At 57.0% G+C, this 57,671-nt stretch carries 46 protein-coding genes (1 of these 46 running past the window's edge); 18 read left to right on the top strand and 28 right to left on the bottom strand.

The window, feature by feature from the left end; translation table 11 throughout:
- Together ABIC03_RS35575 and ABIC03_RS35570 are read left to right on the top strand one after the other, a co-directional pair.
- A protein-coding gene (locus tag ABIC03_RS35575) for an undecaprenyl-phosphate glucose phosphotransferase (protein ID WP_354065124.1) crosses the window boundary here: on the top strand, positions 1–1,112 show its 3' portion. The gene continues 400 nt to the left of window position 1, outside the view; 1,112 of the gene's 1,512 nt are visible here — the last part of the coding sequence; its start codon lies beyond the left edge, outside the window; its stop codon occupies positions 1,110–1,112.
- Between the two features lie 153 nt (positions 1,113–1,265).
- A complete protein-coding gene (locus ABIC03_RS35570) occupies positions 1,266–2,450 on the top strand; it encodes a polysaccharide biosynthesis/export family protein (RefSeq protein WP_354065122.1) in 1,185 nt (394 codons plus the stop codon).
- A gap of 238 nt (positions 2,451–2,688) precedes the next feature.
- On the opposite strand, the gene ABIC03_RS35565 is transcribed toward ABIC03_RS35570, so the two are convergent.
- The 13 genes from ABIC03_RS35565 to ABIC03_RS35505 form a co-directional block, all read right to left on the bottom strand.
- Positions 2,689–3,231: an integrase core domain-containing protein gene (locus ABIC03_RS35565; RefSeq protein ID WP_354065345.1), complete on the bottom strand. Its 543-nt coding sequence runs from the start codon at positions 3,229–3,231 to the stop codon at positions 2,689–2,691.
- Between the two features lie 412 nt (positions 3,232–3,643).
- Complete coding sequence (locus ABIC03_RS35560) at positions 3,644–4,396, bottom strand: hypothetical protein (protein WP_354065120.1); 753 nt, start codon at positions 4,394–4,396, stop codon at positions 3,644–3,646.
- 10 nt (positions 4,397–4,406) lie between these two features.
- Positions 4,407–6,806 (bottom strand): polysaccharide biosynthesis tyrosine autokinase, encoded by a 2,400-nt coding sequence (locus tag ABIC03_RS35555; protein ID WP_354065118.1) that lies wholly within the window; start codon positions 6,804–6,806, stop codon positions 4,407–4,409.
- 115 nt (positions 6,807–6,921) lie between these two features.
- Entirely contained in the window at positions 6,922–7,605 is a 684-nt protein-coding gene (locus ABIC03_RS35550) for a hypothetical protein (RefSeq protein ID WP_354065116.1), read from the bottom strand.
- Between the two features lie 86 nt (positions 7,606–7,691).
- Entirely contained in the window at positions 7,692–9,086 is a 1,395-nt protein-coding gene (locus ABIC03_RS35545) for an O-antigen ligase family protein (RefSeq protein ID WP_354065114.1), read from the bottom strand.
- A 63-nt stretch (positions 9,087–9,149) separates the two neighbouring features.
- The gene (locus ABIC03_RS35540) at positions 9,150–10,133 is read right to left on the bottom strand and encodes an NAD-dependent epimerase/dehydratase family protein (RefSeq protein WP_354065112.1); all 984 of its coding nucleotides are present in this window, start codon (positions 10,131–10,133) and stop codon (positions 9,150–9,152) included.
- Positions 10,134–10,137: 4 nt separating this feature from the next.
- Positions 10,138–11,214: an ABC transporter substrate-binding protein gene (locus tag ABIC03_RS35535; RefSeq protein ID WP_354065110.1), complete on the bottom strand. Its 1,077-nt coding sequence runs from the start codon at positions 11,212–11,214 to the stop codon at positions 10,138–10,140.
- Positions 11,215–11,308: 94 nt separating this feature from the next.
- Complete coding sequence (locus ABIC03_RS35530) at positions 11,309–11,764, bottom strand: hypothetical protein (RefSeq protein ID WP_354065108.1); 456 nt, start codon at positions 11,762–11,764, stop codon at positions 11,309–11,311.
- A gap of 10 nt (positions 11,765–11,774) precedes the next feature.
- Positions 11,775–12,239, bottom strand: a complete 465-nt coding sequence (locus tag ABIC03_RS35525; protein ID WP_354065106.1) for a VOC family protein — start codon at positions 12,237–12,239, stop codon at positions 11,775–11,777.
- A gap of 8 nt (positions 12,240–12,247) precedes the next feature.
- Entirely contained in the window at positions 12,248–12,487 is a 240-nt protein-coding gene (locus tag ABIC03_RS35520) for an acyl carrier protein (RefSeq protein ID WP_317245006.1), read from the bottom strand.
- Positions 12,488–12,543: 56 nt separating this feature from the next.
- Complete coding sequence (locus ABIC03_RS35515; RefSeq protein ID WP_354065103.1) at positions 12,544–13,671, bottom strand: hypothetical protein; 1,128 nt, start codon at positions 13,669–13,671, stop codon at positions 12,544–12,546.
- Positions 13,672–15,111, bottom strand: coding sequence for an MBOAT family O-acyltransferase (locus ABIC03_RS35510; RefSeq protein ID WP_354065101.1), 1,440 nt, complete (start codon positions 15,109–15,111; stop codon positions 13,672–13,674). It lies immediately after the preceding gene.
- A gap of 45 nt (positions 15,112–15,156) precedes the next feature.
- On the bottom strand, positions 15,157–16,830 hold the full coding sequence (locus ABIC03_RS35505) for an HAD-IIIC family phosphatase (RefSeq protein WP_354065099.1): 1,674 nt from the start codon (positions 16,828–16,830) through the stop codon (positions 15,157–15,159).
- A 463-nt stretch (positions 16,831–17,293) separates the two neighbouring features.
- Between ABIC03_RS35505 and ABIC03_RS35500 the strand changes: the two genes are divergently transcribed.
- Positions 17,294–18,358 (top strand): glycosyltransferase family 2 protein, encoded by a 1,065-nt coding sequence (locus tag ABIC03_RS35500; protein WP_354065097.1) that lies wholly within the window; start codon positions 17,294–17,296, stop codon positions 18,356–18,358.
- A 29-nt stretch (positions 18,359–18,387) separates the two neighbouring features.
- Here ABIC03_RS35500 and ABIC03_RS35495 read toward each other — a convergent pair whose 3' ends face one another.
- Together ABIC03_RS35495 and ABIC03_RS35490 are read right to left on the bottom strand one after the other, a co-directional pair.
- Positions 18,388–19,557 carry a hypothetical protein gene (locus tag ABIC03_RS35495; protein ID WP_354065095.1) on the bottom strand — a complete coding sequence of 390 codons (1,170 nt, stop codon included), beginning with the start codon at positions 19,555–19,557 and terminating at the stop codon, positions 18,388–18,390.
- A gap of 181 nt (positions 19,558–19,738) precedes the next feature.
- Entirely contained in the window at positions 19,739–20,908 is a 1,170-nt protein-coding gene (locus tag ABIC03_RS35490; protein WP_354065093.1) for a glycosyltransferase, read from the bottom strand.
- A gap of 138 nt (positions 20,909–21,046) precedes the next feature.
- On the opposite strand from ABIC03_RS35490, the gene ABIC03_RS35485 reads away from it, so the two are divergent.
- Positions 21,047–21,868, top strand: a complete 822-nt coding sequence (locus ABIC03_RS35485) for a glycosyltransferase family 25 protein (protein WP_354065091.1) — start codon at positions 21,047–21,049, stop codon at positions 21,866–21,868.
- A 3-nt stretch (positions 21,869–21,871) separates the two neighbouring features.
- On the opposite strand, the gene ABIC03_RS35480 is transcribed toward ABIC03_RS35485, so the two are convergent.
- A complete protein-coding gene (locus ABIC03_RS35480; RefSeq protein WP_354065089.1) occupies positions 21,872–22,681 on the bottom strand; it encodes a glycosyltransferase family 25 protein in 810 nt (269 codons plus the stop codon).
- 307 nt (positions 22,682–22,988) lie between these two features.
- On the opposite strand from ABIC03_RS35480, the gene ABIC03_RS35475 reads away from it, so the two are divergent.
- Positions 22,989–24,332 carry a glycoside hydrolase family 16 protein gene (locus tag ABIC03_RS35475; RefSeq protein WP_354065087.1) on the top strand — a complete coding sequence of 448 codons (1,344 nt, stop codon included), beginning with the start codon at positions 22,989–22,991 and terminating at the stop codon, positions 24,330–24,332.
- Between the two features lie 63 nt (positions 24,333–24,395).
- Here ABIC03_RS35475 and ABIC03_RS35470 read toward each other — a convergent pair whose 3' ends face one another.
- From ABIC03_RS35470 to ABIC03_RS35420, 11 genes are all read right to left on the bottom strand, one after another.
- Positions 24,396–25,079, bottom strand: coding sequence for a class I SAM-dependent methyltransferase (locus ABIC03_RS35470; RefSeq protein ID WP_354065085.1), 684 nt, complete (start codon positions 25,077–25,079; stop codon positions 24,396–24,398).
- Between the two features lie 215 nt (positions 25,080–25,294).
- A complete protein-coding gene (locus ABIC03_RS35465) occupies positions 25,295–26,476 on the bottom strand; it encodes an acyltransferase family protein (RefSeq protein WP_354065083.1) in 1,182 nt (393 codons plus the stop codon).
- A 126-nt stretch (positions 26,477–26,602) separates the two neighbouring features.
- Positions 26,603–27,448: a glycosyltransferase gene (locus ABIC03_RS35460; protein WP_354065081.1), complete on the bottom strand. Its 846-nt coding sequence runs from the start codon at positions 27,446–27,448 to the stop codon at positions 26,603–26,605.
- Positions 27,449–27,480: 32 nt separating this feature from the next.
- On the bottom strand, positions 27,481–28,440 hold the full coding sequence (locus tag ABIC03_RS35455) for a glycosyltransferase family 2 protein (RefSeq protein WP_354065079.1): 960 nt from the start codon (positions 28,438–28,440) through the stop codon (positions 27,481–27,483).
- A 19-nt stretch (positions 28,441–28,459) separates the two neighbouring features.
- On the bottom strand, positions 28,460–29,965 hold the full coding sequence (locus tag ABIC03_RS35450) for a lipopolysaccharide biosynthesis protein (protein WP_354065077.1): 1,506 nt from the start codon (positions 29,963–29,965) through the stop codon (positions 28,460–28,462).
- A 38-nt stretch (positions 29,966–30,003) separates the two neighbouring features.
- Complete coding sequence (locus ABIC03_RS35445; protein WP_354065075.1) at positions 30,004–30,975, bottom strand: FkbM family methyltransferase; 972 nt, start codon at positions 30,973–30,975, stop codon at positions 30,004–30,006.
- A gap of 82 nt (positions 30,976–31,057) precedes the next feature.
- Positions 31,058–32,227 (bottom strand): glycosyltransferase, encoded by a 1,170-nt coding sequence (locus tag ABIC03_RS35440; protein WP_354065073.1) that lies wholly within the window; start codon positions 32,225–32,227, stop codon positions 31,058–31,060.
- A 76-nt stretch (positions 32,228–32,303) separates the two neighbouring features.
- Complete coding sequence (locus tag ABIC03_RS35435) at positions 32,304–33,605, bottom strand: glycoside hydrolase family 16 protein (RefSeq protein ID WP_354065071.1); 1,302 nt, start codon at positions 33,603–33,605, stop codon at positions 32,304–32,306.
- Positions 33,606–33,717: 112 nt separating this feature from the next.
- The gene (locus ABIC03_RS35430; RefSeq protein ID WP_354065069.1) at positions 33,718–34,923 is read right to left on the bottom strand and encodes an acyltransferase family protein; all 1,206 of its coding nucleotides are present in this window, start codon (positions 34,921–34,923) and stop codon (positions 33,718–33,720) included.
- A gap of 186 nt (positions 34,924–35,109) precedes the next feature.
- A complete protein-coding gene (locus ABIC03_RS35425) occupies positions 35,110–36,093 on the bottom strand; it encodes an NAD-dependent epimerase/dehydratase family protein (protein ID WP_354065067.1) in 984 nt (327 codons plus the stop codon).
- Positions 36,090–37,307 (bottom strand): glycosyltransferase family 4 protein, encoded by a 1,218-nt coding sequence (locus ABIC03_RS35420; RefSeq protein WP_354065065.1) that lies wholly within the window; start codon positions 37,305–37,307, stop codon positions 36,090–36,092. The genes ABIC03_RS35425 and ABIC03_RS35420 overlap by 4 nt, the downstream gene beginning before the upstream one ends.
- 327 nt (positions 37,308–37,634) lie before the next feature.
- Here ABIC03_RS35420 and ABIC03_RS35415 point away from each other — a divergent pair, with 327 nt between their 5' ends.
- Complete coding sequence (locus tag ABIC03_RS35415; RefSeq protein ID WP_354065063.1) at positions 37,635–38,048, top strand: hypothetical protein; 414 nt, start codon at positions 37,635–37,637, stop codon at positions 38,046–38,048.
- Between the two features lie 46 nt (positions 38,049–38,094).
- Here the strand turns inward: ABIC03_RS35415 and ABIC03_RS35410 are convergent, their stop codons facing one another.
- Positions 38,095–39,117 carry a glycosyltransferase family 2 protein gene (locus ABIC03_RS35410; RefSeq protein ID WP_354065061.1) on the bottom strand — a complete coding sequence of 341 codons (1,023 nt, stop codon included), beginning with the start codon at positions 39,115–39,117 and terminating at the stop codon, positions 38,095–38,097.
- Positions 39,118–39,251: 134 nt separating this feature from the next.
- On the opposite strand from ABIC03_RS35410, the gene ABIC03_RS35405 reads away from it, so the two are divergent.
- The 12 genes from ABIC03_RS35405 to ABIC03_RS35350 form a co-directional block, all read left to right on the top strand.
- Complete coding sequence (locus tag ABIC03_RS35405) at positions 39,252–40,220, top strand: UDP-glucuronic acid decarboxylase family protein (RefSeq protein ID WP_354065059.1); 969 nt, start codon at positions 39,252–39,254, stop codon at positions 40,218–40,220.
- Entirely contained in the window at positions 40,217–41,200 is a 984-nt protein-coding gene (gene galE / locus ABIC03_RS35400) for a UDP-glucose 4-epimerase GalE (RefSeq protein WP_354065057.1), read from the top strand. Before ABIC03_RS35405 ends, galE begins: the two co-directional genes overlap by 4 nt.
- A gap of 50 nt (positions 41,201–41,250) precedes the next feature.
- The gene (locus tag ABIC03_RS35395; protein WP_354065055.1) at positions 41,251–42,417 is read left to right on the top strand and encodes a glycosyltransferase family 2 protein; all 1,167 of its coding nucleotides are present in this window, start codon (positions 41,251–41,253) and stop codon (positions 42,415–42,417) included.
- Positions 42,414–43,229 (top strand): ABC transporter permease, encoded by an 816-nt coding sequence (locus tag ABIC03_RS35390; RefSeq protein WP_354065053.1) that lies wholly within the window; start codon positions 42,414–42,416, stop codon positions 43,227–43,229. The genes ABIC03_RS35395 and ABIC03_RS35390 overlap by 4 nt, the downstream gene beginning before the upstream one ends.
- Entirely contained in the window at positions 43,229–44,536 is a 1,308-nt protein-coding gene (locus ABIC03_RS35385; RefSeq protein WP_354065051.1) for an ABC transporter ATP-binding protein, read from the top strand. Before ABIC03_RS35390 ends, ABIC03_RS35385 begins: the two co-directional genes overlap by 1 nt.
- Positions 44,533–45,891 (top strand): glycosyltransferase family 4 protein, encoded by a 1,359-nt coding sequence (locus tag ABIC03_RS35380; protein ID WP_354065049.1) that lies wholly within the window; start codon positions 44,533–44,535, stop codon positions 45,889–45,891. The genes ABIC03_RS35385 and ABIC03_RS35380 overlap by 4 nt, the downstream gene beginning before the upstream one ends.
- On the top strand, positions 45,888–46,928 hold the full coding sequence (locus tag ABIC03_RS35375; protein ID WP_354065047.1) for a glycosyltransferase family 2 protein: 1,041 nt from the start codon (positions 45,888–45,890) through the stop codon (positions 46,926–46,928). The genes ABIC03_RS35380 and ABIC03_RS35375 overlap by 4 nt, the downstream gene beginning before the upstream one ends.
- Entirely contained in the window at positions 46,925–47,962 is a 1,038-nt protein-coding gene (locus tag ABIC03_RS35370) for a glycosyltransferase family 2 protein (protein WP_354065045.1), read from the top strand. The genes ABIC03_RS35375 and ABIC03_RS35370 overlap by 4 nt, the downstream gene beginning before the upstream one ends.
- 71 nt (positions 47,963–48,033) lie before the next feature.
- Complete coding sequence (locus ABIC03_RS35365) at positions 48,034–49,188, top strand: glycosyltransferase family 2 protein (RefSeq protein ID WP_354065043.1); 1,155 nt, start codon at positions 48,034–48,036, stop codon at positions 49,186–49,188.
- Positions 49,185–50,573 (top strand): glycosyltransferase family 2 protein, encoded by a 1,389-nt coding sequence (locus ABIC03_RS35360; protein WP_354065041.1) that lies wholly within the window; start codon positions 49,185–49,187, stop codon positions 50,571–50,573. The genes ABIC03_RS35365 and ABIC03_RS35360 overlap by 4 nt, the downstream gene beginning before the upstream one ends.
- A 42-nt stretch (positions 50,574–50,615) precedes the next feature.
- Complete coding sequence (locus ABIC03_RS35355) at positions 50,616–53,600, top strand: trifunctional glycosyltransferase/class I SAM-dependent methyltransferase/polysaccharide deacetylase (protein ID WP_354065039.1); 2,985 nt, start codon at positions 50,616–50,618, stop codon at positions 53,598–53,600.
- A gap of 374 nt (positions 53,601–53,974) precedes the next feature.
- Positions 53,975–57,671: Ig-like domain-containing protein (locus ABIC03_RS35350; RefSeq protein ID WP_354065037.1), on the top strand; the 3,697-nt coding region annotated here is incomplete at its 3' end.

Raw genomic sequence — 57,671 nt, 5'->3', positions numbered from 1 at the left:
TGTTTTTGATGAAAAGCGGCGCGGTTTACTCGCGCGGCTCCATGATCTGCTTTGGCCTGCTTGCCCCGCTGCTGCTGGTGGTCTGCCGCCGAATGTCCAGACGGCTGGTTTTGGGTGTGGTTGCGGATGGGCAGGTCCGGGGGCGCCGTATCGTGTTGCTCGGGACCCGCGAGGAACTGGCGTCGATAGGCCTTGAAGAGTTATTGGAAAACTTTGGTCTGACCGAAGTGGAGCGTGTGATGCTCCCCACCGCGACAGGCGGCTTTGCCCTAAGCCAAGACGACCTCGCGGCGCTAGAGCGCGCCATTGCCGCGGCACGCGCGCAAGGCGCTGAGGGTATCGTTTTGGCCTTTCCTTGGAGCGATACCCGCAAGATTGAGCTGATGCGGGATGGGCTTCGGATTTCGCCGCTGCCGGTGCAGCTGTTGCCGGATCGGCGGGTGCGCTCCCTTACTCAGAACCCGTCGTTCCGGGTAAAAAACTCGCTCTCGATCGAACTTCAGCGCGGCCCGCTCTCCCGCGCCGAGCAGCTGGGCAAACGCGTGCTGGACATTGTGGGGGCGTCGATCGGGTTGATCCTTCTCGCCCCGCTGATGGCTCTCAGCGCGGTAGCGATCAAGCTGGATTCGCCTGGCCCTGTATTTTTTCGGCAGCGGCGGAACGGGTTCAATGAGAATCAATTTTCGATCGTCAAGTTCAGGACAATGACCGTCATGGAGGATGGTCCCAACGTGGTGCAGGCGAAGCGATTCGATACCCGCGTCACCCGGACCGGACGAATGCTCCGCAAGACGAGCATCGATGAAGTTCCGCAACTTTTGAACGTATTGAAAGGGGAAATGTCCTTGGTGGGTCCGCGGCCGCATGCGTTGGCGCATGACGGGCATTACGGCCAGCTGCTCTGCGACTATGCGTTCCGGCACCATGTCAAACCGGGTATTACGGGCTGGGCGCAGGTCAAAGGCTATCGCGGCGAAACCGCGTTTGTCGAACAGATGAAGGGCCGGGTGGATTGCGACCTCTGGTATATTAACAATTGGAGCTTGGCGCTCGACCTGAAGATCCTCCTGCTCACGTGTTTGGAACTTACCCGCAGCAGAAACGCCTATTAGCCCCCTATCGGGTCATCTCCCCCGGTGCCCGCCTGTAACCGCATTGCAACAACCTCCAGGTTATTCTCCTTAGGAGCCAGGTTATCGGGCGCGATTCATTGACTCCTCTGGGGAATTCGCGGAATTTGGGGTTCGTTGTAGTGGGGAACTCGGGTGGATTTTAAACGGGGCTTCGTTCTTATCGGCATGCTTTCCGCTGTGCTGCTCGGTTCTGCGGGCTGTGCAATCATGCCGATGTCGGGTCCTGAGGACCACGTCATCAAGAGCGAGCACACCAAGAATGGCCCGGAATATGGGTTGGTGACGCTCACGCCCACGGTGGTCGATATCCTCAAAGAATACGGCCCCGGTGCCATCGCGGGCTCGTTCCCTGATAATCGACCGCCGCCTTCCATTAAGTTCGGCATTGGCGACGTGGTTGCGGTGTCGATCTTCGAGGCGGCGGCGGGTGGTCTTTTCATACCGGCCGAAGCAGGCGTGCGCCCAGGCAATTTCGTTGCCCTGCCGAACCAAAACGTCGACTCGGCCGGTTTCATCACCGTTCCGTATGCGGGCGCGGTCAAAGCCGCGGGCCGCACGCCCAGTGAAATCCAGCAGGACATCGTCAAGGCGATCGGCAACCGCGCCATCGAGCCGCAGGTTGTGGTCTCGCTAGTCACCCAGAACACCTCGCTGATCAGCGTTCTTGGTGAGGTCAATCAGCCTACCCGCCTCACAGCCAATGCGGCTGGTGAGCGGGTCCTCGACGTGATCTCGCGGGCTGGTGGTCCAAAGGGGCAGGGCTGGGAAACCTGGGTCACGCTTGAGCGTCACGGCAAGCGCGCGACGGTTCCGTTCGGTGCCCTGGTTTACACCCCCGCCAACAATGTTTGGGTCCATCCCGGCGATACCATCTACGTCTACCGCGAGCCGCAGATCTTCCTGGCGTTCGGTGCGTCGGGCCAGCAGGGACAATTCCCGTTCGACATGTGGAAGATTAACATGGCGCAGGCCATGGCGAAGGCGGGTGGCCTCCTGGATGGCCAAGCGGAGCCGAGCGGCGTGTACCTCTATCGCCGGGAGCCGCGCGAGCTCGCCGAACGGCTAGGCGTGGATTGCTCCAAGTTCGTCGGGCCAACGGTGCCGGTGGTCTACAACGCAGACTTCCGCGATCCCGCCGCATATTTCCTGGCGACTAAACTTGATATGCGCGACAAGGACGTTCTGTTTGCCGCGAACGCAGCCACCGTCGATACCGCCAAGTTCCTGCAGTTCGTTCGTGTCGTGATCGCGACAGCCAATGATACGGTCGTGACCGCCAACAACGCACAGATCCTACGCATCACCTCGCGGCAGTGATCGCCGTCCGCCGGAGATTGGTGAGGCAGTAATGTCTTCTAACGCGCCGGCGGATTGCCAAGCCACCAAAGTCCCCTTGCACGCGAGCTAAGGTGTAGAGGAAGCCGACCATTCAGAGATCGTCTGTCCACAAATTCAGACGCGGTGCGCGCAACTATCGTCAACAACGTGACGCTGATCATTACAAGGCAAACGGATAGCATGGCCATATCAGCCTCCGTGACCTTGCCCCCACGTTTTATCCGGTCATGAGGTCGCCCGTGCCGTTGGATTTGCCCGGTTGGGCGGTGGCAGCGCCGGGAGCTGGCGCGGAGCCTTCGGCATAACGCAGCGCCAGATCCCGGCGCGGGTGGCAGGTCATCGCGAACTCGGACGGGGTTCTCCATCCGAGCTGCGAGTGTGGTCTTGTATCGTTGTAATCGGCCCGCCAACATCCAAGTGTGACGCGGGCTTGTGCCAGTGACGTGAACAACGTCTCGTTCAACAGCTCATCCCGCAGCCGGCCGTTGAAGCTCTCGATGAAGGCGTTCTGCATGGGTTTGCCCGGCGCGATGTAGTGCCATTCGACACGGCTTTGGTCGGCCCACACCAGGATGGCGTTGCTTGTGAGTTCGCTGCCGTTGTCGCTGACCACGTCCATTCCGCCGAAACTGGCCTTCCATTTGTAGATGCTGGCGTCGCTTACACCATCCTTGCGGCAGAGATCGGCGACCGGAACCCCCGCTTCGTGCTCCTTCAAAATCCCGATGATCTGTTCTTCCCTAAACCGCTTGCGCTTCATGCTCTGGTCCTCGGCTTGGGCCAGAACGAACTTCAATGGATTAAGCCCGAGGGGCAAGGTCAGGTCCACAGCCACGTGCCGTCGAGCGCCCCGGGTGACCCGTCACCTCGTCGGGCTATTGCGGACGAAATCATCTCAGCTTGAGATGGAGAAGCTGAGTAGACCACTACGGCTGTGAAAAAAACCCATGAGCGCGCGCCTGAGCATCGAAAGCTCCTTTCAGTCGGCGCAAAATCTGACGATCCTTTGCCCAATCGCAAAGTCTCGCCCTATCGCGATCAAGTCGCAACTCGCGAACAGCCGAGCGGCGCATCTGCAGTGATTTCAAGTTGAACAAATCATCCGCTTCCACTTCCTCCTAATCTCTGGGATCCGTGAGAAGAGATTTAGACTTTGAAGGACGACTTCAGAACTAATATCTCCAAGGTCTAAACTCTTGGGGCTCAACCCCTGGAACGTCCGCCATTAAGCCTTCGGCGCGCAGGGCGCGGGCTAATTGGAGACGAAAGTCCAAGCTCACCGTTCCAAGCCCAGCCAAGAGGACTTGGTGATGCCTCCACCCGGCTCCTTTGAGGATTTTCACCGCGTCGCGGATCCAGCCCGTTCGAACAATCGACACAAACTCGTTGCGGGCGCTTTCCTGAAGGTCCGGCGGAAGCGTGTCATAGATTGCCAGCACGTACGGGCTGCGGAGCGCAATCCAGCCCTCGTAAGGCGCCAACCGGTAGGACAACCGCAAAGCTTCGAGGTGATCGCTTACATGACCGCCTTGATTAATGGCGCTCCAGTATTCGATGAACCACAATAGCCCGTCAGTCGGAACGCAGCCGAGAGCTTCTCTAACTGATGACCGAAGCGTCGTCAGGCGCTGATCGGCAAGCCGCATGTCGGGAGAATCGGCGGCGGTCTCATAAAGGCGCAGGCGGATGATCGCAGCCGCTCTGATTTCGCGTGGATTGCAGATCTTGCGAGTCTCAGCGGCTGACAATGCTGCTTCGGAAACGGAATTTCGCTTAAATCCGCTTCCGGACAACACCGCGTTGGCTACATTATTCAGTGCGACTCCCTCATCCAAATTAGAGAGGAAGGAGACCGCCCAGCTTGCCGAGCTCAAGGCGATAAGAACGGTTGTCAATCTGCCAAAAGCATTTATGACCGCCGTCATCGTTAGCTGACTAATCCACGTATCCGTAGCGTTTGTAGTATCGGTTGCGGTAGTAGCCTCCGCTATAGGAATCGTAGCGGTTCATCGCGGCTAAGTTCACCTTGTTAAGAACGGCGCCCAGCATGTGCTCGCGAACAAGGGGATTTTCCCGCAAGACTCGCTCGACCACGTCGACCTTCGCGTTGGCCCACTCGACAATGAGAATATAGGAGTCGACGAGACCGCCGGTGGCGCGAACGTCGATCACAGGAGCCATAGGGCTCAAGTCCAAAATAATGCGGTCGTACTGTTCACGAAGATGCTGAAAAAGCTTCTCCATTTGCGGGGACGCCAGCAGATCACTGGAGTTCGAAAATCGAGACGCCGCCACGCAAGGAAGAAAATGCAGATTGGTTTGCGGATCGACCCAGATCACGTCCTTCAGATCGGCCTTGCCAAACACGGCTTCAATCAAACCAGCATCGGCCGACCGGGCAAGCCGGTCGGTGAGGCTTGGGTTACGGAGATCTCCGTCAATCAGAAGTGTACGTAGGCCACTTTGTGCCGTGGTCTGAGCCAAAGCTTCGCTAACGGTGGATTTTCCTTCATTGGGAAGAGCGGATGTGATGCCCAAGACTTTGTGTGGCGTCCCGAAGTTGCTCAAGTCGGCCGCCAATTTGATCGACCGGAGCGCCTCCGCAAATCGGGAAAAGGGCGAGTTGATCGCGAACCGTCCGACGCTGTTATCGATGGTGAGCAGCCGGTCGGGGCTGGATCGTGAATGGGTTCTCCCTACATCGGCGCGCAGCGACTTACCCGCTGCTTCACTGGATCGCGACCAGGCCTCCGCTCTACTCCTGGACAATGGGGACCACCGTTTGATGAGCTTCAACGGCAGTCCCATTCCAGCTTCTGGTTCCGACCCGATCACCGGAATCGATGCCAAACAGTTGGTCTGAAGCAAGCGTTCAACCTGATGCACGGTGCGGAAGACGCGGTCCAGCATTTCGAGGAAAATCGCCATTAAGCCCGAGAGGATGCATCCGCCGACGATACCCGCGAGGAGAACCAAAGCAGTCTTGGGGGACGTCTTCGGCGTCGACAATTGTGAGGCCTGGGTGATGACCCTTGCTTCGGTAATCGGGAATGACTGCTGCTGGACGGATACCATGTAGAGCTGAAGGAAATTCTCTGACAGCGCGCGCGCGCTCTGCGCGTTGCTCTCGAGGTCCTTCAAAACGATCTGGGCTTGGCTTGTATCATTCGAAACGGCGATCGTCTCGTTCAAGCTTTTCTGGCTGGATTCTTCACGCGCCTTGGCAATTGCCAGGTCACTCTTGTAACCTTCTGCCGTGCGCCGAAGCTCATCGATAATGGAGTGCCGAATTTCGCGCATTTGATTGCGCAAATTGACCACGGCCAAATGAGTTGGACCATATCGATTGGACCAATCCGCAGCGCGGCCGGCATAATCGAGATAGGTCTGCCTCAACTTGGTGATCACGGGATTAGCCATTGAATCGTTGACGGCACCCAAATCGTTCAGGATCACTCGCGAATCATTGTCGTCCGCGTTCAAGATCGAGGTAATGCGCTCGAGCTTGGCCTGGGCCTCGGCGCGCTTTGCGCGAGCCTCGGTCAAAGCGCTGTTGATCTCCGCCAGCTGTTGCTCGGTCAGCAGACGTCCGCCTGCGTCAACGATGTTATTTTTTGCCTTGTAATCGACCACCGTCCGCTCCGCCGCAGAGGCCTGGGCGCGGAGTTCTTTGAGCCGATCTTGAAGCCAGACCGCCGCACGGCGCGAAGCCTGATATTTCGATTCAAGAGAATCTGTAATGTAATTCTCTGCGACGGCGTTGGCGATCCGCGCGGCCAGCTCTGGCGAGGTGGACTGGTATGCTATCTCGATAACATAGCTAAATCCGACCCGCTTGATGGTGAGCCCGCTCTGAATCCTCCCAACGGCGGCTCGCATCAGTCCATCGTCGGATGGCTTTTCCTCAGGGAAAAAGCTCGAAAGCAGCTGCGATAGCCCGCTCAGCAGCCCAGCGTCCTCTTGCATAAAGGCCGGGGAGTCCAAGAGACGGAGGTCCCGGATGACCGCGGCGGCGATGGTCTCCGATTTCAGCACTTCAACCTGGCTGTCGACCATCGCCGAATCTATAGGATTATCTCCACCAACCGCCGTTTGTGTTTGAAGTCCCTGCATCTTGCGGCTGTCGATCATAAGGACAGCGGTCCCGGTGTAACGCTTGGTCGCCCCCAACAAATACGTGCCTGCAAGACCCAGGCAGACGAGCACCGTGATAATCATCACGGGATATTGCCGAGTGACGAGACCGATGGCCGACGAAACAGTCTGTTCCAGCGAGGCTGAATCGGTGCCTTGAACCTGTGCCGGAGAGGGAGATGAAATTCGTGTCTGAAGCATCCGACCCGTCTGTCTGATGAGCTGCGCCGCGGCGGCCGAATAAAGGCTAGCCGCTCCGAGCGCAAATAAGCGTGATTTAAAGCATCACGAAGGCCAAACTGCGATGCTCGAATGCTCAGGGACAGGTCCCTGAGACAGAGCAGATAATCGTCGTGGTGCTGCTCCCGCCTGCTGATCCCGCGCCGCCAACGCTCGAACTGAAATAGTTCGTCGGGTTGTTAGAGACGCTGTTGGATACGAAGCTCTGGAAGGATGTCCCGGAGAATGCACCCCCGGTCGGTGTCGTCTGACCGCCAACGCCGCCGGAAGATCCTGTCGTGGCCCCTGACAGAGCTACGCTTCGGGTCGGATCGTTTCCGGTAACGGCAGCGTACTGGCCGTTTGCATCGGACGATCCGGTCGCACCCAGGTCGCCTTGAATTTCCAAAGAGAAAGTCACGTCGGTCGTTTTGCAAACATTCGCCGCCTTACCGAGGCCGGTGCCGATTGCTTTTTGGAGGTCGGAGGTCGATGGTCCCTTGCCGGCCAAGTCCTTGAGGACACTAAGCACCGCCGGCAGCGCCTGAGGATAGGAGGCGACAAAGGTCTGGACATCTGCCGCGATCTCTTCGGATGTGCGAGGTCCATTGGGTCCATTCAAAAGGGATGATGGATTGGTGGTAAAATTCGCCGCCTTTTGGGCAGCGTCAGCATCGCTTACGCAGGCGGCAAGGGCGCCGGTGGGAAAGTACAATGTCAGCGCACAGAGCGTGGCCGAGAAAATGTACTTCGAAAACGCCGAGCCTGCTGGTGCCTTCATGATCAAACCATCCACTTTGTGACCTAATCACGTGTTTTTAAAAGAAAATTAGGCAAATGTACAGTACCGCAAAGCATCCTGTGAGGTTAGGTTAATGGCGGTTCACTGCTTGAAAAGGATTGAGCCATTCCCATACCCAGGATGGGGCAGATCGCCAAACTAAAGCCAGGAATTTGCAGGGGAAAATCGACCTGCGAATGAACTGCCGCCAAGGTCGCGACCCAAAAGGCCGCCGTTGGAAAAATTCCGTCGCGATTGCGCCGTGTTATTCCGCGTCCGAGAATGAGAAGGGCGACCAACCAGCCGGCTGCTACGATCGCGGTGAAGGGGATGCCCATTTCTGAGGCAATTTCCAAAGTGGTATTATGGCCCTGTTCCCACGTGCCATAGGAAGGAAGCTCTCCGCTCCGATACGCTGGAAAGGTCCAGCGAAAGGTCCCTAGTCCGGAACCAAGCCATGGATACCCCTTGATGATTTGGGCCATTGACACATAGGCGTGCCAGCGTCCGGCATCAAAGAAGCCCTGGCTGCCAAATCTGCGGTTGACGCTGGGCGCAAAGATCGAAATTGCTCCAATAATCAATATTACGGCCGCGATCGGAAAAACCCACAACAAGTGCCGCTGTTTCAATTGATTGCGGAAGTGAGTTCCGAGAGCCCCCGCCACGCAAAGCAGGGACACAACCGAACCAGCGCGCGAGCCCGTCATCATGGTCGCAGCCAGGATGACGAAACAGGCCAGCAGGTGGAGCACTGTTCGCGCCGCCCGAAGGCGAAACCTGATCTGCTCGCGCCAAGAAAGCGGAGCCGAGCTGTTGTTCATTGAGCTCGCAAAAACCAAAAACCATCCAACGCTTGCGGCTCCGAAATACGAGGCCGCAACATTTGGATTGATGAAGGTCGCTGTCACCGCATTCAAATAATTGAATTTTTGGTGCCAAAGTAAATAGTTGGGCCAAAAGATGAATGCGAACAATCCATACACCGCGTAGGCTAGTGCGGATGCTAAAAAGGCCATCAACAGCCAACGGGCGGCACGTCTATCACGGCCGACCAGATAGCCGCAGAGCATCGACAGCCAACAAGCAATCTGTGATCCCATAGCAAAAAACGGCTGATTGCGCGCTACCGAACCGGAGCCAGTTAAATCTTGCCCCAGAATAGCCGAGGCCTGCTGCCAAATCGAAGCCGTCAACCATGCGGATGGCAGCGAAGCTGTTCCCAACTGTGCGCCAACAACAAAGATCCAAGCCACCGAGATTGTTGCGAAGCCGATGATGAATGACAGGTCGCGGGAGCTTACCGGTCGCAAACTCGCCAAAAGGAGCACGGACGACAGCAAAAGTATCCAGATCGCCACAATCCGCATGTCCATGGACGCGAATGGCAGCGGTGCGAGCGCAATGACCGCACACAGGCCAACGTTCGCCGCGGAGCGGGCGGAGCTGAGGGCCTCATTTGCGGTGGACACACTCGTCACGTTGTCTCTGCGTACGAACGTAAGCTTTGTGGGTAGCCGATGGGAGCCCCGTTAGAAGAACGGCTAATCGAAATCCTTCAGAGTGGAATCTCGTCTCCATTCTGCGAGCGAGGCATCCATATCATAGGAAAACTCGAAACCGTTCGCGACCAGGCGTTTGGGTAAAATATTCGTGGAAAACCACAATTTCCTTACCCGCTCGCGGTTGATCCCGGTCTTTAGGCCAACGCTTTGCAGGATTTCAAACGGAAGCACTGCGAGATTCATCAACCAAATCGGAATGGTGAGCCGCGGTTGGGTATAACCGGCGACCCTCGAGAACGAAGCGCATATCTCGCTGATTGAATGTCTGTGCTCAAAGCAGAAATTATAGATCGACAGGCCTTCATTTCGCGCCGACATATAAATCATGGAGGAAACAAGATCCTTCACGTAGCCGCAGGATTTGATGGTGTCCGTTCTGCCGGGATAGACGAAGGCCTTCCTTTCCAGCATTCGCGAAAGACGTGTGAAATTTCCGCGCTCATAAAGTCCGTAGATCACCGCGGGGCGAACAATAGTCAGCCTCCGGTTCGATGCCCCGGATTGCCAAAGCAAATGTATTTTTTCGGCCGCAAGCTTTGAGCGGCCGTAGGCGCTTATAGGCCGCGGCGTAGCCTCCTCATCAAGCTCTGCCTCGCTTGGTCCATAGATCGAGATGGAGCTCGTGAAAACAATATCCTTGCAGCCGATTTCGTCGGCAAACCTGCAAACGTTAACCGCCCCTAAGACGTTGGTGTAGTAGTAATCGCCGTCCGGGTGACCTGGCGTGACGTGAACGGCCGCAAGATTGAAGATGTCGACAGGGTCTCCGTTGGAGATGCCGGGGGCAATCGTGTCACGCACATCATGGTGCAGATATTCGACGCCGGCAACGCGACTTCTAGGTTCGCTGATGTCGATGGAAACAACGCGATCATACTTGCCGGATGACACTAGGTAGCTTGTCAGGTGAGTCCCGATGAAGCCGGCACCACCAAAGACAATAGCTTGAGTACGGCTTGACATTGGATCAAGGCTCGCTGCGATCTAGGTTACGTGCCTCCTTACGGTAGGCCTCTTTCAAAACATCGTAGTTGATTGCACGGTTTAGATCCACGGGCTCCTGAATGATACGTCGCAGCAAAAGTTGGGATGCCAGAACACGAATGCGTCTCTCATCTAGCTCGCCAAATCTCGTGCCAAAGGGGCGCAAGAAACGGCGCTGATTATCCATCAGGCGAGATGTCAAAGCGATCGGGAGAGGAGGGGAAGTGGAATTGGCGATTTTAGGAATTGTTCTTCCATAATCGGCGTAGGCGGCACTCCAACCCTCCGCCGTACCGGTGATGAACTTTTCAAGATTGCGTCGCTTGGCAAGGGCGCGCTCCTGAACAAAGTATACCGGTCCGGCAGCATGGACGCCGTAGCCGTCGGGGCTAAGGGTCCTATAGTCGATGTTCAATTGCGACAATTGCTGACCTTCGACGTCCGCGCGCCCAAGAAGCACATCTATCTTTCGGTCCAGGAGATCCTGCAGCGCCGCTCCACTTTCGATCAAAACAATCCTGCTCTGCGCCAGGGAGTTCTTTCTGACAAACTCGTAGAAAACAGCCGAGAGTTCCGGCCCGCCCTTATATCCAATGCGTTTGCCCTCGAGGTCCGACGGCTTCAAAAGCGCGGTGTCGGGCAGCGTAAAAAACTGGACGGAGCTGACTGCAAAGCTTCCGGCGAAAGCCACAATTGGCAAGCCTTCCGATCGCGCCTTTAAAAATCCGGCGGTTGAAGCCAGGCCGATGGTATTCTCATCGGCTACGACTGCTGCGATGGCATCGTTGTCCACGGAGCCTGAGTGCACGCGGATGTTGAGTCCGGCTTGGGCGAAAATGCCGTCGGAGATAGCCACAATGGTTCCGGCAGCTGCCGGCGATATCGGGTCGCTCAACTGAAGCGTGTACTGGACGGCAGCCTCGTTAGGTTTGAGAGCGTCACTCCGGGAGGGCTTCAACCAAAACAACAGAGCTGCGGCCAAAGCGCAGGCGACCACCAATCCGCTGAGGCCATAGGAACCAATGTGGACTTTGCCGGCGCTTCGTCGAGCTCTGTTCATCTAAATATTGGTTCTCAGGCCGGCGCCGATGAATACTTCACCAGCCGCATCGTTGGGGCCAAGGAGCGCAGAACTGGCCGGGCTTCAAGACGGTTCAATAGAGTTCACGGTACTGATATCTGAATGAAGTCGATCCTGGCGCGACTCCTAAAGTCCTTTGCAGCTTTTGATACCCCACCAACGGCACGATAATACAGTCCTTACTGCCGGCGTAGCAAACTTCGATCCGGATCGATTGGCCACAGATGTTAGCCACGAGCACGACCTGATCGATAATTTTTGGGTTTAGTGTTTGAGGGCGAGCCATCGGATGGACCGAGATGCAGGCTTGCCCATCTGGTGTCTTGTGGACTGGCGCGTAAGTCCCGCTCATGCCTTGGAAGCGATCGCTCGATTGCGACGCAACTCCTGTGCCGCCGTAAATTGGCGCGGTTTTCTTACCGAGATCCTGAGCATAGGCCGATCCTGTAGAGATCTGTAAGGCAATGAGTACCGCGCATAAAGCCTGATTGGCCTGCCGCAGGATGTTGCAAAGAGCAAGGTTTGACATTGGTAGTCCGCTATTCTGGCTGCTGCCGCCCTGGTTGCAGGCTCGTGTGCAAGATTTCGATAAGACCGAAGCCAGAGACATGGTGAAACGAAACTTCCTGCCCATCAAACAACACCGCGGCGGTAGGCGGGCTAAGGGTTATGACCTCATTGCCGGCAGCCGAAAGCGCACCTAGCGCCGCGTCTGCGTCGGGGCATGCATAGCATATATGATAAATCATCGAGCCCGTCTTTTCGATAAGCTTGTCGACCGGAGAGGGACCGTCCCCAGGCCAAATCACCTCAATATCGGGCATAGTGGGGTGGTGGTGCATGGCCAGGTTGACCCTCTGTAGAGGGTCAAACACCGAATTTCCGGGCGAATATCCAAGCGACGCTAGGTAGCGAAAGGCGTCGTCGCGAGACGCAACAGCCAAGCCCAAATGGTGAAAGGAAAGGCTCGCCAATGCTGGAGCGATATGGGGCGATGCAGGCACGCGACTTCTCAAAGTTTCTTCTGAATAAGCGCGACCAGTTCACCGACGTTCTTCAGGCCACCAATCTCGGATGCGGAGAATTTGATGCCGAAGGATTTCGAAACCGCCAAAACCAAGCGAATGTGGGACAGGCTATCCCAGCCATCAACATCGTCGGCCGTTGTTTCGGGCGTCAGATCGAGGTCTTCCTCGTCGAAGACATCGCGGAAGACAGTTGTTATTCTGGAGTAAATCTGGGATTGATCCATGGGGGTCCTTTTAACGGATCGAAACGTCGGCCATTCGCCACCGTTCGCATGGCTTTTCAACGGCCCGATGTCGTTGCGGATTGCTCCGGAGCGTGCAGCGAAGCCTGAGGCTTGGCAGTCTTGTCGCAAACAAGCGGATTCAAGACATCCGCCAACCTGTCCGACCAGATATTTGCCAAGTGCCGCTTAGCATGTACCTCGTCAGAGTAGTCTTCGTTTCCGTCCAGATCGCTCATGGACATCGAGACAAAGTTCGGTCGATCTTTGAATTGCCGAGACAGATCCTCTATCTTTTGTTCGTAGTCCTGGTGATAGGGACTTCTATCTCGATGCCAAGCGGGAATCGGGAGATCCACGAGCAGGACTTTTTCTCCGGCGTTCACCAGGGATCCTATCACGTTCCTCAGCAGGTCTACCTCCTTCTCAGATATCCTGCTGGTAGATCCCATGGTTTTGTCCCAATAATCCAAAGCGTTTCTTTTTTCTTGCTCCGACATCACAGCGGCTTCGCGCTCGATCTCGGTCCGTTGCGCGGACCGGCGGCCTGTAAGGAGCAGATTGGCGGCCGACCTCGCCTCGCGTGCGGCCTTTTCAACCAGCAATAGCGGACGAAGCATCATCACTCCGACATCAAGCCAATTCGGCGGTAGGACTGCTACCGGGCCTTCAGGTGTCCGTCTATAGAAGCCGTACCTATATCGTTCAATATCGAGGTCGGTGTCGCCGCGGTTTCGGTCCGGATCGACGTACTTGATCTCCGAATCGACAAACATCCCGTACCATACGCTGATCACGAATGTATTGAGGGTGCGGTCTCGATTGCCTTGCGTCTCATGGATCAGGTCGATGACCTGCTTGACCTCCGAGACATTGGAGCCGCCGATGGCCAAGTTGCTTACCTGGGCGCATTCAAATTTTGATTGAATGCGTCGTTGCAAAAATCCAACCGCTGCGTTGGATGCTCCCACGACGAGCACCTTGTTGCCTGGGCCGTCGAGCACGCTACGTCCCAGGAACACATACTTCGGAACGGTCATGAACAAGGTGCGTTCGGCGGCTTGGAAGTCCCGAACTCCTCCGCGCGAAGGGTCCGGGAAAACCAGAAAGGAAACACCTCCCACCAAACCGTAGAGAAGCGCGAAGGACGCAAACGTCAGTGCGGCCTGTTGAAGGATGTATTTCACTCAAAACGCCTTGTAGACGAAGTCGGGAGCCTTATGAAGCAGAGTAGCGACTACGACGATCGCCATCATCTTGCCTGCCAGTGCGAGGTTTTTGCCCAGCAAGCTATCACGGATCGTCGCTAGCGCCTCCGGCACCGTCACGCGCGGAACAATATGATCGGCGACGAACCAGAAAAGCGCGAATGCGACGGCTATCGCAACAAAGGCCAGCGATATTCCTGCGGGGCCAAGCTTGGCGAGCAGCGAATTGAAATTCGACAGCTCGGGCACCCATAAACAGGTCAATGCAATCACAAAATAGCCGACGGTAATACCGCGCGAAATATAGATGTACGCTACGGACGAGGTCAGCGTCCGATAACCCTTCTTTCCCAATCGCTCGTTGCACGCGACCTGCCAAAGTTTATTGATGCTCGCGCCGGCCCCCATGAGCAGTCCGTACACAACGAATACGGCGGTTGTGCCATGCCAAACGCCCATGACAAGAAATGTAATGAAGAACGCCAGAACGCCAAGATACGCCGTTAGCGCAGGCGCGGGGAAGCAAGACATCAACAACATGACAAGGGGGTTGAACAGGTAAAACTTGAACCATTGCGACAATGTCATGTGCCAGCGTTGCCAGAATTCCAAAAAGCTGCGAGCCGAAAAAGGCCTATCGAAGTTTTCCGGCAGGGCTTGCCCGAGCAAGAGCCCGCTTCCGACTACAATATCCATATACCCTGAGAAGTTGTAGTAGAGGTAGATCGTGTATAGCGAAGCCACTAGGCCATAAATTGCACAAAGCTTCATCAGCGGGAGATCGCCGAGCTGGAAAAGCTGAGGCTTCAAAAATGAAAACGCGTATTCCGCCGTGGCTGCAACGACGACGAACTTTAGGTAGCCGGCAATGATTCTCGCGAAGGCCTGATAGACGACGGTCGAATCGAGCTTGACGACGGCAATGCCGTCGGCGGAGCGAAATTCTTGATAACGTTGAATCGGGCCGGAAACAAAGCACAGAAAGTTGCAGGTGTATCGGAAGAACGCGATCGGAGGGATTCGCTCGGCAATGTCTCCCGAGCGAACGTCCACCATGATGTGCAGAATGCGAAAAAGAATGTAGGAGAGTCCGATCGTCAAATAAGGAAAGGAAAGCTGCCCCACATCTTCGAAGAAGGAGAAACGTTTTAGAAAAACATAACAGCTCAATACGCTAAGGATACCAAGGCCCAACACGAGCGTAGATTTCCGCGCATAAAGAACTGAGGTCCATAGATAACCCAGCAGCAGAAATCCGAGGAGCGGCAATGCCTGACTGTAATCGGTAAGATAGCTTGCGATGAAGATCGCGTTGGCCAAGGCAAGGACAAGCCTGCGGAAGAAGACAGAGTCGGTGACGTTGCTTGCGACCACGACGGCTGCCAAGAATGCGAGGAACAGAGGTGAGGTAAGACTCATCGAGAGTTCGATCTATGCCAGCTTGCAATGTTGTTGTGGACCGGATCAGGCGGGCTCCATCTCGGACTTTTCACGCTCGACGGCCATCGGCAAATCGCCGGGCTGCATGTCGGTCTTCAACTCCCATCGAATGCTGCCGTCGGAGGCCTCCTCGATTCGGGAAAATCCCAGCTTGCCGTAGTGCTCGCGGACCATCTCGTTTCGCTCTGTCGGAATGTAAATGCCCTCCAGGATTGAAACGCCCGCGGCGCGGGCGCGCAGCAGAATTTCTGCCAAGACCGCTTGTTCCACGCAGCGCCCCAGCACGCGACAACTCATCAACCATGTGTCTATGGTCCAGGTCTCTGGCCGGGAAGGGCGACATATCACGACGCATATGATGCCGTTGTCTCCGAACTTATCAAAGAGTCTCGCGTGCAAGCTCATCGCTTCTTGATCGAGTTCAAGCTGCTCCACCTGAGATTCGGTATAGCGGCGAGTGGTCAGATTGAATTGGTTGCTCTTGTTGATCAGCTGCGTGACGCGTGATCTCGTAGTGCCGTCAAAGGATCCGAAAACGATGCGCATCTCCAAGGAGCGTAGATAAGATTGCAGATCCGAAGTCTGCCCTAGCAGACTCAGCCGACGGGCGTTGGCCTGGTACATCTGTGCGCGTGAACGGTCTTCTTCGGAGAATTCGGTCGCTTCAAAATACCCCGCGGCGGCGAGCGTCCGTGCATAGTCGGCTGGGTCGCTCTCCAATTCGGGGACCGCAACTTCGGGAATTTCGCGCCTAATAAGGCCTCGCTCGACGGGATTGTCATCGAGAAAGACCAGCGAATCCAATCCCAATGAGAGCTCCTTTGCGATGGCGCGGATATTAGCTGCCTTGTCGTCCCAATTGGCCTGGAAGACCGCGATGTGTTCTTCTTTCAGGAGCATGTCGGGATGCTCTTTGAATGGCCGGCGCGCCACGGCATCGGTATTCTTGGAACTAACCGCAAGGACGATCCCGCGCGCGCGGAGGGCGAGGGCGGCCTGTTGAACCGATAAAAATGCCTCGCCTGTGGCGTCGCCCTGAGCCAATTGAATTCCGTCCAGGCCATCATCGCCGATGACGCCCCCCCAAACGGTATTATCGAGGTCCAATACGAGACAACGGCGACTCTTGCCACGCATTGCGCCGATGATTCGGCAGACGTGGTCAGCGTAAAGCGGAACGTAGGCATCGGCGAACGGCAATTTAGCCAAATTCCATTGCGCTGGGGAATGCCAGTCCGCAAGCCCCACGGTTTCGGCGATGCCGGCCACGTCCAGGAGCAAATCCGTCGATTGCTGAACCGAACCGCAGACCTGTTGATTGAAGCGATCAACGAGATTCCTTGTCGTTCCGGTCAACGCACGATCAAAGGATCCGAACAGTCCTTCCGGCGGAGCCGCTAAGGTCTGCACGATGCACAAAGCACCGCTGTTGCGGGCAATCGCTGCCCGAATTAACTCCAGTAGGCCGATCGCGGCTTCAACGCTATCAGCGGCGGCCTGCTCGTCGCCCGGACTGGCTCGCAGGGCGAGGCCACGATGATCAAGGGCAACTAGCACAGCATCAGGTCGCGCTGTGTTCAAGGTCGAATCGGGCTGCAGAGCGTCCTGCAGGAACTGATCGTAGGCACCCGTAATACACTCTAGCGAAAAGCCATGGCGTGCTGCCGAAGCAATCAAGAGCGGGACAATAAGGTCCAAAGTGCCGTTTCCGATTAAGCCGAGGCGAAACGGGATAAGAGGATGAAGGGAGTGCCCCTGCTTGCGGAGGGACAGAATAGTGCGTCCCAAACGCGACAATTGCCGCTCATCCAACGCGTGGGTCGCTAGGTACCGAATTTGCCTGCCGACGTCGCTTCCACCATCAGCCAGCTCCCTGCAACGGGAGGAGAAATCTGCAGGCGGTCTTGGAAGCCAAGATAGTTCTCGATAGAGTTCCACGGACACGGCTGATTCAGTCCCCTCTGAGGTGCGGTTCGGCTGTTTGTGCAGAGCAAAAGACATACCATGTACGGGTTGTCAGATCAGTGAAAACAATTGGACAATTTTGCGGCGCCTGTGCGCGTCAAGGCCTCGCATTCGCGATCTTTGGCCATGGCTGTCATAGGTCTAAACAAGACCTCGTCTAGCACGAGTGAATCGGTTTTCGTCAATCGGGATCAGAATGGCTCAAGTGTCGTCCGAACTAGTACTGTCCGTGATCATTCCCAACCACAACTATGCAAGGTATGTGGGGAGCGCAATTTCGAGTGCCTTGGGGGTGAGGTGGCCGACAGTGGAGGTGATCGTCGTCGATGACGGGTCTACTGATAATTCGCTGGACGTAATTAAGGCATTTGCAAACAGAATAACGCTCATAGAGCAGGCAAATGCCGGACAGATGCGGTCCTGCGTCACCGGTTTTAACCGGTCGTCAGGCGATGTGATCATCTTCTTGGACTCCGACGACGCTCTGCATCCCGACGTAATGGCTGAGATTGCTGCCGTCTGGAGCGAGAAGGCGAGCAAGTTTCAGTTTCAGATGCGGACAATCGACGCAAATGGAAAAGCTACAGGCAACATTCTGCCGCAGTATTTTGTCACGCCTACGCCGCAGCAAATTCGTGAGTGGGTCACCACTGCAGGTGTGTACCCATCGCCGCCGGGGTCCGGAAATGCCTATCCACGCGAGATCGTCGATCGCATCTTCAGATTCAAGACCGAGTTTACGGATAGGGCACCCGATAGTTATCTGGTAACGGCCGCCCCCGCGTTCGGAGATGTCGTTACAATTCCTAAGCCGCTTGTGGATTATCGTGTCCACGGCGCCAATCACGGTGCCTTCCTCGAGTTGGAAGACCGCCGTTTCGCACGCGAGGTGGATGTCACGCAGCGCCGGTTCGGGTTTTTTCGCGAGGTTGCCGCCAGCGTTGGGTTTTCCGTTGCGCCTGACGCCTTGAACAGAAACATGCAATTTCTTTGTTTACGGGCTGCGTCGTACGCGTTGCGGCCGGAGTGTCATCCGATCGACAACGACAGTGCTGCACAGATTATCTCTGACTTGTTCCAGGCGCTCTCCTACCCGCAGGGTTTCTCCTGTTCGCAGCGATTGTCATTGTTTTTCTGGGCACTGGGAGTGCTGGCCGGACCGAGGCAGCTTTCCCGTTCACTGGCTAGCTGGCGCTATGCGCCGACCAGCCGTCCCAAGCTAATGAAATTCGCCCTCAATCTCTTTCGTGTGGTGAGGTAGTGCGTCCGGCAACGCGCCTGAACTGGACGCTACGCGTTAAGTGTGGAAGGTTGCCGCTCGTTCGGCACAAGAGTTAAGAGCCAGATCAAGCAACAATAACCGGGCTTGAGCAGGAAAGAGAACATTATCCAGCTCAGCAAAAGGAAGTGACACGCTTCCACAGTCAAAGCACTCGAATACAAACGAATTGTCACTACTGACAGGAGAAGGATGAAACCCAGCAAGCCGTATTCGTATGTTACTTTGGCCCAGGTAGGATCGGCCACTTCATAGCCAAATCTGCCAATTGAGAGGTCTCGAAAAAAGCTGCCAGCACCTTGGCCTAACCATGTCGCAAATATTCCGCCGTCAAAGCTGTTTTGCACCATCTGCATGGGCGCCACGAACCTAGCATAAGCGCTGGTTCCGGGTTGTCCAAATTCCGATAGCCGGCCAAACCACGGCGTCAAGAACGGAAGCTCAAGTGTATAGAGAACGCCGAGCAACAGCACCGTCCCGACTGTATAGGTGATGAAGGCCGGAATTCGTCCTGCCGACTTTGGCAGAAGCAACCCGGCAAAAACCGCGATCAGTCCTGAACCGGACAGCGAGCAGAGCAAGCCTGTCGCAAGCAAACCCAAAACCGTCAGCCTTTTTCTCGACCGATATTCAATGAGAAAGGCCAGCCCGGTGACAAGCGACAAGTCGGCTGCCTCGCGGAGGAAAAATCCGTTGGCTTTTACAATTCCGCCCTCTTGGCGGAAAAATGTGTAGAAGCCCGCGCCGCGAACGGACGAGGGTAAGAGAAAATAAATGTTGGCCAGCGAGGTCAGCTTCAGCACATTTACCAGCACAATTTGTACAACGGCTGTTGCTGCGATGATGGATGCCGCCAGGACATAAGTCTTGGTCGTGTAGTCCAGAATGGGCTGGAGGCCGGAACGCCGTCCGATACGAAAGCAAAATGGTGCATAGAGGACGCCGAGAAGCAGGAACGAACTCCAGGAGGTGGAAGAGATTGCGAAAGGTATGCGAAGCGCCGACAATGCCATCGCGCTGGCGAGAAGAAAAAGGGAGGGAACGCTTAAAGCGGCATATCCCGAGACCAGCAGGTACCCAGTGATTAGAGCATAACAGATGAGGTCAGCTGCAAGCGGGAACTCTCCAATGTTGTAAGCGATCTGGCCGAGAAATAGGACGGCAAAAATCGAGACCGCCACGAGGAATCTCCCGGTCGAGTCCAATTCAACATCAGACTGCAGGCCCGATACCGCGGACGCCGTCGACTCCATTGTCCCGGTGGTTGAAGTCATTGTGGTCCGATCACGGGTACGCAGCGCCCATTATCCATCCTGCGGTCTCTCCCCCGGTACGACTTTGGCAGCTTACTTGCAATTCCCATCACAGGAGGACCTTTGAGAGCTGACGGCTCCCAGCCTCGAGGCTAAACCGGCTGGAAACCAATTCGAACAAAGAACTCTGGCTGCGATTGAGTTTAGCAAGATCATCGATGTTGCGGATGACCATGTCCGCCAAGCGATCCAAGCCACCGGCAAGGAACATCTCCGATTGCTCCTCAGGTGTGGTGCCGGCCAGCGCGCTGCGCAGACCGAATATCGGGAGCCTCCGAAATGCGTAATCTAGAACCTTGAGCTTGAACCCTCCACCCAGCAAGTCTGGCACTAGCCCCCCGCGGCAGGAGGCGAAATATGGGGTGAGGTCGTCGACCCGCCCATGGAAAGACAGGTGCGGGCTGAAGCGACTGAAGCGATCGCGAAATGATTGAGGTACTTCCCCTACGACGTTGAGGGATACTTCATTCTGGCGGAGAGCCGGCAATAACCGTTCCACGATCAGTTCAAGGTTTCTTTGCTTGGCCACCCATTCGAAAGAACCTACCAGGAGCAAGGCGCGTGGGGTAGCAGAGTCGATCTGGCGGACGGGGCTGACTGGTCCCAGATAAATGGGCGGCACGACGTGAATATTCTTGGAAAAGCCGCGAAAGTAGGATGCGTCTTCGTCGGAAATACACGCGATAGCGTCTGCGGCCTGCAGAATCCTGTTCTCCAGCTTTCGGTACTTATCGGCGTCCAGCCGCATAATCGCCCGACGTACAGGATTGCGGAAGTTGTTTGCGATCTGAGGACGGATCGTGCCTTCGGCGTTGTGGGCGATGTAGCAGATCGAGGCATGTTTGCGGTTCTGGAGGATATCCGAGAGCATACCTGCTGAATAGGCATGGTCGATCACGATGTGATCCCAATCAAGCTGCAGCAGTCTTTGCAACGCGGCGCGGAGCTCGGAGGTTTTCAGGTTTAGTGCGTCTCGGGGGAGAGGCGAAAGCAGACTCCGTAGGCCGGACGACCGTGCCCGAGGTACGTCGATGCAAGTAGTATTAGGCAGGGCAACGATATCCTCGTCCACCGGCTCGTCAGTCCTGCGGGTCCCAACCAGCGTGATCGCTGCACCATTGGTCTGCGCCAGCGCTTGCAACAGGCCCGCAGAGTAGAGGGCGTCACCAGTGAATAGCGGTGTTGGCAATCGTCCGCAGATCCAGAGGATGTTCTTCATTGCTCAACCGTAAGGGATTTGCCTCAACCGCTCGATTTTGGCCACGGGGCTGCCTGACCTCTAACTAGCACTGGCTTCGTGCTTGGTCTACAATTCGACCGTAGCAGACGGTTGAGACCTATGCCTGTCGGAAGCGTGATGGAAAACCAGACTAACATTCCTATCTTTATCATTAATTTGACCCGTGACAGGGAGCGCTGGGAGACCATTCGGAACTTTATGGTTCAGGCTGGACTGCCCTATCGGCGATTCTCGGCAATCGACGGAAAACGCAAGTTGTCGTTGATCCGCACCATGATCAGAAGGGATTTCATCAACACGAAGATCGGGCGTCCGCTGACCACTGGCGAGATTTGTTGCACGCTGTCGCATATGGGCATTTTACGTCGCATGGTGCGGCAAAATCTCGATCGGGCAGTCATCCTGGAAGATGATGCCGAGTTTTCGGACAGCTTTCTGGAGTTCTATCGCACTGAGCTGCCGCATTATCTGGCGCGTTGCGACGTAGTTAAGCTGGAAGGCATTTTCTATGATCACACCTCCCGCACCGGCCCGGTCATATCCAGTGGGAAGTTTACAAAACTCATTGTGCCTTTGAATCCTACGCTTGGTTCGGCCGGATACGCGGTCAACCTGCGTGGCGCGAAAGCATTGTTAAGCCGCCTTTCCATCCTCGATTGGCCGACCGATCACCTTTTGGTTGGCTATGAAGGATACAATGCTACGTTTGGAGAGATCCGGCCCTTGTTGGTTCAGCAAGCGTCCGTTGTCAGCAACATCGAGATCGATCGGCGAAAAGAGTGGAACCAATCCAAGGCTGACACGTCAATGATCGATAGGTTGCGTCGGCGGGCAGGCTGGCTGGGGCGTGCGTTGCACAGGCCAATCGTCATGGCGCGCAATGTCCTGATTGCCAAAGTTGGTCGAGGCTTTCGGCGTACGGCCGCGCGAGCTTTGTGATTGTCAGGCGAGAGACTCTCGCCTCGGCGTGCGCAGCCGGCGCTTGATCAGGAATTTTGCAATGTAGGCAAACCGCAGCGCGGCACGGCTCGGTGCCCTGAGTTTATTCTGCAGTCGCCGAAGCCGCCGGGAGGCATCAACGTCCAGATCGAATACCTTGCGTTCGTGCTCGAGATTGCTGGTGTAGTCGGCTTGCCGCGCAAGAAAGGGTTCCGTCTCCGCGTAATCGACCCAATGGCGATCATAATATGCGAGCTTATGATCAAAGGGTCGGTCAGCGACAGAGACTGCCTTGAGCAAGGCGATGGCGCCCTCTTTGGTTACAGCATAGGCGGCTGCGCCGAGGGTTGGTTTGACGCGAATAACGAGCTCGCTCGTAACGCCTTGCGCAATCAGGAATCCGGATTTCGATGTGTGGGGGTAGCGAATGCCTTCGAATTTCACGATATCGCTTACCGCCAGGAATCTCGGCAGATCATTCTGGTAGAACTGTCGAAACTGGCTGTCGAAAACGACATCATCCTCGAAGATCATCGCGGCGGGCAGATTCTGCCGCACGATGCGCTTCAATGCGGAGATGTGAGAGAGGTAGCAACCGATCTCGGCATCGGTGAGATTACGATTTTCGGACGGATAGACGAACTCGCGATGAACGATGCGGCGAATGAGGTTGATCTTTTTGCGAGCGTCGACGGCGCGGACCTTCTGGTACGCGATACCGAGCCCGTCGAGGGCGCCCGAGAGGCTTCGCCATCGAACAATGTCGCGATCAAGATTGATAATAAGCGCGGGTGGGGCAAATCCAGCCGTCACGGGTTTCCTCGCCAATCTGCAGCAGGCCTACCGGGTAGCTGATGGAACGAGCGATAGCAACTGTGTTCCGCCTTTATTGGCCTCGCTTCGTCAACCCGAAGCATCGTTAGGGCAGCCACTATCGCTTTGGGATGGTTGACCGCCGCAATCATGGAAGAACCCGCAAAATGTAGGATATTCGCCTCACTGAGGTCGACATCCCCGGCAACCTGAATGCCCGACCGAAAGCTGTCAATGCGCAGCGTGATCTGGACATCAATGGCACCCTGATCGTAAATGACGCCGATTTGAGAAAAGGATCTCAGGGATGATGACTCCCGGAATTCATAAGTCAGCGCTGCTGGCGCTGCTGTTTGTTGGTGCTGTGTTGCCCACAAAGCCGGCATGGTCTGCCGGTTGGGAGCTCGTGTTTTCGGACGACTTCAACGGCGACAAGCTTGACCGGACGAAATGGGCCACCCGCTATATCTATAACAACGAAACGATGGACCATTTTAAGGACGAGAACCAGCGCTATCGCGACAATCACGTCGTCTCCGGCGGTGCGCTCAGCCTGGTAGCCAAGAAGACTGAGGGAACGAACCTCTTCGAATCCGCGATGATCCGAAGCCATCGAACCTTCTATTATGGTTACTATGAGGCGCGGGTGTTTCTGCCGAACGCGAAAGGCGTATTTCCGGCCTTCTGGCTCGAGGCCGACTACGACCTCGACGGCAAGACCTGGCATCCGCCCGAGGCGGACATTTTCGAGTTCGTAATCAACGGGGTCGAGGATAAGGCAAACTCGCTGCATTCCAACGTAATCGGTCCGTTCAACGAAAAGCAGTACACTTACGTCGACAGGAATTTCCTGGCCAAGTTTCAAAATATGTACGCGAGCGAGGATCTCAATCTTGGCTGGCACACCGCGGGCTATCTCTGGGCTCCCGACAAGGTCTCGTTGTTCTGGGATGGTAAGCTGATCTACACTCGCAACTATCAATGGTTGCGCAAGGATGGCCAACTCGGGCCGCCCGCACATGTTGACCTCAATTTCGCCGTCGGCGGCAGCGAATGGGCGGGCCGGCATGGGATCGATGAGGCCGCATTTCCCCAGGCCTTCAAGATTGACTATGTCCGCGTCTGCCAGTTCACCGAATCCGACAAAGGCGCCCGCCAATGCGGGCCGAGCGAAGTCACGCCCGACCCCAAGCAATTCGGTTATTCGACGACGATCAACGACATGCCGAAGCCGACCTTCCTGAAAGTCGGCAACGTCGCCGGCAAGCCGGTCAGTGCCGGTGCGGCATCTCTCGGCGCCTCCCAGCCGGTCACCGTGGAGATCCCGGTCAGGCTGCCCGAGGGATATCCTTCGAACAGGACGCTTCAGGCCTCTCTTGTTGACCAGGCGAACGGGACGGCCGCGGCAACAGCGAATGCGAAACTGGAGCCGGGCTCTTTGAAGAAGCGATCCGACGGCGCCAGCGTGGTGGAGCTCTCGCTGCCCGCAGTCATGCGTCCCGGATCCTACGCCCTGACGGCGAGGTTGATATCGGAGGTGAGTGGCGACAAGGGAAGGCAGGTGCTGCCGAGCCCGGTCGCTTGCAGCACCGAGATTGCGCAGCCGGAGAAGGCGCTCTCGTGCCGGCTGCTGTCGCTCCAGGTGCGCTGACGATCCCCCGCCGCTCGTTGAATGAAGGGCATGCGGACGGAGTGCCACGACGAAAGCCGGGGATCAGCCGACGCGCCGCATCTTGCCGACATAGATGCCCGGGTGGTTTGGCACGTAAGGCCGTTTTGATAGAATAGCGGCGTGCAGATTATGATCCTCGGGCGTGCCGAATAACTCTTCGTGCACAACCTCGAATTGGGGAGCAAATGTGCGGAGCTGATCGCGCGTGATGGTGATGGGCTCAGCCGGCGTTGGCGGATGATCGATCTCCACGCTCAGGAGGAAGAAACCGCTCGCCTTCGTCACGCGTTTTATCTCTTCGACGGTGCCTTCAAGATCATCGACATGATCGAGTGCATTGAGGCAGGTTACGAAGTCGAAATGTCCGTCGGGGAAGGGGATCTTGTGCGAAGGAGCGGCGCAATATTCCATCTTGTGCCGATCGATTCCGAGCTTGCGATAGTCGGGCACAAGCGGGTCGAGCCCGACGCGCTGGGCCGCGACGTCAGCCCATTCCAGGCTGCCGCGGGGGCCGCATCCGATGTCCAAGACCCGCTTTCCCGAATAGGCACTGCGATCGAGCTCGAAAGCGGACGTGTAGAGCGGCTCGTAGTGCGTGTTTGACAGGATCTGATTTTCGGCGGAATGGCGCTCGTGCCAGTACTTCAATTCGGCGCGTCGCTTCATCATGGATGGAAAGACGGTTTGCAATAGCGGGCCGATCAGGCTTCTCGCGGAGTTGGGCATCAGCGTCTCCTCCTAGTCACTAGGATGTCTGATCGGTATGACCGGAAAATGTCCTTGGCGGCTGCCTCGCACGATTGCGATTAGTCTCTTGAGCCGCAATAGCGGGCGGCGGCTTCGCAGCGTCGTGCTCCTAGGGCCCGATGGTCAACCAGATCACCGCAGCAAGAAGAAAGGACGATGCTTAGGGCGCCTTTGTGCACCCCGGCTTCATTTAACTATACTTTCCTCGGAGGCAAAATGGATTCTTGGCCGGACACGGCGACGCCATGATGCTGTATGTCGGAGCTCGCCGAGCCATGCTTCGACGAAACTAGTTGAGCTCTGTATAATTTCAGCAAAAGGGAATTTAGCGGAGATTCCACCACTCGATAGACGGCAATGCCAGAAGCGATAGCAAAGAGTGCGAACAATAGGATCACCAAATCTCCTGGCCATTGCGAAATATTGATCATCTTTCGTATGACGTCGCGGCCTTCATAGATGATGATGACGTGAGCGAGGTAAACGGAATACGAGGCGTCTCCAAGTAACATAAGAATTGGAGGACATTTGACACGCGCGAATTCGAGCTTAACGCACGATAGAAGCACTATCGCCGCTGGAACACCCCAAAATATGAATCTTGTGCTTTCAGGGAATGTAAATGACGAGCCCGCGACAATGAGCACCAGACCGAGGGTCAAGGAACTCCACGCGTATGAAGCTGAAATCGCTTGCCGCTGAAACAAGCTGCCGATCGCGCAGCCGAATAAGAATTCGAACACGATCGTATTCCTAAAGAACTGAGAAATTGCGTCGTGTCCGCCAAACGTCCAAGCGATAGCATTCGCCAGACAGAAGGCGGTTGCGAGTGGCCGAATGATACGGCGCCCGAAGACTGCCAGTGCACTGGCAAAGCAAAGGTAAAAGAAAAATTCGTAAAAGAGCGTCCACCCGACCCCAAGAATGGGCTGGACGCTGCCGTTGCTGTCCAATGTGGGAATGAACGCGAATGCAGCGACAATTCTGGTCATAGGGATCGGCGGCAAAGCATCTATCGAAAAATGTCGATAGAAGCGAAGGAGCCCAATCGCAATAACTGCGGATGTTGCTATGGCATACATCGGGTAGATACGGATCGCTCGCCTAGCAATGAAATCGCGAACCGGTTTCTCGCGAATTACATAGGGCTCGGAGACGAAGACCATGATGAACCCGCTTATCACGAAAAAGATATCCACGCCGATAGCTCCCGCCGCGACGATTCGGTCTGAACTAAATGCGAAGAATCTTAGACCGGGCAGATCTATTGGCCAGTTGACCGTAAATGCTCTAGCCGCGTGATGAAAAACAACCAACGCAGCTGCGAAGCCTCGCAACGCCTGCAGCAGGTATATGGTTTGCGGTCCTTTTTCCACGATCGACTCCTGACGTGCCGCTAGGGTCAAACTAGACGAACTCCATCATCAAGGAAACCGCCGCGAAAACGTATCTGCTCCGCATTTGGAGAAGCGTCTTCAGGAACGACTTGCCTCGGGAAAATTCTAAGACCAGAGCATTCTCTTCGAGAGCGTCGCCCAGCCGCGCGGCCAAAATCCCAATGCAGCAAAGTGCACGAGGTCCTTCGGCGTCGGTCGGATCCCATAGAATGAGGAAAAAACCTGCAACATCAGTTGCTGCCGCGCCTTGGCGTCGTCCTTAAAATGAAGGTTGGAGACCAGTTCGTATGCCGTTCTCACCTTGTCCTGCTTGGTCGAGATTCGATTCCGGCTGGGCGTGACGTCAAAGCGATAGAGGGGCATGTCCAATAGGCGGGCGGGTCCAAATTGTTTGACGATCCTGAGGAAGAACTCGAAGTCCTGCCAGGCAGGCAGCTTCTCGTTGAAAAGTCCCGCCTCCCGGAAAACGGCGGTCGGGGCAAAGACCTGGTTTCCGATATGGTTTGCCTCAACGAGGTCGGTGACCTCCACGGTTCCTTTCTTTTTCGTGACGAACAGCTCTTTGCCGCCGCTGAGAATGACATCCTGCGTATAGAGGCAGGAAACGGGCACCTTGTGCCGGGCGTACGTGGCCCAGCAATCGTGCAGCGCGCCTAGTCTTTGCGGCTCGAAAGTATCGTCATCGTCCAAGCCCGTGATGAACTCCCCCCTCGCCTCCAGGATGCCACGGTTTCTTGCTCCTGGCGCACCGCGAGGGCTGTCGTTGCGCAAGGCACGGACCCTCTTGTCGTCGCGCGTGATCGACTCCAGGAATGAGGCCGTGCCATCCGTCGACGCATCGTCGACGACGATGAGTTCGAGATCGGTAAATTGCTGCCCAAGCACCGATTTGACCGCTGACGCCAGCAGGTCAACGCGATTGTGGGTTGGAATGTAGACGGAAATGGTCAAGAGAACGCTACTCCTCGAAACATGCCAGCGTTTCAGGCGCCGATCCGTGCACTCACGAAGAGATTGCGCAACCGTCTTAGTACCAGTCGCGCCGTCGCGCTCCGTACGTGATAGTCTGTGACCGCTCGAAGGAGCAGTTCCCCGAATCTTCGATCCTTCAGCAGACTCCGACCTCTATTCTCGCCCGCAAGCCTTTCAACGGCAGCTATCCGGGATTTCAGAAGGCGTACCATCTCGGGGTCATACGCAATCCGTGGGTCTCGAATGAGGGCCGCGGACTGTGCAACCATGGCCTGGTAATCGATGGAGGTTCGACTCCATCCGTGCCCGCGATGGGTATAGAGGTATGTGGGTGAAGGAGAGATCACGACCTTGCCGCCCGCCAATAAACAATCGAGCATCATCAAGAAATCCTCGCCGTGTCGGGAAAAAGTCGGATAGGAAATCGAATGGGATTTTACGAATGCGGCTCTGAGCATGGGCTTCAAGAGCCCCCAATCCTGATGGCTGAGATATGGCCTCGCGCTCGCAACATACTCGTATCGATCAACGCTGCGCGGCAGATCCTGCTGCGAAACTCCTTCGCTGCCCCTCGTATGGGAGGCTGGATCAAAATAGCAGAAGTTGCTCAATATGACGTCCGCATAATGCTGCGAGGCTATCAGTTGTAGTCGCTCCAAATGGTCGGCATCATAGGCATCGTCAGCATCGAGGATCGCTAGCCATTCGCCACTGGCAGCTTGCATGGCCGCATTCCGGGCTACCGCAGGCCCTCCATTTTCGCGAAGCGCAACAACACGAATGATGCCATGCTTGGCGGAAAGGTGCTCCGCTAGCTCGTACGTGCCGTCCGTTGAAGCATCATCGACAATCACGATCTCTAGAGATTTGAGTGTCTGGTTGAGTGCGGACGTAACAGCACGCTCAAGGAACGAGCTGGCATTGAATGCAGGAATGAGCACAGAAACTAATGGATTTCTCGCAGCTTGCATGAGGTGCCCGTAAAATGGATCAACCGCGTTCGATGCGTATTCCTGCAACCAAGTCTTTGGCCTCGGTTACAAGTTCGAAAACTCGCCTCCTGCCCTGCGGCAATGTAGCGAATACTCCAGTAAAGACGGGGTAGCTCAGAAAGAGGATAAGTAACAGTGACCATATGCTTGCAGGCAAAATGCACTGTAGACCGTATATAAAAAGGACGACGGGTAGGCTTGCAAGTACATAGGGCACTAAGCCCAAGAACAGGCTCTTGCTGCCGACGGGACCTTTTCGCGTGATAAGCCACCACAATATCGGGCCCTGCACAATTCCAAAAGCGATATATCCCGTTGCTACACCCATCGGGCCGCCACGAAGTCCCGCAACGATTGCGCAGACGAAGCCGATTGAACTAACCATCCCGTATTGCCGGAGCTCTCGCGAGCGGCCTTGGGAAAGCAGCAGCCAGTTGGCGCTTTGGCTGACTGGAGCAAATAATGCACCAACAGCAAGAATGCCGAAAATCGGACCGGCGGCGTCCCATTTCGCGCCGAGAACCAAGTGGATTAGCTGTTGATGGGTGATCATTGAAAAGAGCGCTACCGGGAAGGTCAGCAGCAATGCCAAATCCAGCATTCTCCAGAATGCGATGTGATACGGTACGGGCTCCTTCTGCACACGGGAAAGGAGCGGCAAAGCTACCTTCGAAATTGGAACCATAATCTGATTGAGTGGTAGCAGCAGCAGGCTGTAAGCGCGGTTGTAGACACCGAGCGAAGCTTCGCCCCAAACCTTGCCAATAAGCACATTGTCGATATTTCTGGAGGCAAAGTTAAATATGTTCGAGACCGCAACGTTCGCCCCAAACTGCAACAGGTGTCGGATTTCCGAAGCCGGTACTCTCGATGGGGAGCTCGGCCGCCAGCGGACTGCCAACCAGACCAGAATTAAGGCAACACCAGAAGCCGTCGCCTGATTTAGAATGATGGACCAAATACCAAACCCGCCGAGCGCGGCGGCGACACCGACCACCGATCCCGCGATCAACGATGTGAGCTCGACAGCGGCGATCCTTCCAAAGGCGAAGTTGCGATTCAGTAAGACAGTATGCTGAGCGCCGATCGGACCTACGATCATAAGCGCGCCCAAGATCGCCACCACTGGCCCGACTCTAGGTTCACCATAGAAAGAAGCCACAAGCGGCGACGAAAACACGATCAGCGCTGCCAGGGCGGCAGTCACGGCTATATTCAACCAAAACAGAAAGGATAGCTGGCTCTGGCTCAGCTTCTGGTTCTGAATCGCCGCCTGAGACAATCCAATGTCGGCAAGGAGAGCGGCAAAGGCCAACAAAGGTGTTGCCATCGCCACCACTCCGAAGTCTCCGGGAGTAAGTAGGCGTGCAATGACGATGGTATACAAAAACTGGATAACGAATTTCGCGACCTGCGATACATAGCTGATTGCGATCGCCCTCCGAGACGCCGCCTTGAGGTCGGAGCGGTCGAGCTCGACCGATAATAACGCTGCTTTGTCCATTGGTTGGGCGGCTATCCATTGATTGATACGCGCAGCTTTCAGCCCGCGAGCTCGGCAAGGCGCAGGCTGCGAGCATGGTTGGGGCGCTCAAAGAAGACGTCGGTCTGGCTCCTGGGAAAGCTCGTGATTTTCAGCGGAGCATTTCGCGGTTGCGATCGCAAATATGAACTTAGAGAGTAGTCATTTTCCACCTGATACGCGCTGAACCCCGCTGCGAGGAGCTTGTCGAATGCCACGCGGGAGCGTCCGGAATCATCTTCGGACATCTCGACCAGAAGACTCATGCTAGGGCCATAGAGATGCAAGGTATCGACCAGGCGTTCGAGCACTGGAAGCTCTCCGCCCTCAATGTCTATCTTGATCAGCCTTACCGAAGCGCGCTCGTCGTCAGTGAGGATTTCGTCCAGCGGTTTGGTCGGAACGGTTTCGACCGGAACGAGGTTGTCGCGCTCAATAGGGGACGTCCTCCCTTGGTTGCCTCTGTCTCCGCCAAAGAGCGTAAGTTCTCCTGGCTTGTCTGAAACGGCAACCTTGACCAACCGGACGTTGGCTATGCCATTTCGTGCCAGATTCTCGCTGAGTTGCTCGAAAATCGAGCGCGCTGCCTCAATCGCAATAACTCTCCCCTCTCTTCCGACTATTTTACTTCCAAGCAGGCTATCATACCCAACGTTCGCTCCGACGTCGACGAAGGTGTCTCCCCGACGAAGCACCGACTGAATCAGACGAGAATTACATGGCTCCCAAACATTAAAGAAGAAAATCCTCTTCATGATGTGGTCTTCGATCTGACAATTGATTGCTGCGCCGAAATAGGTGCGACCGGTGAATCGCAGACTGATGCGTCTTACGAGACGATAATAGAGGTCAAACGCTTTCTCTCTTTCGGAGGGTAACAAGCGGATCGCTGTTGTGAATAGCCTATTGGCTACGAAGAGAGTCCAACTGGTGAGGTCCATTCGTCCGAAGGTCGTCATGGTGTCTCGCTGGTGGGTGTTGATGTAGTTCACGTAGCTTGTTCCTTGCCAAAGCTAAGATTTGATACTCGCTCGGATGTTCTGGAAGTTGATTGTCTCGATCTAATCCTTTGGATCAATGCTGCCGAGCGGCGTGGGTATCGTACAGTTCCTCGAGAAGTCTCACGCGATAGGAGAGATTGAATTCCTCAGCAACGAATTTGGGGCCGCGTTCGGCCATTCGCTCCAAGCCATTGTCGTCCTTCAAGAGACCGGTTAACCGCGCACCGAGCTCTCGGACATTGCGTTCCGGAAAAGCATATCCAGTTATGCCGTCGCGGACTCCCTCAACAGCACCGCCGCGTGCAGAAGTTACGACAGGGACGCCCGATGCCTGAGCCTCCAATAGCACGAGACCGAACCCCTCAGCATCCCCGTTTTCGGCCGTTACGCTTGGAAGGCTTAATAGGCGAGCTGCGTGAAGTTCGCGCTTAACATAATCGGCGGCCTGCGCTCCACGGAACTCGACGCGAGTTCCTAATGTCTGGGCGAGCCGCTCCAGATGAGGGCGAAGTGGCCCGTCACCGATCACGATCAATCGAGCGGTCGGTATTGTCTTCTGTACGGAGGCCATCGCCTCGATCAGATATTGACAGCCCTTTTTTTCGACAAGTCTGCCGACAAAGACGACGTTTGGCGGCCGCTGCGTGATGGGGGTCGGGCCCGGTGCGTATGCATTCACATCAACACCGATGTAGTGGACCACAATTTTTTCCGCAGGGATGCCATATTCAATCGCTCGCTGACGTATGGCCTCCGAAACGGCAATGAATCCCACGCGTGGCTGCGCAGACAGCTCCAACAGGCGCCTAGGGTAGGATAACATTTTCGATCCGCCGTTTCCGCTTTCCCACCACACTCTGTACGTGTTTATGTCGTAGCCATGTAATGTCACGAGCATGGGTATGTCTAACGTCTTGGCAATCGGCCACGCGTCCAATGCATCAGGTCCGAAATGAGCATGGATCAATGAGGGTTGCTCCATCTCGAGAGTCCGCCTGACGGAACGTGGCACAGTGCCGAAGAACTTATCAACTTTCCACACCAGTCTGCTCTGAAGATTCCAATTTTGGGGCTCGAGAATCCGAACGTCTAGATCCTCCAAAGGCAGTTGCTTCAAATTTCGGTGCCCAATCAGAACAGCTCGCCATTCAATCAGAGCGAGAATCTGCTCCTTGATGAAAGTCTCCGAGATCGGCAAGAGCTCGTTCCGATACACAAGGACGGTCTTTTTGACGGACATCATTCTTCAGTGCCTCGCGGACGCGGCCAGAAGCGCTGCGCTATGATCCTCGTTGATCGCCCCATCGCAAACGGCTTGATCAAAATTGCGCGACCTTCACTGCGGCGACATGCATTCGCGCGGGAAAGGCTTTCGGATCGCTCGGTTCGCCGAGGACGCCGCCAACGGTCACGTCGATCAGCACATACCACGGGCCTGCACCCACCAGGTTCGGCATGGCGCAGAATGGCTTGTCGTTGAAGTAATAGGTGATTTGCTTTTCGCCAAGCAAACAGCCAAAGCGATTGAACTTGGCGAACACGTCCGCACCCGGCTCAACATGAGTGAGGGGCACGGATGCGCCATAGGTCCGATGCCCTTGCTCGCCGAGCCAGTGAATGCTCGAGGTTACCGCGTCTGCCGGGTAGGCGGGAGATTGGATGAAGGCTTCAAGAACGTCGATCTCCGGCGGCCAACCATCACCGACTCGCTTGAGCCACAGTGCCGGCCAGCTTCCCGCGACCTTCGAAAGCTTCACGTCAAATTCGACATAGCTGCCGGTGGTGATGCGGTTGAACAATGTCCGTGAGGTGATGATCGCGGCGGTATATTTGAAAGGGATTCTTTCCTGCCAGCCGAGCAACAGCTTTCCGCCCTTTCCATCGGACAGTCCGTTCGCCACGTACTCTGCCTGGATGAAGCGATGTCCGGTGGAGGGATCGATTCCCCACACCTTGGCCTCAGGGTTCAGGGTTGGATCTGCGTAATATGCCAGTTCGCGGTTGCTGTCGTGGCGGCGACCGTGTGAGTAGCGGCTTTGCCAGCATGGCCTCCCGTCCGAACGGAATCCGCTATCGCTCGCGAAGTCGGGGTCGCGAAGATCGTCCGAGAATACGACTGTGCGTTGGGTCGGCAACGGCGGGAGGTCAATCACATCGTTACGCGGTGTCGGATACGACGGCGTGCCATCGCCGGCCGTTATCCGGCCGATCCGGCTTGTGTATAGGTGTTGCGGGTAGATGAAATAATCCGAGAGCTCGACTTCGAGCGATCGTCCGGCCTGAAGCGGACGCGAGAGCGGCACCTCGATGGTTTTTTGCTGCTCACCGGGTTGAAAAATCAGGTATCCGCGGGCGATCGTTGGCGAGGTGCTTGGTTGAGCCTCGCTCTGGTTGTTTGGGGACTGCTCTCTATCGCGGGCAATGTACTCGAGGGCAATCGTGCGGTTGGTCGGCACGCTTAACGCCACCGGGATCCTGGCCACGCGGTCTTCGCTTCCGACCGTTGCATTATGGATCGCGACGGCGATTTCGGACTCCGACGTCTGCACCACGTTGGCTGGCGTGTCGGCCCATGCGCTTGTGGCAGGCAGATCGCCGGAAAGGCAGACAACACTGGCCACCCCCGTTAGCAGCTCCCGTCTCGTCACTCGCATTGGATCTAACCGGGAGCGTCGAACGGCGGTTGACGCCATCCGCGGGCGGCGCGCCCCTCGTACTGGTGGTCAAGCATCGTCACCTATCCCTCCCTGCGAGGTGCGCTATGCGTTGCTCGAGCGCAGGGGCAACAGGGGCGATTTGCGGTTGAACGCCGGCTTCGCCGAGCAGAAACAGCGCCTTCCAGTCTCGCCTGTGTCCAAACTCGATATACCGGTAGCTCAACGCGCTTAACGCCAGGATCACCATGGTAAACGGCGCCAGCAGCCGCATCGTATCCGCTAGCATCGAAGCATCAGGTGGAATCATGTCGTTCATCACGATCCCATGCCAAGCGTAGAGGCTGTAGCACATACAACCGAGCAGTTGCAGCGGCCAGTTTTCGAGAAGCGAGCGGAGGAGGCTGCCGGCGAATAGGCTACCGAACAGAAAGAGAGAAAAGGCCATCGAAAACATCATGCCGCCCAGAACTCGCGCCGCGAGCCAAGGCGCGTGGTGACTCAGATAGAGCCCGAGCCCGCCCAGCACGAGGCCTGAGAGCAGCGACGGGAGACTCGACGCAGGCCGTTTTGGATTTTCGAGCTGTCGCACGTAGACATCACAAACCAACATGCCCAAGACGAACTGATAGCAGCTTCCGAATATGCCGTTGGTGAATGGACGGAAAGAGCCGATGTTCGCGACCGGAATCGAGCCGCCAAGGAAGTTGAATATTGAACATGCCACCAGCGCCGCAACCACGACGGTGCCAATGCCCCAGCGGCGGATAGCGACAATCAAGACAGGAAACAGCAGGCTGAACCAGATCTCGACGGCGACGGACCAGAGCACCATGTTGGACGGCGGCATGAACCCGTGAGGCGAAAACACGAACAGCGTTGAAAGAAGCCCGCCGGCCTCGAGATACCAGCGGAGAGAGCCGACGCCGGTCTGCGCATGCAGCGTCAGCGTTACAAGGACGACGATATAGTAGAGGGGCAAGAGCCGGTGGGCGCGATGCAGATAGAACGACCGAACATCGGCGAGGCTCTCTATATTGCGACGTCCGAGGCGGTAGGGGAGATAGAGCACAAAGCCGGAAAGGACAAAGAAGAGAGGAACGCCGAGCCAGGCATTTGCGATGAAGGCTGCGAAGATGCCATCCGGATCGAGTTGCCCAGCGTGTAGTGGGTCCTTTGCCGCATAGGGGATAAAGAGATGGTGGAGAACCACCATGAGAATGGCGATGCCGCGGAAGCCATTCACGACTCCGATCTTCGCGTCTGTGCCGGTCCGGTGCTGCATCACGAGATCCCTCCTGCCCACAGAACCACAAAGAGCTGGGCAAATGTTTGCATGGTCGCAGGCATACTCTGTCAAGAGTTCACGAGCCCCATTGCATCGACGACAATTCGCCGTCAACAATGAAGCGCCGCCAGCGGGCTGGCTGCGCTTCATCCCCCCTTTCAATTGATCCGATCCGGAGACGTCCTAGGCCGCCTTTGCCCGCTCCTGATTCCCGCGCACCTGCCGCTCGATCCACTGATACGTCTTCTCAAGGCCTGAGCGCAGCGTAGCGGATGGCTTCCAGCCAAGTTTTTGTCCGATCAGCCGGTTGTCCGAATTGCGGCCACGCACGCCGAGCGGGCCCGGTATATGCTTTTTGTGGAGCTTCTTGCCCGCAATATCGGCGACGATGTCCACGAGTTGATTGATCGTGACCATCTCCTCCGAACCGACATTGACCGGACCTTCGAAGTCCGACCGCGTCAGGCGGATCGTGCCTTCGAGGCATTCGTCGATATAAAGGAATGAGCGTGTCTGGGTGCCGTCGCCCCAGATCTCGACCTCGCCGTTGGCAGCCTGGGCCACCTTACGGCAGACTGCAGCGGGCGCCTTCTCCTTGCCGCCGTCCCAGGTACCCTCCGGCCCGAAAATGTTGTGATAGCGCGCGACGCGATTGCGCATGCCATGATTGCGGTTATAGGCAAGATAGAGGCGCTCCGAGAACAGCTTCTCCCAGCCATATTCACTGTCGGGGTTCGCCGGATAGGCGGAATCCTCGGCACAGTTCGGATTGTTCGGATCCATCTGGTTGTGTTCGGGATACATGCAGGCCGACGACGAATAGAACATGCCGCGCACGTTCCGCTTCTGGCAGGCATCGAGCATGTTGAGATTGATCGTGGCCGAATTGTGCATCACGTCGGCGTCGTGCTCGCCGGTGAAAATATAGCCAGCACCGCCCATATCCGCGGCGAGCTGGTACACCTCGTCGAACCGCCGATCCGCAATCTGACGACAGAAATATTGATCGCGGAGATCGCCAACTGCGAAATCATCCGCTTCGGTTTCGGCAAAGGGCGGAAATTTCAGGTCGACGCCGCGGACCCAAAAACCTTCGCGCTTTAGGCGTTTCACAAGGTGCCCGCCGATAAACCCACCCGCGCCGCACACCAGGGCAGTTTTAGTCATGAAGTTCCCTTTCTCGCATCTCTCGCATCGATAGCATATTGAAACACTGTCTCAAAACGATCGGTCACCCGCTTGATGTCGTAATTGTTCAAAGCAAATTTCCTACCACTTTCGGCCGCTCCGACGCGCAGGGCATCGTTTTCCATCAGTTGAATCGCGGAACGCAAAAACCCGCTCTTATCGGACGGATCAACGACAAGACCCGCTCCGTTCTTGCGGACCACCTGGGAAGCAAGGTTTTCGGCTGGTGCAGCGAGCAATACCGGGCGTTTAGCGCAGAAATATGACTGCACCTTCGACGGAACAGAAAACATGCCCGCATCCGGTTCAATCGTCGCGACTGTCACGTCCGACGTTGCAAGAACTTTGGCCAGATCCCCGAAGGATTGCAACGGCAACAGAATCAGATTGTCAAGCGATTGCTCATTCTTTGCCCGCTCGAGCTCGGATACGCCCACGCCCTGGCTCACGACGACGACATTTGCCTGTCCCTTTACGCGCTTGGCAAGTTCGACGAGCAATTGAGGATTATGCTTCAGCGCGAGTGTGCCCGAATAAAGGAAGTTGAAGGTCCCAGCGAGCCCGTGACGGATTGCCCAATCATTGTTCTTTGGAAGCGGCGAAATCTCGTTCAGCGTCCCCCAGTTCTCGATGGTGAAGACCTTATCTTTGGCACGGACCCAGTTTTTTGCGATGTCAGCGAACGAATCGGTGATGACCACGATAGCGTCAGAATTGGCAAACTGGCCGCGTTCGAGAAACGAATAGTATCCGCCAATCGCGGCACCGACGGCGCCCATCTTTTTTTGCAGCAGCTTCGACGCGGCAATGCTGTAGAAATCCTGGACCCAGAAGACGAAGGATGCGCCGCCCTTACGAGATGCCTTCACGATCGCCGATTGGGCTTCCGTCGGCGTATTCCCTGAGATGACGAGGTCGGGCTTGAGCGACAGGACAACTTGTGCGACGGCCTTGCCGTAGGCGACATCGTCGAACCGGCGCTTGACGAATGAGGCTTTGTCATATGGACGCGGGAGGCTTACGCCTTTGAAGGACAGGCCGACCGGGTCAGAGGAGGTGCGGTGAAGGCGCCCCTTCGGGCCATGGTCGCCGTGGAAATAGGCGTGTGTGACCTGGTGTCCTCGCGAGGCGAGTTCGCGGCTGAGGTCGACCTGGAAAGGGTGGCCGGCATAGTCATGCACCAGAATCTTCAATGGACACCTACCGGACGCGCGAATTCGTTTGCTAATTGGGGGTACATGGCCCGTCACCTTCTGATTGTCTATGAGAGACCCGCTTAACCGTTAATAGCGGCAGAAATTTTGCATGCTCGCGGCACCCGGAATATCTTCTCCGGTCCCACGAGAGAGTGCTCGATCATAGCGCCAGGCAAAGCCGCTTTCGTGAGTTCTTTCAGTGCAGTTGATGCTTGATCTCTAGTCTTGCTTGCGACTAACGTCGCCAGCATTTATTGTTCTGCCTGATAGGTCGGGCTGGAATTTTCTGCACATGCTGCAGCTATTCAGCAACTAGAGGTCATCATGCTTTTCAGGGTGTTGTTTTGTGCGTTTGTAGCGTGGATCCCCGGGTGCGGTGCAGCTTTGGCCGAACCAATGACCATTGATTTTTCCTGGGAGGGCGCGAAAGGCTGTATTACGCTTTTCCCGAATCCGGAGATTCGCTTTAAAAACGTGCCTCCAGATGCGAAACTGCTTCTGCTCACACTGTCGCAAGGGACCAGGGAAATGGGCGGTCAAGAAATCGCCATGCCGGCAAACGGCGTTCTGCCGTCTGGAAGTATCCGAACATTCGCTCCTTGCAGGCAAGACGTGTATCAATGGACCGCGGTGGCAAGCTCCTCGAAGGGGGAAGTTTTGGCCGAAGCTCGCCGAGCTCGCGTCTATCCTACTGATGAGCTCGCGTCCGAGAAAACGATACGAAGTGATGGCAGATGATTGGAAGGCCGCCGGTAGTGGTGTGCCCGGACGTGCAATATGCCCTCTAGTTGCTCGATCGGCTGCACGGTGTTTGATCGTTCCTATGCTGAGGTGCCGGAAGGAATTTGCTAGATGGAGTTCGAGCACTCGTTTGAACCCACCTTAGCACACGTCGAGTTAGGCCGGCCAATAGCCACATCACGGACGCCGTGCCCGTCTGAAGGGTGCTGCGCGATAGCTTAGTGATTAGCTCCAGTGCATCATGAAAGTGTCCTTGTTCGATTGCTCGCAGGGCTAGCGAGCAGGCGAGTATCGCCTCGCCACGCGCAAACTGGCCGGCAAGCTCCGGATGCGTTTGGTTAAACTCGATTTCTACCATCCGACGCGATCTCATCATCTGCCGAAAATCATCTGACATTGAGCCGGGGGAGATGCGGTAGCCTATCAAATACTCCGGCACCACAGCTATCTCGTGTCGCTCCGCAATCTGGAGATACAGCTTCCAGTCCTCGCACCCCTGGCCTCCGCGGGAGCGCAGCGACTCATCGAAGCCGCCTGCGCCGACCAATGCCTCTCGCCTTATCAGGGCGTTGCTGCCGCTGATGACGATGTTGCCCAAACACATTTGTGCAAGGATAGTGCCTTCTTGCCGTATTGGCGGAGCAGAACCGGTAACGTTGCCGTCATCATCGATCCAGCAGCACCACGCGTACACGAGCGCGGTTTCGGGGCCGCTTGCCTCAAACCGCTCGAGCTGTCGTTCAAGCTTTGTCGGGTGCCAGAGATCATCGGCATCAAGCGTCGCGATGAAATCTCCCTGCGCATCTGCAATTCCTCGGTTGCGCGCCGATGCCACGCCGCCGTTCTGCTTGTAGATATATCGGACTCTCGAATCGTACCGCATCAGAGCGGCCGCAATCGACTTCGTAAGATCCGAAGAGCCGTCATCGACTATGATGATTTCGATATTCCGGTAAGTTTGATTTAGCGCGCTGGCGACGGTCTCGTGGATCGTGTCCGCAGCATTGAAGGCTGGCACGACGATCGAGACAAGTTTATTGGTCAGCACACCTTGAGAACGCGCCATACTGTTTTAATGCTTAATCGCAATTGAACTGTACTCTTGAAAGCAAACCAATAAGACTTTATCGAGAAGCCGATTAAATAGCGACGATTGTACGACAATAGAGTAAATAACGAATAATTACAGAGGGTTGTTCCGTGCCGCGTCAAACGAAACGGATATTGGTTACCGGTGGTGCGGGGTTCCTAGGTTCGCACCTGTGCGAGAAATTAGTTAGCGCCAAACACGAAGTTCTTTGTGTCGACAACTTCTACACTGGCTCTAAAGAGAACGTGAGCAGCCTGCTGAAGTGTTCTCGCTTTGAGCTCATGAGACATGACATCACATTTCCCTTATATGTCGAGGTCGACGAGATCTACAACTTGGCATGTCCGGCCAGTCCTATTCACTATCAATACGATCCCGTACAGACGACGAAGACCAGCGTGCATGGGTCCATCAACATGCTGGGTTTGGCGAAGCGAGTTAAGGCGAAAATCCTGCAGGCCTCAACCTCGGAAGTCTACGGTGATCCCGAGGTGCACCCGCAGAACGAGGCCTATTGGGGTAAGGTAAATCCCATTGGTCCACGCTCCTGCTATGACGAAGGCAAGCGTTGCGCCGAGACGCTATTTTTCGATTATAGGCGGCAGCACAATCTCTCGATCAAGGTCGCCCGCATCTTCAACACTTATGGTCCGCGGATGCAGCTCAATGACGGGCGGGTCGTGTCAAACTTCATCGTGCAGGCTCTCACCGGCCGGCCGATTACGATCTACGGCGACGGCAAGCAGACCCGTTCTTTCTGTTACGTCGACGATCTGATCGATGGTCTCGTGCGGCTAATGGGCACGAGCGATGAGATAACCGGACCGACCAATCTGGGGAATCCCGTCGAGTTTACGATGATGGGACTGGCCGAGACTGTCATCGAGCTGACTGCGTCGAAGTCTTCGATCGATTTCAAGCCACTTCCGATCGACGATCCAAGGCAGCGGCAGCCCGATATCAGTCAGGCACGCGATGCGCTTGGCTGGGCTCCGTCCGTGCCGTTGCGCGAAGGCCTCAAGGAGACGATAGCCTATTTTGACAATTTGCTGCGCGCAGAAGGAACTGGTGCGGCATGACAAGAACCGTTCTTATAACGGGAGGCGCAGGCTATGTGGGCTCGCATTGTTGCAAAGCGTTCGCCAATGCCGGGTGGAATGTCGTAACTCTCGACAATCTTTCACGAGGATGGCGAGAGGCCGTGCGGTGGGGGCCCTTGATCGAATGCGATATCCAAAATGAGGAGCGGGTGCGCAGTACGTTGGATATATATAAGCCGGACTTGGTCGCGCATTTTGCTGCTTTTGCCTATGTGGGTGAATCGGTAGCTGACCCGGCACGCTATTACGTCAACAACACTGCGGGTACGCTCGCCTTGCTAGAAGCGATGCGCGCAACGGAATGCCGCCACCTTCTGTTCTCCAGCACTTGCGCAAGTTATGGTATTCCGCGCACCCTGCCGATTGACGAGACGCATCCGCAATCGCCGATCAATCCGTACGGTTGGTCGAAAATGATCATAGAGCGCATGTTGGAGGATTATGGCAGAGCCTACGGCATTGCATCAGTCTCGTTGCGGTATTTCAATGCAGCCGGATGCGATCCTGACGGTGAGATCGGGGAACACCACGAGCCCGAGACGCATGCCATCCCGCTGGCGATCGAAGCCGCTCGCAACCCAGGCCGGCCATTTACGGTATTCGGAACAGATTTCCCGACACTCGATGGTAGCGCGATCAGGGACTACGTTCATATCAACGACCTCGCTCGGGCGCATTTGCTTGCAGGCGAGATGCTTGTTACCCGTGCGGGGACCCATGTCTTCAATCTGGGTACCGGCGTTGGAACGAGTGTGTTCGAACTCATCGAGGCGGTAAAGCGTGCTGCGGGCAACGAGCCGGTCATCCAACTTGGCCAGCGACGCGTAGGAGACCCGCCCGTGCTCGTCGCGTCCTACGCCAAGGCTGAGCGGGAGCTTGGCTGGACACCCCAGCGCTCGAACATCGATTTCATCATCGAAACTGCGCTAAGCTGGCGGGACAGACAGGCCTCACTTTAAGACTCAGAACGATTGATTGAAATGCCCGGAACCAGAGCGGCTGGATTTTGATGGAACTCGTATCCGTCGTCGTGCCGGCCTTCAACGCCGAGCGCTTTATCGCTAGAACGCTCGCGTCGGCGCTGGCTCAGACATATGAGAATATGGAAGTCATTGTCGTTGACGATGGTTCGACTGACACTACGCGCTCCATCGTGGAGGCAATTGCTGTTAGTGACAAGCGTCTGCACTTGTTCAGCACTCCCAATCGCGGCGTTGCTCGTGCTCGAAATCTCGGAATCGAAAGTGCGCGGGGAGCCTATGTTGCATTCTTGGATGCGGATGACCTCTGGCATCCGACAAAGATAGAGCGGCAGGTTGAGGCTCTAAATATCCATCGTTCCGATCCCGCTTGGGGTGGTGTCTACACTTTTCACCGAACCATCAACGCGGATGATCAAGTCACAGGCAATGGGCAGACGTTGGCCGGTTGTCGCGGCTATATCTTGGCTCGAGACCTTGTGCTCAAGTTCATAGGAAACGGAAGCAATCTATTGGTCCATCGCGAGGCTGCGCTTGCGGTTGGTGGATTCGATCCGTCGTACGCCGACATCGGGATCGGTGGTTGTGAGGATCTCGATTTCGAGCTCCGGCTCGCGGCGCGCTATCGGATTGAAGCTGTGAGATCGTTCCTCCTTGGCTACCGCATACATCAAGGAAATATGTCGAGCGACGGATCGCGCATGTCGAGGAGCATGATTGAGACCATCGCGCGGCATGTGGAACGTAACTCTTCGATCGCTCCTCGGGTGAAGCGCTGGGCATTCGGGAGCGCGTACAGGTATGCATTCCAAGTTTTATTGCGCGAGAGGCGATCCCTTCCTGCTGTAGCGGCCTACACGAAGTTGCTAATTAACGATCCCGTGCTGTCAATGATCACCGCAACGGAAGTGCTGATGGCGATCAACAGGAGGTTGGCAAGAGATCGACCTGTTGGATCGCTTCTAGCGTTTTTGTCCGTGGATCCAGAACTGGATAAAGACAATCCGGTAGACGCAATAGCGTGCACAAAGCAGAAGCGGTTGGCCGACGAAGATCGGTTGCTTGAAGAAAAGGCGGTTCGGGGACCGCTGCTGGACGGATTTGTCGGAGGCGATCGGCTCGATCGGTCGACCGCAGAGGACGCCCCAGTTCCGGAGACTGGGGACCGGCATCATCACACGGCAAGGGCTAAATGACCGCAAGCGCACCTTCCAACATCCCGATCAACTCTGACCGCAGCTGGCGGCATATCTACTTGCACGCGAGGGATCTGGCCTATGAGCTCGTGCTTCGCGAACTCAAGATCCGTTATAAACGCTCGTCTCTCGGCATCGCCTGGTCGCTTCTGAATCCATTGAGCCAGATTGTCATCCTGACGTTCTTGTTCCGCTCCATTGTCAACCTCAACGTCCCGCACTATGCCTCCTTTGTGTTCGTGGGTGTGCTTGCCTGGACGTGGTTCAGCGGCGCCATCACGACCGCGGCTTTCGCCATCACCTCGAATCCCGACCTGGTGAGACGGCCAGGTTTTCCGGTCATCGTCCTTCCGCTGATCACAGTCGCCGGCAACGGCATCCACTTCCTCCTGGCGCTCCCCGTCATGCTCATCGTCATCCTGCTGGATGGAGGACGGTTTGGCGCGTCTCTCGTTGCTCTCCCAGCAATCATGGCCGCCCAATTCGCATTTACGGCCGGTCTTGCCTACGTAGTGGCGGCCGTGCATGTCCGCTTTCGCGACACACAGCATCTCGTCACGATCGCCACGATGCTCGCTTTTTATCTAACACCTGTCTTCTACAGTTCGAGCCTGGTGCCGGAGCAATACCGGTTCCTGCACCATGCCAATCCCATGGCCGTGCTGCTGAATGCCTACCGAGGCGTTCTGATGGATGACGTATGGCCGTCGGCGTTGGCGCTCGGGAGTCTCATGATCGGCTCGTGCTGTATCTTGGCAGGAGGCATCCTGTTGTTCAGGCGGATGAGCGTCAGCTTCGCCGAGGAGATCTGATGCGCGCTTCCATCATAGTCAAAGGTGTTAGCAAGCAATTCCGTAGGCCGAGCGGAGACCGACTTACGTCCTTCAAGGAATCTGTGCTGACGGGCTTCCGAAGTGGTGAGATGCACACGTTCTGGGCGCTGCGGGACGTCTCCTTCACCGTGCCGGCAGGTCGGATGGTCGGCGTCGTCGGCAAGAACGGCGCCGGAAAATCGACGCTACTCCGGCTAATCGGCGGTGTCGGTCAGCCCACCGAGGGCCTTATCGACGTGCATGGGCGGGTCGGCGCGCTCTTGGACTTGAATGCTGGCCTGACTGACGATCTCACAGGTAGAGAGAATATCTTCATTGCGGGCGTGATCGCCGGAATGACAAGAGCAGAAGTCAGGGGATGCTACGATTCCATCGTTGCGTTCGCCGAACTCGAATCGTTCATTGAGATGCCGATTCGAACCTACAGCAGCGGCATGCGCATGCGCCTTGCCTTTTCTGTGGCGGCGCACATGTCACCCGACGTTCTGCTCATCGACGAAGTGCTTGCCGTAGGGGATTTACATTTCCAGCGGAAGTGCTTGGAGCGGATAGCTGCGATCAAGGCGAGCGGCGCCACCATTTTTCTTGTGTCCCACGATTCCTCCCAGGTCCGCGCGCTGTGCGACGAGGTCCTCCTTCTCAAGCAAGGGAAAGTTGTGGCCTACGGCCCTACGCAGGCCGTGATGGACCTCTATGAATCTGACGCTTTGCCGGAGTTGGTGGATCGACCCGAAACCTCCGTCGAGGTCGAGCGGCTGCCGGGCGGCAAGTTGCTGCAGCACGGCGTTAACCGGAGCGGATCGCAAGAAGTCCAGATCCGCGCGGTCCGGCTGCTTCATCCTAACGGCGCATTCGCCCGCAGTATTGTTTCCGGTGCTGGCCTCGCGGTGGAGTTCGATCTCCTTGCCCACAATCCTGTGCAGGCGGCGCTCGCTAGCGTGACGATCCACACGGATGACGAGTCGCCGTGTTTGGACACAAACACCGAGGTCGGCGGTGTGGATCTCAGCGTCCTAACAGGCCTGACAACGCTGCGGCTGGCGTTCGATCGTCTGGACCTCGCCGGCGGGAATTATTCCATCAGCGTCGGGGTCTACCAGCAGGGTTGGCAGGGGATCTATGATCATCATTACCATTGCTACGATTTCTCAGTCGTTGGGCCGCACTCGGGGAAGGGCTTCATGAATCCACCCTCGGCATGGAGCCGGATTTTTGCGGCGGATGTTGCGCACGACGATGTACTCGGCATCGGTTGCCTCCCGTTCTCCAAAGGGGGTGAGCCGTGACCGGTATCTTTCGTCGAACGGATCTGCCTGTCGCATCAGATCGGCCGACAGTTGCTCTAGTTGTTGCGGGTGGAGAAGTCTGGGAGGACTTCCTGTGCACCATTGGCGTGTCGCTCGACCAGTTCTGCCGGAAAGGACCCGGCGGCTGGACGCTGGGCTACATGGACGCTTTGAGGGCGGCCGGCTTCGCTACGGTGGTGTACTTCTTCTCGGGGGAGGTACGGGAGCCCGTCCACTATGTCCAGGACGGGACAGGCCATCGCCAGACAGTGCTTCCCGCACCGCGCTTCTACATGGCTACGCGCAAGCTGTTCCCGACTTACTCCGAATTGCTACGACGACCTCCACCAAAGGGCGTCAGACAGCGAGCTAAGGCTTGGCTAGGCTCTGTCCTCACCCACCTCAGCACCCCCATCGCGCTTTTCGCGCGGGAGCTCCGCCGCGAGGGCTGTGAGGCCTTGATCGTGCAGGAATACGAGTCATTTCGTTTCGACGTTAGCGTTGTCCTCGCGCGCCGTCTTGGACTCCGAGTGTTCGGCACCTTCCAGGGCGGGAATCGCGAGACGAATCTCGCCAGTCGGTTGTGGAAGCGCAGGGTGATCGCGGCCAGCGACGCGCTGCTCGCAGCGCCCGGAGAGGAGATCGCGAGGGTGAGGAAGGCCTATGGTCCTGAGTCGCGCGTCTGCCAGGTATTCAACCCGGTGGATGTTTCTCACTGGTATCCAGTTGAGATCGAGCGGCAGTCGGCGCGGGACGAGATTGGGGCCTCCGACTTGACCCGTGTTGTCGTCTGGCACGGTAGGGTCGATCGCGAGGCGAAGGGGCTGGACGTCCTAATCGAGGCCTGGGAACTTCTGGTGTGCGAAAGCCCAGATCTGGACGCACGGTTGTTGCTTCTGGGCTCGGGCCAGGACGCAGAATGGCTCGGAGGTCGGATCCGTGCTTTGGAAGGACGCGGCATCATCTGGCAGAACCGCTATGAAACTGATCGCGATGTGGTGCGACGCTTCCTCGCCGCGGGAGATGTCTATGCGTTCGCCTCTCGGCATGAGGGTTTTCCCGTCGCTCCGATTGAGGCCATGGCATGCGGACTTCCGGTTGTGGCGGCCGCGGCCTCGGGCGTGAAGGACATCTTCCCGAGCGATGGCTGTGGGGGCGTGGTCGTGCCTGTCGGCGACACCCCTGCTTTCGCCAATGCCCTCTCGCGACTTGTGCTCGATCGCAAACTCAGTGGTGCGATGGGGGAACAGGCCCGCAGACGGGCCGTGACGACCTTCTCAGTCGAAGCTGTTGGGCGTCAACTTGCATGTGCCATTGCCGGATTACCCAACCTCGCAGGCAAAGGTGACGCGTGAGGGCTCTCGCTCCGCCTTATGCTAGTCGGGAACTCCTGGCCAAATCCAGGGACCAGCGCGGTCAGCCCGGACCTGTTGCGGGACTGCGGGCCCGACCTCGATGGTCCGTGATGTTGCCGGCTTACAATTCGGGCGCCGATCTGCGGCGAGGCCTATCAAGTGTTCTTGCGCAAGCCCGGACCGCCGAGATCATGCAGATCGAGGTCGTAGACGATTGTTCGAAAACAGACGATGCCGCACAGATCGTTAAGGAGGTCGGCCAAGGCCGGGTCGAGTTCTTCCGCCAGTCCGTTAACGTGGGACACGCACGAAACTTTAACACGTGTGTCGAACGGGCTAGGGGGCACTTGATCCATATCCTTCACGCCGATGACTGGGTCGAGCACGGTTTCTACGATGAGATGGACGCCTTGTTCGGGGCCTTCGACGATGCGGGAGCGGCTTTCTGCCGTCACGCCATTGTTGGCTCGGAGGGAAGCCTGGTGCGCCTCTCCCCTCTGGAAAAATCCGAGCCTGGCGTCATCGAGCGATGGTTCGAGCGGATCGGGGCGGAGCTTCCCCTTCAACCTCCCTCGATGGTCGTTCGCCGTGCGGTGTACGAGGACTTGGGCTCGTTCGATAAGCGAATGGTGAGCTGTAGCGAAGATTGGGAGATGTGGGCGAGAATTGCGGCTTTCTATCCAGTCGTGTTTACTCCCAAGCTACTTGCTTATTATCAGGATACGGAAGGCTCAATCACCAAACGGTCCATCAGCAGTGGACAGAACATGAAGGACGTTCGCCAAGCGATCAAAATCCTCGGCAGCTATGTCGATTCTCCTGTCGGGCGCGCGGTGCTGGCTCGCGCCCCCAAAAACTGGGCGAAGTGGGGTCTCTACTGGGCTTACACTCTGACTTGTCGAGGAGATTTCCACGGTGCGCTGGTGCAGTTGCGGCAAACTCTGCTCTGCAACCAGTCGCCGCGCACGCTCGCCGCGGTGCTGAACATGTCGCTGTATTGTCTAAGGCGTCGCCTGCGCAGCCTGGTGCGCCGATGACGAAGGGACTGGTGAGTGGACCGCTCGCTGATATGAGCAGCCGGGGCAAGCTCGCCCCTATCGCCGATGGCTTTCCCCGGCCGCTTTGGTCGGTGATGATTCCCACCCACAACTGCGCGGGATATCTGCGGCAGACGCTTGCGAGCGTCCTATCCCAAGATCCCGGGCCGGATATCATGCAGATCGAGGTTGTCGACGATGCGTCGACGATGGATGACCCTGAAGCCGTCGTCCGAGAAATCGGTCGTGGACGAGTCCCATTCTACAGGCAGGCAGGAAACGTCGGCCACACCGCCAACTTCCAAACCTGTCTGGAGCGCTCCCGAGGACGGATCGTGCATCTGCTGCATGGCGACGATGCCGTCCGGCCGGGCTTCTACGAGAAGATGGGAACGGCGTTCGAGCGGGTGCCCGGGCTCGGTGCGGCATTTTGCCGTCAGATCTACATCGACGAAGAAGGTCGCGAGATTTGGGAGTCTGCTTTGGAGCGCGAGAGCAGCGGCATCCTGGAGAATTGGCTGGGAAGGATCGCGGGACGGCAGCTAATCCAGACTCCTTCCATCGTCGTCGCCCGCGAAATCTATGAGCAGATCGGCACCTTCGATCGAAGGCTTTCCGCGGTCGAGGATTGGGAGATGTGGGTGAGGATCGCCGCCTACCGCGACGTCTGGTTTGAAACCGCGCAACTCGCTCTCTACCGCGTGCACGGCTCGTCGAGCACGAGCCGCCTAGTGCGATCGGCGGAGAATCTTCGTGACGTCCGGCGCGCGTTGTCGATAATCCGTGGCTATCTCCCCACCGAGACTGCCGACGCAACCGTGAATGCCTCGCTGGCGTTCTGGGCTGGTGACGCCCTCAAGAACCGAGTGCCGACCTACGTCCGGAAGGGCGACATCGCAGCAGTGAGGGCCCAGGTGAGCGAGGCTCTGCGCTGCAGTCGTTCGCCAGCAACTCTTGCAGCGGTGGCTGGCCTTTTGCCGACCGTCGTCGGAATGGCCCTGCGGCTGATGCGATTTCGAAATGGTGCCGCATGACAGCGCTTCAAACCAGTAGCGGGCCCGCTGTACCTGACATCGGTGTGGAACGAGTCTGGCCACCCGTTCCCATGGCGGTGCTCGATCTCGAAATGACCAAACTTCCTGAGCACATCAAGGTCCCGCCGGACTGCCGCGCCGGGCTGGCGCTGCTCAGGGTTCGCGGGCGCCCATGCGGCCAAGCCGTGATCCGACTCGACCGTCCGGGCGAACAGATCCTGCCCATGATCCTTGCCGGCGCTGACTCCGCGTTTTGGCAGGCATGGCTCAGGGACCGTCTCGGCCTCGATCCATCCAGATCTGACGGACCGCCCGACGTTTCCGTGAGCGTAGCGGTGTGCACTCGTGACCGGACCGAGGACTTGGAGCGCTGTATTAGTGCACTGATGCGGATGCCGGACGACGGCCAGGAGATCCTCGTGATCGATAACGCGCCGTCCAATGACGCCACTGCCAGGCTGCTGCGGGAGCGCCCGCGCATCCGCTATGTGCGCGAGGATCGCCCCGGGCTCAACATCGCCCGCAATCGTGCGCTGCGCGAGGCGGGGGGAGAGATCGTCCTTTTCACCGACGACGATGCGGCCCCCGATCCGCTTTGGCTCCGCCGGCTCGCTCGCAATTTTGGCGATCCGCTTGTACTGGCATCAACCGGTCTCACAATGGCGATCGAACTGTCCTCGGCGGCCCAGATCGATTTCCAGCGCTACGGCGGCTTCGTCCGAGGATTCAAACGCACCGTCTATGATGCCGCCGAGCATAACCCGCTCCTGGCGTGGCATGCAGGCGCAGGAGTTAACATGGCTCTGCGCCGTTCTGTGGTTCAATTAGTCGGCCCTTTTGACGAAGCGTTCGACGCGGGAACGCAGACGCATGCAGGCGGGGACAGCGAGATGTTCCGGCGGATTTTGGGGGCAGGCTATCGCATCGTTTATGACCCTGAGGCGCTCAACTGGCACAGGCACCGCAAATCTGCGGAGGAACTGCATCGACAGCTCTTCGGCTATGAAGTCGCGAGCGCGTCGCTGCTGACGAAGGCGATCCTCACCGACGGCGACATCGGAGCTCTGCGCGAGGCCTTACGTTGGCTCAGGCGCGAAGTGCGTGCCGTGCTCCGTTCGCTGCTGCGGCGCCCGAATGTACCGCCGTTCTCCGTGGCTTCTGCGCGCTTTAAAGGCGGAATCATCGGACCTCTGCTTTACCTCAGATCGAGAAGGCAATCGCGATGACCAACGCGGAAATTGGTCTTGGGATGAGCGTGGTCATTCCCACCCACAACCGACGCCAGCTGCTTGGCAGAGTTATGGACGCGCTCGCCCGCCAGACTGCCGATCCAGCTATGTTTGAAGTCGTTGTGGTTCCCGACGGATGTACGGACGGGACTGAGGATATGCTGCGCGCGCAGCGCTACCCCTTCGTGCTGAAGCTGGTCGAGCAATCGGGAGGCGGCGGTCCAGCCGCCGCCCGCAATGCCGGCGCCAAGGCGGCGGCCGGGCGCTTGTTGCTGTTTCTTGACGACGATGTCGAGCCGTCCCTGCACTGCGTCGAGGCACATCGGCGCGCCCACGAATTAGAAGACGGTGCAGCTGCGGTGCTAGGTCCATATCCGCCCGCGCCGCACGCATCCGCGAACTTGTTTCGCCTGATCATACGTAACTGGTGGAAGAAGCGCTTCGAGGACCTCGCCGAAAAGGGACACCGCTTCAGCTTTCGAGACCTTCTAACGGGAAATTTGTCCTTGCCGGCTCACGTATGGGAGCATCTGGGCGGCCTCGACCCGAGCTTTCGGGCCGCGCATGAGGACTACGAATTGGGCGTGCGCTTGATGCAGCTCGGAATACCCTTTCGCTTCGCGCCCGACGCCGGGGCGTATCACCATGAGTACGAAACGATGACTGTTGCCGGCGCCTTCCGGCGTGCGCGCGAGGAGGGCCGTTCGGATGTCCTGCTCGGCAGGAAGCATCCGCACGTGCGTTCGGGTCTTAGGATCACCGCCCTGATGGCACGGTCCTCGGGAGTGAGGATCTGGTTCGACCGCTTGATCTTCGCTCTCGGTGATCGGACTGATCCTTTGGCCCACGCCATGGCATCCGTGCTGGAGTTTCTCGACCGCACGCGTTTGCGGGATGCCTACATTGTGTTCTATCGCGAGCTGAATGAGTATTGGTATCTTCGTGGAGCGGCGGAAATCCTGAAGTCGTGGTCGGCCTGGAAACACTTTGAATTAAGCGCTCCACCACCAGGCGCGGCCAGGCGGCTGAACGTCGACCTCAAGGGGGGGATACCCGCTGCGGAAGAAGCCATCGATCAAGCGAGACCCGACGAGGTAACGCTCCATTATGCGGGAAGGGAACTCGGAGTGCTGCCACGTGAGCCTGGAGCCGAAGCATGGCAGGGGAGACACTTGAGGCCGCTGTTGTGTGGTCATCTCGCGCGAGCTTACCTTGAATGTCTGCTCAAGGCGGGGGATCTGGAAGGCGTGCCACCGGCCTGCCGAAGCGCCGTGGAGCGCGGACTGTCCAAGGCCGGGCTCGCGATCGCGTCGCCCCGGGAGGAGATGTGGTGGGAGCAGGACGGCCAGTGGCGGGTCTTCATTGCGGAAGCAGGAGACTGAACACAATTAGCTTCACGCCCGGGTTGGGCTAGGCGCTCACGGATGGTTGATTCAATGAATGTTTCGTCCCTGTCTCTGCCGGAATCGCAATTGGTGGGAGCACCACTTACGTCGGTTGTGATCCCCGCCCGCAATGCCGAAGAGACTATAAAGCGCACGCTTCAGAGTCTGGTCGCGCAAACTAACCCCAGCTGGCAAGCGTTGATCGTGGACGATAGTTCGGTCGATACGACATCTGCGATCGTCAGCGACTATGCAGCTCGGGATTCGCGTTTCATTGGTCTTAAATCCCCGGAAAGGGGAGCAGCCGCGGCACGCAACGTCGGCATCTCACACGCAAGTGGTGAACGGCTGCTATTTCTGGACAGCGACGATTGGGTCAATCCGAGCTTTCTCGAGAAGATGAATGGCGCCCTCGATGATCATCCGGACGCCGTGGCTGCATATTGCAACTGGTGCAGGGTTTTCGAAAATGCAGATGAAGCGCCGGATCAGGGAGATGATCGCATCCAACAAGATCCGGTTGAAGCCTTTGCCCGTTCCTGCGCAACTGTCATCCATAGCGTGCTCATAAGGAAAAGAGCGGTCCTCGAGGCGGGAGTCTTCGATACGTCGTTGCGCACCTGCGAAGATTGGGACCTCTGGCAAAGAGTGGCGCGGCTCGGCGGTAGTTGGATCCATGTCCGTGAGAGGCTGAGCTATTATTGGATGAGTGATCGGTCACTGACCCAGGACATGGAACAAATGATGGCGGATGCGCGCGTCGTTATCGCCAGAGGTTTTGCTACACGAGAAAGTGCAACTGGATCTCCGAAAGGCGCCGGGAACGGAGCACCGAATTCCGGCGCAGCAACGGCCGAGCTGACATATGCATATTTTGCTCTTTGGTGCGCTGCTTTCGATTGCGGACGTGGCCGAGAGGTTGCCGTCCCTCCGACGGTTCTCGCGACCTTGCCGCAAGCACAACACGCGATTGATCCTATCGTCACTGTCCTGCTCGACGGAGTTAGTGTCGGAGCGAGGTTGCTGCCATCCAGACTGGCTTCAGAGTGGAGCCAATATGGAGTTGAGTTGACCGGCTTAGTCTGTGCCATCGGACAGGCGTGGGGCAAGCCCGCGACCGCACGGAAGATTCAGTACGACTTCGAACGGAAGATTCTCGATTGCGACGATCTGGCGTCCGCAAGGGAGCTCTCACTAACGTTGGGGCTGCGTGTTGACCTTCGTCGGTTGCCGCATGTCCGCCCGAACCGATCCGTTGACCGGCTATATGTGTATCTCTGCAATGGCCCGCATGTTCTAGCCTTGCTGGACGTTGGCGTGCTCGGCACGGTTGATTTGAATTTTTGGATAACGTTAGTCACGCAGCATTTAAAGCACCTGCATATTAGAGAGCAGGCAGGACGAATATTTCGTCTCACAATTAAGATATACTCTCGAATGGAACGCCTTCGTCAGTTTATCCGGAGTAGCAGTGCTAGCCATCAGAACCGGTTGCAAGCGATCCGGAAATCGATGTCACTTCGTGCGATACCGCTCAAATCTCCGGGCGAAGAGGTATCGGATAGCAGGCGCAGTCGAGGCCGTGAACCGTCCCGTGACCTTGCCCGGGAGGAATTCTGGGAGATTCTGTTTACAGAGGAGGATCCCTGGAACTACGGCTCGGCCTATGAGCAGGAAAAATATTCCAGGCAGCTTCAAATGCTTCCTGCTGAGCAACCAAAACGGGCCCTCGAGCTAGCCTGCGCTGAAGGATATTTTACGCGCCAATTGGCTCCCAGAGTCGAGCGTCTCATCGCTGCGGACATATCGACGAAAGCATTGGAGCGGGCCCGAGCACGATGCGGCGAGCACTGGAACGTCGATTTCGTGCAGCTCGATTTGTCGGCAGATGCTCTTCCGCAGGACCTGGATCTGATCGTCTGCTCCGAAGTGCTTTACTATTTGAAGGATGAGGCGGAACTCGATCGCGTGGCAAACCGTTTGGCGGACGCGTTGCGTCCTGGTGGTCGTCTTGTGACGGCTCATGCCTTTGTACTGAAAGACAACATGTCTCGGACGGGTTTCGATTGGGAAAATCCGTACGGCGCGGAGACAATCGCGCGAGTGATCGGTGGCGTACCGGGCCTTGCGTTGGAAGCTTCGATGCAAACCGAGCTCTATCGCGTCGATAGGTTCAAGCGACTGTTCCCCGGAGAGATCATCTCCGACCCACAGGTGACCGACGTCAAGACCAACGTGCCAATCGAGACCGAAGTAGCGCGCTTTATTGTATGGAACGGGGCAATCACGCGCCGAACGACAGTGGTCCAAACAGAGAGGCGCGAGCGTATTCCGATATTGGCGTATCACCGGATTGCGACCGATGGGCCGACCGAGCTAGCCCCCTATCGTCTTTCTCCGGAAGCTTTTCAAGAACAGATGTTGTGGCTCCGCCGCAACGGCTATCACACGATCAATTCCGAGCAGCTCGCTCGGTGCATTGCGAACGATCACCCATTCCTCGGACGACCTGTGCTGATCACCTTCGATGATGGGTACGAGGATTTTGCCGAGCGGGCCTGGCCCATCTTGCAGCGGAATGATTTCTCTGCCGAGGTGTTCATTGTCGCCGATTTGGTCGGCAGACGAGCGGAGTGGGATGGGTCATTCGGATTGCCGGCGCCGCTTATGGATACCGCAACGATTGTCTCGCTGGCCGCCGAAGGGGTAGCGTTTGGAAGCCATTTGGCGAGCCATCCCCGCAGCGATGGGCTTTCAACCTTGGAGGTTGCCGAGGAGCTGTTGCGGTCTCGAATCCAATTGGAGAAATGGTTGGGGCGATCAGTGACATCGCTTGCGGCGCCGTTCGGATGTACGGATCAGCGGCTCAGAATCCTTGCAGCGGAGTGCGGCTACACAATTGGATTTAATACAGCCAATCGCGCTGCGACCCTGAAGGATGATCCGCTCGACCTGCCGCGAATAGAAGTGAGGGGCGATTGCACGCTCGAGACGTTCGCCGCCTCTCTGGAGGCGTGCCGATGACTAATGATACTCGTGAGTATTGTCACTCCTGTCTGCAACGCCTCCTTGAAGGTTGACGAAAACGCTGTGAGGTGTCGGATCGCTATCGCATATCGAGATCGCCATGGAATGGCTCTAGCAGTGATGCGCTTGTCTTCCCGCGACACCGGTGTACCGTACGAGTTTGTTTACCTTGACCGTTGCAGGTTCCTTGACTGGAACGACGATCGAGTTCATCACACGTCTGCCTGCATCCCGGAAAAATACGGGATCTCGGCAAAGATGAATCGCTCGTGAGTGGTCTATTTGAGGCCCCCTTAAGTGATGCGTCGGCATTTTCACCCATGCTTCAATTTATCCGCAACTCTGTAAGTCGCCGTTGAGGCGTCTCTTGGATGGTTATCGTGCAAGGAGAGCACGCGACCATCATGACTTACACGCTAGTGATTAATGGAACTTCCGGCGCCGATATCCTCTTCGGTGGGACCGGCAATGACCTCTTGACGGGAGGCGCCGGCAGCGACCTCTGCGTTATATCGAAGGGTTATGGTTCCGACACCATCAGCGATTTCCAAGTGGGCGCTGGTGGCGACGTATTGCGCGTGCAGAACTATGGTTTTGCGACGTTCGCAAGTCTCATGTCGGTCGCGACGCAGGTGGGGACGAACGTCGTCGTCACGCTTTCGTCGAGCGAGGCGCTCACCTTGCAGAACGTCTCGCTTTCATCGCTCACGGCCGCAAACGTCGTCCTCGACAATCCGCTCCCAGTAAGTGCAGCGCCGAACACGGCGTGGACCACGGTCGGAGCCGGGGGAACGCTCACCGGCGGCGCAATAAACGACTCGCTGCAGGCGATGGGGGGCGGCGTTACGCTGATCGGCGGCGCGGGCGACGACTCGTACTTCATGTACAATCACGAAACGAAGGTGGTCGAGTTCGCCGGTCAAGGCATCGACACGATCTACGATGGCATGATCGACGGCTATAGTCTCGTCAATGCGCCGAATGTCGAGAACTTGACACTGGGCGGAAGCTACAATTCTCCTGCGACCGGCAACGATCTCGACAACATCATCGTCGGCAACGCCGGCAACAACATGATCGATGGCGGCAAGGGGAATGACGTCCTCACCGGCGGAGGCGGCAGCGACACGCTTGTTATTAAGACCGGAAATGGCAACGACATCATCACCGATTTTCAGACAGGCGCCGGTGGGGACATTCTCCAGATCAATGGCACGAATTTCAAGACGCTCGCCGACGTCGCGGCCACCATGCAGCAGGTCGGCACGGATGTCGTTCTGTCGCTCGGCAACGGCGAGAAGCTAACGCTCGAAAATACGCAGGTTCAGAATTTCACGACCTCCAACGTCAATATCGTCACAGCGCCAACAGGACTGGTTCAAACCTTCAGCGACGATTTCAGCTCGCTTTCCGCCGGCCAGGACCCGCATCTGACCTGGAAAACGAGTTACGCCTGGAGCGGGGCGGCAAGCTACTCGCTCTCCGGTGAGCAGGAGGTTTATGTCGACCCCAGCTTCACAGGATTGCCGGGAGCGCAGGCCTCGAGCCCGCTGGGCCTCAATCCATTCTCGATTCAGGACGGCCATCTGGTCATCACCGCAGCACCGATCCCATCGAGCGCCGCGGCCTATGTCGGCAATCATCAATTCTCATCGGGAGTGATCACGACCGAAAACAGCTTCGTCCAGACCTATGGCTACTTCGAGATGAAAGCCTCGCTCCCCGGCACCGCGGGCGCATGGCCTGCTTTCTGGATGTTGCCGATCAACACGCGCGGCCTCAACACGGAACTCGATGCGCTTGAAGCGCTGGGCAAAGATCCTGACCAGGCCCACTGGGGCTTTCTGTCGTCGACCACGTCGACTCAAGGCTATTGGGCAAATACGGCCAACCTGACGGTCGGTGACCATACTTTCGGTGTGAAGTGGACGCCCTATACGCTGACCTATTTTGTCGACGGCGTCGAGGTCGGTCAGGTCGCCACTCCCTCCGACATGAACACAGCGATGTACATGATCGCCAATCTGGCGATGGGCGGAAGCTGGGCTGGAAACGCGGATCCAAGCGCGACCGCGGAGATGAGCATTGATTATATCAAAGCGTACCAGCTGCCGGAGTATACACTCGCCAACTACACGCTTCTGGCCAGCGGAGCTCCGACGACCACCATCGCAGGAACGGCAAGTGCCGATACATTAACTGGAACCACCGGCAACGATCTTCTCGGCGGCGCAGGAGGTGCCGATACGATGACCGGCGGGCTTGGTGACGATACCTACATCGTCACCGATCCCAACGCCAAGGTGGTCGAAAGCTACGGCGGTGGGGTGGATACCGTCATTTCGACCATCACGTACAAGCTGCCTGACTACGTTGAGAACCTGACGCTGACAGGTTCGGCAGCGATCAACGGCACCGGCAATTCAGAAGCCAACATCATTATCGGCAACCATGCGGCCAATATCATCACCGGCGGCGTCGGCAATGATATCCTGACAGGCGGTGGTGGTGCCGACACCTTCGTTATCAACTCGGGCGACGGCTCGGACATCATTACCGACTTTACACCGGGATCAGTCGCCGGGCATGATGTCGTTCAGCTGAACGGCTTTGCGTTCACGTCCTTCAACGACATCAAGGCCGCGATGACGCAGGTCGGGAACGACGTGTATCTCGCGCTGACAAGCCAGGATACGCTAGTTTTTCGCAACGCCACGATTTCAGCGTTCACCAGTGATGACTTCCAGCTGCCGGGAAGCTTGCCGGTCGGAGGCACCATCACCTCCTGGATCAACGGATCAACCAGCAGCCATATTGTTTACGGTACCGCTGCGAACGACAAGATTACGGCGTTAAACTACGACGATACGCTGGTCGGGTGGACTGGCGATGACACATACGTTGTAAACAACGTGAACCAGAAGATCACTGAGAATCCGGGGGGTGGCATCGACAGCGTCGAAGCGTGGACATCTTATACGCTGTCCGCAAATGTCGAAAATCTGACCCTTATGATGGGGGGCCTTAAGGGCACTGGAAACGAACTGGCCAACCGGATGGTTGGCTCCAGCGGAAATGACGTCTTGAATGGTGCCAGTGGCGATGATTGGCTCTTCGGGGGGGCGGGCAATGACACGTTCATCGATGGCATCGGTAGTGGCCACGACACGATAGCCGACTTTCACGTCCTGACCAGCACGACGGCGGAGCACGACAAGCTGACCCTGAAGGGCTACGATGCTAGCGCTTACTTGACGAATGTGGGGGAAGAGTGGACCGTTCATTATGCAGGGGGGACTGACAGTTTTCGAATTGCCGGCGTGACGCAATTGTCATCGTCCGACTACGCGTTCGTGTCTGCTACCGGCGTATCCATGACCATGGCCGGACTGACGGCGCCGACGATCTCGCTCGCGTCTGCAAGCACGCTGGGCGCCGGGGGGCTCACCAACGCAGATCATTTGACCCTGACCGGATCTGCACAGGCAGGCGTTTCGATCAAGGTGTTTGACCAGACAGTCCAGATTGGTGTGGCGACCGCTGACAGCAACGGTAGTTGGAGCTTCACCACTGGCACTTTGACAGACGGAAGCCACTCATTTTCGGCGGTCGCCGCTGACGGAGTGGGTGATCTCAGCGCTGTGTCGACCAGCATCAGTGTGGTCGTTGACGCGACTGCGCCAGGCGCACCGAGCATTGCGACGTTCTCTTCGGACAGTGGGTTGGTGGGCGATGGCATCACGAAGGCCAATCAGCTGACGCTGAGTGGGACCGCGGAGGCTGGCAGCAAAGTCCTGGTGTTCGATGGCGCGACCCAGGTCGGCACCGCCACAGTCGATGCCAGTGGCAACTGGTCGTTTGCGACCGGCACGCTGGTCGACGGGACGCATGCCTTTACCGGCAAGGCGGTGGACGCGGCCGGCAACATCAGCGTGGCGTCCAGCGCCTTGAACGTCGCGGTTGATACGGTCGTGCCCAACACGCCGGTTCTCGTCTCGGACACGCTCGTCGCGTCCAACAAGGTGGTGGTTTCGGGAACGGCGGAGGCCGGCAGCACGATCAAGCTGT

Source organism: Bradyrhizobium sp. RT6a (assembly GCF_040547675.1).
Taxonomy (GTDB): Bacteria; Pseudomonadota; Alphaproteobacteria; order Rhizobiales; family Xanthobacteraceae; genus Bradyrhizobium.
Note: the sequence above shows the minus strand (reverse complement) of the source record. Positions and strands in the feature narration are given on the sequence as shown.

Excerpts from the sequence above, each read along its gene's own strand:
- ABIC03_RS35565 (WP_354065345.1), bottom strand. The coding sequence starts at position 3,231 with ATGAAGCGCAAGCGGTTTAGGGAAGAACAGATCATCGGGATTTTGAAG.
- ABIC03_RS35560 (WP_354065120.1), bottom strand. The coding sequence starts at position 4,396 with ATGACGGCGGTCATAAATGCTTTTGGCAGATTGACAACCGTTCTTATC.
- ABIC03_RS35555 (WP_354065118.1), bottom strand. The coding sequence starts at position 6,806 with ATGCTTCAGACACGAATTTCATCTCCCTCTCCGGCACAGGTTCAAGGC.
- ABIC03_RS35550 (WP_354065116.1), bottom strand. The coding sequence starts at position 7,605 with ATGAAGGCACCAGCAGGCTCGGCGTTTTCGAAGTACATTTTCTCGGCC.
- ABIC03_RS35540 (WP_354065112.1), bottom strand. The coding sequence starts at position 10,133 with ATGTCAAGCCGTACTCAAGCTATTGTCTTTGGTGGTGCCGGCTTCATC.
- ABIC03_RS35535 (WP_354065110.1), bottom strand. The coding sequence starts at position 11,214 with ATGAACAGAGCTCGACGAAGCGCCGGCAAAGTCCACATTGGTTCCTAT.
- ABIC03_RS35530 (WP_354065108.1), bottom strand. The coding sequence starts at position 11,764 with ATGTCAAACCTTGCTCTTTGCAACATCCTGCGGCAGGCCAATCAGGCT.
- ABIC03_RS35520 (WP_317245006.1), bottom strand. The coding sequence starts at position 12,487 with ATGGATCAATCCCAGATTTACTCCAGAATAACAACTGTCTTCCGCGAT.
- ABIC03_RS35510 (WP_354065101.1), bottom strand. The coding sequence starts at position 15,111 with ATGAGTCTTACCTCACCTCTGTTCCTCGCATTCTTGGCAGCCGTCGTG.
- ABIC03_RS35500 (WP_354065097.1), top strand. The coding sequence starts at position 17,294 with ATGGCTCAAGTGTCGTCCGAACTAGTACTGTCCGTGATCATTCCCAAC.
- ABIC03_RS35490 (WP_354065093.1), bottom strand. The coding sequence starts at position 20,908 with ATGAAGAACATCCTCTGGATCTGCGGACGATTGCCAACACCGCTATTC.
- ABIC03_RS35485 (WP_354065091.1), top strand. The coding sequence starts at position 21,047 with ATGGAAAACCAGACTAACATTCCTATCTTTATCATTAATTTGACCCGT.
- ABIC03_RS35475 (WP_354065087.1), top strand. The coding sequence starts at position 22,989 with ATGATGACTCCCGGAATTCATAAGTCAGCGCTGCTGGCGCTGCTGTTT.
- ABIC03_RS35470 (WP_354065085.1), bottom strand. The coding sequence starts at position 25,079 with ATGCCCAACTCCGCGAGAAGCCTGATCGGCCCGCTATTGCAAACCGTC.
- ABIC03_RS35455 (WP_354065079.1), bottom strand. The coding sequence starts at position 28,440 with ATGCAAGCTGCGAGAAATCCATTAGTTTCTGTGCTCATTCCTGCATTC.
- ABIC03_RS35450 (WP_354065077.1), bottom strand. The coding sequence starts at position 29,965 with ATGGACAAAGCAGCGTTATTATCGGTCGAGCTCGACCGCTCCGACCTC.
- ABIC03_RS35440 (WP_354065073.1), bottom strand. The coding sequence starts at position 32,227 with ATGATGTCCGTCAAAAAGACCGTCCTTGTGTATCGGAACGAGCTCTTG.
- ABIC03_RS35430 (WP_354065069.1), bottom strand. The coding sequence starts at position 34,923 with ATGCAGCACCGGACCGGCACAGACGCGAAGATCGGAGTCGTGAATGGC.
- ABIC03_RS35425 (WP_354065067.1), bottom strand. The coding sequence starts at position 36,093 with ATGACTAAAACTGCCCTGGTGTGCGGCGCGGGTGGGTTTATCGGCGGG.
- ABIC03_RS35415 (WP_354065063.1), top strand. The coding sequence starts at position 37,635 with ATGCTTTTCAGGGTGTTGTTTTGTGCGTTTGTAGCGTGGATCCCCGGG.
- ABIC03_RS35410 (WP_354065061.1), bottom strand. The coding sequence starts at position 39,117 with ATGGCGCGTTCTCAAGGTGTGCTGACCAATAAACTTGTCTCGATCGTC.
- galE (WP_354065057.1), top strand. The coding sequence starts at position 40,217 with ATGACAAGAACCGTTCTTATAACGGGAGGCGCAGGCTATGTGGGCTCG.
- ABIC03_RS35395 (WP_354065055.1), top strand. The coding sequence starts at position 41,251 with ATGGAACTCGTATCCGTCGTCGTGCCGGCCTTCAACGCCGAGCGCTTT.
- ABIC03_RS35390 (WP_354065053.1), top strand. The coding sequence starts at position 42,414 with ATGACCGCAAGCGCACCTTCCAACATCCCGATCAACTCTGACCGCAGC.
- ABIC03_RS35385 (WP_354065051.1), top strand. The coding sequence starts at position 43,229 with ATGCGCGCTTCCATCATAGTCAAAGGTGTTAGCAAGCAATTCCGTAGG.
- ABIC03_RS35370 (WP_354065045.1), top strand. The coding sequence starts at position 46,925 with ATGACGAAGGGACTGGTGAGTGGACCGCTCGCTGATATGAGCAGCCGG.
- ABIC03_RS35365 (WP_354065043.1), top strand. The coding sequence starts at position 48,034 with ATGGCGGTGCTCGATCTCGAAATGACCAAACTTCCTGAGCACATCAAG.
- ABIC03_RS35360 (WP_354065041.1), top strand. The coding sequence starts at position 49,185 with ATGACCAACGCGGAAATTGGTCTTGGGATGAGCGTGGTCATTCCCACC.
- ABIC03_RS35355 (WP_354065039.1), top strand. The coding sequence starts at position 50,616 with ATGGTTGATTCAATGAATGTTTCGTCCCTGTCTCTGCCGGAATCGCAA.